This is a genomic window from Methylobacterium carpenticola, assembly GCF_042748905.1.
GTDB classification, from domain to species: domain Bacteria; phylum Pseudomonadota; class Alphaproteobacteria; order Rhizobiales; family Beijerinckiaceae; genus Methylobacterium; species Methylobacterium carpenticola.
Window position 1 is genome coordinate 2,878,456 of sequence record NZ_JBHZEO010000001.1, and the last position, 41,545, is coordinate 2,920,000.

The following is a 41,545-nucleotide window of genomic DNA, read 5'->3' on the forward strand; positions in this document are numbered from 1 at the left end:
GTCTGCGCCCTCGCCCCGCCGGCTTGTGGGTGAGGGGCACCGCGCAGGCGCGGGCCTATCCTATCACCTCCCCGAAGACGACGGAGATGATGGCCGGATCGCCGTCATCGGCGTGAAAGGGCCGGGCGCGGGAGTCACGACCGGCTCAGGTCAGCTCGGCCGACCGGATGACGCGCGTGCCCGGCAAGCCGGCCAGCGCGGCTTCCAGCGCGGCGCGCGCGATCCTCCGAGCCGGATTGATGCGCAAAGCCATCGGGAGGAGGGGGCGGAGCAGCCCCAGCACGGCGGATCCGGCGCGTTCGGCCGGACGCGGCTCGCTGCGCTCGCCACCGATCAGGGCGGGCCGCACGAGGGTGAGCGATCGCAACCCGAGCGCGGCCAAATCCCGCTCCACCTCACCCTTCACCCGGGAGTAGAAGAACCGTGAGGCCGGGTCGGCGCTCATCGCCGAGATCAGCACGAAGGTCGACGCGCCGCGAGCCTTCGCCGCGCGGGCGACGGCCAGCGGGTAATCGTGATCGACCTTTCGAAACGCCGCTCGCGACCCTGCTGCGCGGATGGTGGTGCCGAGCGCGCAGATGACCGCGTCGGCGCACCACCAGTCCGCGTCCGCAGGCAGGCGGTCGAAATCGACGACGGGGGCGGTGAGCTTCGGGTGCGCGGGGAGGGCGCGCCGCGCGGGGGCGATCACGGCCTCGACGCGCGCATCCTCCAGGGACAGCGCGAGGACGTGGCGCCCGACCAAGCCCGTCGCTCCCAGCACCAGCAGCTTCATGCGCGCTCTCCTGCGTTGCCCCATGGGCCTGTCGGGCACTCTCGTGCGCACGATCCTGGTCCTCATCGCCCGGATCCACCACGACCGGGACGCCGGGCTCTTCTTTAAATGACGAACATAATTTATATGAGGGCTGGAGCAGGCGAGGGCACGTCATGCCACGGGTTTCTCAGGAGCAGGCCAAGCGCAATCGGCAGCGGGTGGTCGAGGCCGCCGCGTCCCTGTTCCGCGAGCGCGGCCTGCACGGGGTCGGGGTGGCCGACATCATGGCGGCGGCCGGCCTGACGCATGGCGGCTTCTACGGGCAATTCGCCAACAAGGACGCGCTGGCGGGCGAGGCGTTCGACTGCGCGCTCGACCGGGACCGCCGCGGCGATTTCGAGAGCCTCGTGGCCGAGTACCTCTCCTCCGAGCACGTGGGCTCGCCCGGGGGCGGCTGTCCCATCGCCGCGCTCGCCAACGACGTGGCCCGGGAGGCGCCGGACAGCGCCGTGCGTCGCCGGTTCACGCAAGGCGTGCGGCGCTTCGCCGACCTGATCGGCAACCTCCTGCCGCCGGGTTCGGCCGAGCGACGACGCCAACGGGCGCTGGCCACCCTGTCGACCCTGGTCGGGGCTCTGATCCTGGCCCGGGCCATGGACGATGAGCAGCTCGTCGGAGAGCTGCTGGACGCGGCGCGCGCAACGCTGCGACAGCGGTGAGCGGACCGGAACCGGAGGAGCACAGGACGATGCCGGACATTCCCTACACCAACGCCCTCATCGTCGGAGCCGGGGCGGGCATCAGCGCGTCGCTCGCGCGGCAGCTCGCGGGCGCCGGGCTGAAGGTCGCACTGGCGGCCCGCAACACGACCAAGCTCACCGCCCTCGCGGCGGAAACGGGCGCCCTGACGGTTGCGGCCGATGCCGCCGACCCGGCCGCGATCCGGCAACTCTTCGAGACGCTCGACGAGCAGTTCGGGCCGCCGGACGTCGTGATCTACAACGCGAGCGGGCGCCTGCGCGGACCGCTGGCCGAACTTGATCCGGACGCGGTCCGCAAGGCCGTCGAGGTCACGGCCTTCGGCGCCTTCCTGACCGTGCAGCAGGCCGTCCGTCGCATGGTGCCGCAGGGCAGGGGCGCGATCCTGCTGACCGGGGCGACCGCGGGACTGAAGGGCTATGCCGGCTCGGCAGCCTTCGCGATGGGCAAGTTCGCGCTGCGGGGTCTCGCCCAGAGCGCCGCCCGCGAGTTGGGGCCGAAGGGCATCCACGTCGCGCACATCGTGGTGGATGGCGGCGTGCGCAGCGCCACTCGCCCGGACCCGGCCGAGAAGCCCGATTCCACCCTGTCGCCCGACGGCGTAGCGCAGGCCTATCTCGACCTGCTGCGCCAGCCCCGGGACGCTTGGACCTTCGAGCTCGACCTGCGCCCTTGGGTCGAGACCTTCTGACGGGAATCTGCATGTCTGTCTCCCTGTTCGACGCCTCCGTGCCGGTCTTCACGCGTGGGCTGACGATTCTCTCGACCCTGCTCGACAAAGCAGAGGCGCATGCGAGCGAGACCGGCGCCGCGCTCTCGACCTATGTCGAGGCGCGATTGGCTCCCGACATGCTGACGCTGGCCGGGCAGGTGCAGCGGGCCTCCGATACCGCGAAGTTCGGCGCGGCCCGGCTCACCGGCCTGCAGGCGCCGTCCTTCGCGGACGACGAGACGACGTTCGACCAGCTCCGGGAGCGCTGCGCGAAGACGATCGCCTATCTGAGCACGGTCGCACCGGAATCCTACGCTGGGAGCGAGGCCCGGACGGTGACGTTCGGCGGCGGCGCGAACAAGTGGACGCTGCGGGGCGACCGCTACCTCTTCCAGTTCGCGCTGCCGAACTTCTTCTTTCACGTCACGACCGCCTACGACATCCTGCGCCACAAGGGTGTGCCGGTTGGCAAGCGGGACTATCTCGGACCCTACGAAGGCGCTGGCGCGCGTTGAACAGCGGCGGCGCCGCGACGATCGTCGCGGACCGTGCTGGTGCGGACCGCAAGGGATCCGGACCCATGGGAACTCGCCGCCTGCGGCGTCGCAGCCGTCCCGAGACCGGCCTGCTCGGCTCGGGACCGTCCCGGTCGTCCGGCAGGCGCTCGTGCGCAACGGTTGGGGCTCAGTTACGACACCCGGGAATAGTTCGTCACAAACGTAAACTGCTCCGATGGCGGATCGGGCGCTTCAGGGGGCGCAGGAAGGAAGGTAGCACTCAATACACCACCTCGACATGGAAAATTACTCACAAAGATCTCTTTCATGACCTGACGTACCCACAACGAGGTATTTTGACGGCCAATCTGAAGTGTTACGGACCATGCAAAAGCCTGATTGGCTTAGCGCCTCGGGAGGTGTCGGCATGGCAACCATCTCGCTCTTCGATCTCGATGGCGCAAGCTCAGGCTTCAATGCTGCACGGTCATATCAGGAGAATGCCGCTGCCATCCTACTGGCGCCGAATGCCGTACTAACGGCTTCCGGCACTTTCAGTGGCCAAACCCTGACGGTGGCCGGCTTGCTGCCGGAAGTGCAGATCGGCTTCGCAACCGGTGTCTCAATCTCCGGAAACAATATCAGTGTTAGCAATGTTCTGATCGCTACGAAATCAGGCGGGAGCGGCGGATCGCCTCTCGTTTTCACGTTTAATTCCAATGCCACCGCGGCTTCAGTTCAGACGCTAGTCAGAAACCTGACCTATACGAACACGAGCGATGCCCCGACGGCAGCCCAGAATCTCTCGTTCGATCTGGCTGGGGTGATCCGTACCGAAGCCATAACGGTGACCGCCGTCAATGATGTGCCGACGATCGATCTGAATGGGAGCGCGTCCGGCAACACATCGACAGTTCGCTTCCTTGAGCAGATGTCGACCGTGGTCGCGCCGGATGCGATGCTGTCGGATCCAGACTCGACGCACTTTACGACGCTCACAGCGACATTGCTGTCTCGGCCGGATGGCAATGCGAACGAGTCGCTGGCTCTGAGCAGCGCCGCGGCAGCGGCGGCGGCCGGTGCGGGTCTGACGGTCGGCTACAATGCCGCCAATGGCGCATTGACGATCACCGGCACGGCGACCAAATCGACTTATCAAGATCTGCTTCGGGGGGTTATCTACAGCAACCGCAGAGATAATCCCACCATCACGGCCAGATCTGTCCGCATTACCGCGAGCGACGGAAGCGGGTCCAGCATTGCGCGCGACGCGCTCATCACCGTGGAGCCCATCAACGATGCGCCACTGATGGACCTCAATGGCACGGCCGCCGGCACCAGCATCGCGGTCGCCTATGTCCTGGGCGACCCGATGACCGAGATCGCTCCTGACGCGACGTTGGCAGATGGTGATTCGCCCAACTTCAATGGCGGCACGCTGCGCGTCGCCTTCACAGCGAACGGAACCACGAGTGATCAGCTGCGCATCGCAACCTATAACGGAGTGGCCCTGTCCGGAACCACAGTGAGCATCGATGGGGTTTCGATCGGCAGCGTTTCAGGCGGTGCCAACGGATCCGACCTCACCATCGCCTTCACCAACGCGAACGCGACGCTCGCGCGGGTACAGAAGCTGCTGCAGTATATCAGCTACGCGAATACCTCTGCGTCTCCATCCAGGCTGACGCGGCAAGTGACGTGGACGCTCAATGACGGAGATGGCACCGCCAATGGCGGCCAGCCCGTCGGGGCTGCGACGGCCACGATAACGTTTGGAGCGGTCACCAACAGCCCGCCGGTCCTGACCGGCGATCTGCAGGCCACCATCGCAGCCGGGGCAACCTACACGATCACCTCTGCCGATCTCTCCTACACCGATCCTGACGACACCGCCTCCGGGGTGACCTTCAGCATCAGCAATCAGGTCAACGGCAGCATCCTGGTCAACGGCACCGCCGCCGCGACCTTCACGGGGCAACAGCTCGCGGCCGGCCAAGTGGCCTTCCGTCACAACGGCGCCGCGACCACCTCGGCGTCCTTCTCGGTGAGCGTCGAGGACGGCAACGAGGACGGGTCGGTTCCGGTCGCGCGCAGCTTCGCGTTCTCGGTCGCTTCAACCCCGGCCGGAACCCCCTTGAGCTTTGCGACGGCAACCCGCGGCGTCTCCGTCGATCTCAGCGCCGGCGCGTGGTCCTCGGCCCAGACACTCATGCCCTTCGGAGACTCGATCACCAACGGCGATTCTCCGTCGGGTACGGATGAGCATGGATACCGCGGCTACTTCTGGTCGGACATGGTGGCCGCCGGGACGCTGTTCGACATGGTGGGCCCGAACTCCAACGGCAACGTCCCTGATCCCGACCACGCCGGCTTCCCAGGCGAAAGATCAACAGATCTTCACGAGATCCTCTCGGGCCTGCTGCCAAGCTACACGCTCGACGCCGTCTTGCTGATGGTCGGCACCAACGATGTCCTGCAATCGACCAATCCGCAGAATACGGTCGGCCCGGAACTCGCCGCGATGCTCGACGATATAACGGCGCGCAACTCGGCCACGCACGTCTACGTTGCCACCCTGTTGCCGGTCGCGGCCGATACGACAGGCAAGGTCAACGCCGTCAACAACGTGATCCGAGCGGATGTCTCGAATGCCATTGCGGACGGACAGAATGTCAGCTTGGTGGAAATGGCAGGATTTACGACTGCCGATCTCTTCGATGGCATTCACCCAAACGAACAGGCTTATCAAAGGATTGCCGGGATTTGGGCATCGGCAGTGAAGAACAATCCGCCAAATCCACCTCCGCTGAACACGATTGGCACGAGCGTGGTGGACGTAACTGGAAGTCCCAATAACGATTTGTTGCTTGGAGACAGCCGGAGCAATCAGCTGAGTGGAGGAAACGGATACGACTGGCTGAGCGGCGGTCAGGGCGATGATCGGCTCGATGGCGGTGGTGGTGACGATACCCTCGTCGGGGGAATCGGCAACGACGTTCTGATTACCGGCTCGGGGGCCGATAAAATAGAATTCCTGGCGGCCGATAGCGGGCACGACACGGTTCAGGATTTTACAGATAATATTGATAAGCTTGTATTTGGCCGATCCGGAACAGGCGTCGATTCGTTTTCCGATCTGGCCATCAGCCTTCAAAATGGGAGTGTGAGTATCGCCTGGGGCCCGTCGATTGGCTCAGGCACCACCGGAAATGGTAGTGTTGTCCTGCAAAATCTGACGAATCCGGCCTTGATCACGGCATCCGACATCCTGTTCATCGCTTGAGCGCCAGATATCTAGCAATCGATCATCCGGGCTTGAGTATGACTCGCTGAACAGGGAGGCGGCCGGACGGGGCGACGCAGGGAGTGAGGCCGGTGAAGGGATGGTGTTCCCCGTCAGTAGCGGCTGATGCCGAGGCTGTCGGCTCGCCTCACCGGGCTCATCCCTCGGCTTGAGCCCCCGTCCGCATATGGCGGCTGCGATGACGCGGATCGCCCTGACGGATCTCGGCAGCAGGGCCGGCGAGGGGGAAGAGGCGAGAGTCCGCGGCCTCGAATCCCGACTATAGGCGCGAAGCTGAAACCTCCGACTTGAGCCACCTCGGACTGACACATTTCCCCGTTGAGCCGGCCCCGTGAGATCGCCGTGGAATGAGTCGTGATGAGCGGCCGCTGAGAGCGTAGTGTACCGTGCGACGCGCGATCGATGGTATCACGATCCGTCGACATCTGGAGGTGCCATGTCGAAGAACCGCCGCTCTCTGGACCGCATCAGAACGTATGACAACGATTCGGGCGATCTCACCGTCATCATCGAGACGCCGAAGGATAGTCGCAGCAAGTACGCCTACGATCCGGAGATTGGAACCTTCACGCTGAAATTCGTACTGCCCAAGGGCATGACCTTTCCGGTCGACTTCGGCTTCGTGCCCTCGACACGCGGCGACGACGGCGATCCGCTCGACGCCATCGTTTTGCTGGACGAGACGCTCTCGGTGGGCACGAAAGTGACCGTGCGCCTTGTGGCTGCGATCGAGGCGGAGGAACGCGAGCAGGACGGAGAGTGGGAGCGAAACGATCGGCTGATCACGGTGCCGATCCACGCGCACGCCTACGAGAAGGCGCACGATCTCGACGATCTCGACGCCGGTCTGCTTACCAGGATCGAGGAGTTCTTCGAGCGCTACAACAAGCTGCACGGGAAGGAATTCAGGGTGAAGCAGCGCGTTGGCGCCAAGGCTGCCGGCAAGCTCATCAAGAAGGGAGTCGCCGCGTTTGAAAACACCTGACGCAACCGCCATGCTGACGCAACCGCCATGTATAAGCGGTCGCAGAGAGTTCATTAACAGCGGTCGCAGAGAGTTCATTAACCCGCGGATCATGAAAGATAAGCTCTCACCGTGAACACTCCGTGGGTCGAGTTTTTTATGAGAAGAACACCAGGATTCCGGAATCTGGTGACGGCCACGGCTGGGGAGACGTCCAGTCCAAGGGCAGGACCTCGTCGATCCGCCGGGCAGGGTGAGCACGCGGTCGGGCCAGCACGTCGGCCAGCCAAGCCCAGGGATCGACCGCGTCGGGCTTGACCGTTCGACCGGCATGTTCAGCGCCGCCGCGCGCCGGCCCAGCCACAATCCTGCCGCATCTCGAGCATGTTCCGACGAAGCGGATACCGGATCGTCGCAGAAACTGCCGCGAAATCAAAGGCCTAGAGCAGCGTCCGATTGCACCGTGATCGGGGGCCGCTCTCGCTCAGGATGATGCGATCGAACGTCCGGATGACAATGGCCGCCTCAGCTCCCATATAGGGCCTATGCAAGATAGCACGTTCACTCCCTACACGATCGAGATCTCGCCCATCGCCAAGCCGGCCGGGCAATTCCAGTGGGCCATCCGCAAGAATGGCAAGCTCGTCGAGCGCTCCGATCGTCCACACCCGACTGAAGCCAAGGCTGAAGCCAGCGCGCTCGCTGCCGTCGAGCGGAGTCTGCACTCCGTGGCGGGCGGGCGCTGGTAAGCACCAATCCCGTGATCTCATTGGCGGAGGCTGGGGGCCCCGCCAGTCGTTACCCCCCTTCCGGCCGGCTGCGCGGCGTCCGACGAGGAAGCGTCCGCGTGGCAAGGCCGGGCGGGCGCAGGGTCTGCCGTCTCCAGCGCAGAGCAGGGGGCGATCAGACCGTGAAGGCGTAACCGCCGCCCCGTCTCTCCACCCGGCCGCGGGCGGCCAGATGCATCCCGGCCACGGTCAGCCCCTCGGCCGCGGCGCGGTCGAAGATGCCTCGTCGCGTGGCCTCCGCTTGAGCCTTGTCGGCGTCCCAGATCACGGTCCAGTCGGGATGCGGGAACTGCAGGATGCGGGAATGGACCACATCGCCCCAGATCAGGAGGCGATCGGTCCCGTCCTCCAGCGTCACGCCTGCGTGGCCCGGCGTATGGCCGGGCAGTGGCAGGAAGGCCGCGCCCGGTGCGAGGACGGCTTCGCCGCGCACCCGACGCAACCGATCCGCATAGGCTGCGAGGACAGCCTGAGCCGTGTCGAAGAACAGCGCCATCTCGGCGGGTGCCCGCGCCCGTGAGGCGGGATCGCCCCAGTAGGCGGCCTCGGCCTCCTGCAGGACGAGTTCGGCGGCGGGAAAGCGGGCACGGCCCTCCGGCGTCAGGAGCCCGCCCGCATGGTCGGCATGCAGGTGGGTGAGCCACACCGCCTCGATGCGCGCCGGATCAATGCCCTCCGTGGCGAGCGCGCCGGCCACCCGGTCGAAGCCCGGCCCGAACACCGTGCCGCAGCCCGCGTCGAGCAGCCATGCCCGGTCCTGCTGGCGGACCAGGAAGGCGTTGACGGGCTCGGCCGAAGGGCCGGCCGGAGGAAGGCCGGCACGCGCCAGCAGCACCCGCCCTTCCTCACTCTCGGCGCCCGGGATCATCCGGGGTTCAAGGGGGAAGAGTCCATCCTGCAGCCGCTTCACCGTGAAGGAGCCGATGCGCAAGGGAGCGTCGTCTCCGGCGCGGGCCCGCGGTGCGAGCGCGAGGGCGGCGGTGCCGGCGAGGAGCGCGCGACGCGACGGCATGGGAGACATGGCAAATCTCTCGATGGGTACGGAGATCGCGAGCATTCCGGGTCGGGACTCGATGCGCCAGGGACGCCGTCCCGCGGGCAGCCGGGCATTCTTCCCGACCCGCAGCGGCATGGCTTGCGGAAGCGGCGGTGTGCAGGGCCAAGATGCGGATGTCCCGCCACGAAGCTGCGCCCCTGCGCATGAGCCTGCCCATGAGCCTCCCGACGCGCCTCGCCTGCCACGTCCTGCTCGCCGCGCTGCTCTGCCTGGCGGGCGGGATCGCCTGGATCGCGGTCGAGGTCCGGCAGGGCCTGCACGCCGATGTCGAGACCTCCGCCGCGAGGATCGCCGGGCAGCTCGGGCGGCAGCCCGGGCTCGGCAGCGCGGGCGCCTCTCCTGTGGCGCACCCCGCGGAAGGGGCGGCGCCTGCGATTCTGAGCCTGCTGCCGGGCATCTGCGCGGAGATCGCCCTCGCGGCCGAGGCGCCCCGGCGCGTCTGCGGCGGCTGGGAGGGGGGCGACGAGGCGCCGGCCTGGTTTCGCGCTGCCTTTCCGGCCGGCGTGGGCGCCACCTCCGCGCGCGCCATCGCCTATCGGGGGCGGAAAATCGGCACCGTGATGGCGTGGCCCGAGCCCGACGCTTCGGCCGCGCGGGCGTGGCGGCAGGTCCGCACCCTCGCCGGCACGGCGGCCGGGCTGGCCGGGGCGATGATGCTCCTCATCGGCCTCGCGGCGAGCCGGCTCCTCGCCCCGGCGGGGCGGATCGTGGAGGGCCTGCGGGCGCTGGAGGCCGGCCGCGCGGGCGCCCGGCTGCCGGCCTTCCGGATCGGCGAGTTCGACCGCATCGCTGCCGCCTTCAACGCCATGGCCGAGCGGCTGGCGCGCACGGAGGCGGAGCGCCGCGCCCTCACGCTGCAGCTGTTCCAGGTGCAGGAGGAGGAGCGCCGCGCGCTCGCCCGGGACCTGCACGATGAGTTCGGGCAGTGCCTCACCGCCACGGGAGCGCTGGCGGACGCGGTGGCCGCGGGGGCGGACGAGCGGCCGGACCTGCGCGCCGATGCGCTCGCCATCGGCCGCAACGCCGCCCGGATGATGGAAACCCTGCGCGGCGCCCTCGCGCGCTTGGAGCCGCCGGAGATCGAGGATCTCGGCCTGGAGGGCAGCCTGCGGGCGCTCGTGGCGGGCTGGACCGCGAAGGGCCGCCCGACGGAATTCCACATCGATGTGGCCGGCGACCTCACCGACCTGCCGCCCGCGACCGCGGTGAGCCTCTATCGGATCGCTCAGGAATTCCTCACCAACGCCGTCCGCCACGGGCGGCCGGGCCGGGTCTTCGTACGGGTGCGCCGCGCGGCGGGAGCCGGGGGCGGCGTCACGCTCGTCGTGGACGACGATGGAGGCGGTGATGCCGGGCGCGCCTGCACATCGCCCGGGCGCGGCCTCCTCGGCGTGCGCGAACGCCTCGCCGCCCTTGGCGGCTCCCTGAGCCTCGCCGGCACGGGGAGCGGATTGCGGGCCTGCGCAGTGATCCCGGCACCCGCCCGGGGGATGCCGTGAGCGCCACGATCCTGCTCGTCGACGATCACCCGGTGGTGCGCGAGGGCTACCGCCGCCTGCTGGAGCGCCAGCCCGGCCTCAGCGTCGTGGCGGAGGCCGACAGCGCCGCGGAGGCTTACCGCCTCTACAAGCTGCACGCGCCCAGCCTGGTGATTCTGGACCTGTCCTTGCCGGGGCCGGGCGGCATCGAGGCGATCCGGCACATCCGGCAATGGGACCGGCAGGCCCGCATTCTCGTGTTCACGATGCGCGAGAGCGCGGCGGTGGCCGCGAAGGCCTTCGCGGCGGGGGCGTCCGGCTACGTCACCAAGGCGAGCCCGCCGCGTGAGCTGATCGAGGCGGTCGCGGCGGTGCTGCACGGCGCGCGGGCGATGAGCGCCGACATCGCGCGCGCCCTCGCCGAAGCGCAGGCCTCGGGCGGGCGCTCGGCCCTCGACGGACTCTCCCCGCGCGAGGTGGAGATCCTGGCTCTCACGGCGGCCGGCGCGTCAGCCGGGGCGATCGCCGAGGCCCTCTGCCTCAGCCGCAAGACCATCCACAACACCCAGTCTCTGATCAAGGCGAAGCTCGGCGCACGCACCGATGCCCACTTGGTCTGGATCGCGGCCGGGGCCGGTCTGGTGGCGGCTCCGGATGCGGAGCCGTCCTCGTGAGGGTCGCGCGTCCATGCTGACGGCTGCGACGGGTGGATCGGCATCCAAAGCGTGGCGGCCCGCGTCGTCGGCTGGGTTGCCGGCCGCTGCGGCTCCGCCGGCCTCGACCGTTCCACCGCGCAGCAGGATCGGCAGGAGCCTCCGTCGTTCCGTCCCGGCGGCTTCGCCCGCACCGAAGCGGCGGCGTCGCGCCCTGGGGAACTCTTCCCGTGGACGTTCGGCCTTGCTCCGGTCGTGCTGTTCCCGCCGCCACCCACCGGAGCGCGCTCAAAGCCCAGCGTGAACCAGTTCGTCCATGTCGACCTTGTACAATCATTGACCGGGGACAGTACAAACACATCGGAACGACAGGCCCCAACCCATGTTATCTCGCTTGAAGCGCGGCCCTTCAAGGAACTCGGCATGATCCGTTCATTGGAGTGTCGGCTTGCGAACGATGGACCCTGGCATCTGGAACCAGACTAGAGAGCACCCGTTGGCCCGCATTGGATCGGGATCGCTCATGGCCGATGCCTGTCGCGTCATCATCCTCGGCGGGGGCTTCGCCGGCCTGGAGGCCGCCAAGGGGCTGGAACGCGTCCCTGTCGCGATTACGCTCCTCGATCGGCAGAACCATCACTGCTTCCAACCGCTGCTTTACCAAGTCGCGACAGCTGCTCTGACGCCGGCAGACGTCGCATGGCCGATCCGGGGGATCCTCTCAGGTCAGCGAAACGTCCGTGTGCTGATGACGAATGTCGACGGGATCGACACCGAGCGCCGCGTGGTGACCGCTGATGGCGGCTCGTTTCCCTACGATCAGCTGATCGTCGCGACCGGAGCCACTCACGCGTACTTTGGCCATGAAGAATGGGCGCCTTATGCCCCGGGGTTGAAGCGGATCGAGGATGCCACCGAGATCAGGCGCCGCATTCTGATCGCGTTCGAGCATGCCGAGCTGGAGATTGACGCCCAGCGTCGGGAGGCCCTCACCACGTTCGTGATCGTCGGTGGCGGCCCGACCGGGGTCGAGATGGCGGGAGCGATCGCGGACATGGCCCGTGACGCCCTGCCGCACGACTTTCGCAACATCGACCCGGCGCGAGCGCGCGTGCTCCTGGTCGAGGCAGGCCCGCGCATCCTTGCTGCGTTCCCGGAAGACCTCAGTCGGTATGCCAAAGATGCGTTGGAACGGCGCGGTGTCGAAGTTCTCACTGGCCGGGCGGTATCGGCCATCGGCCCGGAGGGTGTCTCCATCGGCGATCACGTGATCCGGGCCGGGGCGATCGTGTGGGCAGCCGGCGTTGCGGCCTCGGCTGCTGCCGATTGGCTCGGCGCAGACCGTGACCGGGCCGGTCGCGTCAAGGTGTTGCCCGATCTGTCCGTCCCAGGCTTTCCCGAGATCTTCGTCATCGGCGACACAGCCGCAGTTGCGGACGCAGATGGAAAATCCGTTCCGGGGATAGCACCGGCCGCCAAGCAGATGGGCCGCTACGCCGCTTCTGTGATCGCAGCCCGCGTCATGGGTGACCGTGCTCCGGGACCTTTTCAGTATCGGCATCACGGGGATCTTGCGACCATCGGCCGAAAGGCGGCGGTGGTCAAGCTGCGCTGGCTGACCCTGAGAGGCTTCCTGGGATGGCTCTTCTGGGGCGTCGCGCATGTGTACTTTCTGATAGGTCTGCGCAACCGCATTGCCGTCGCATTCAGCTGGATGTGGGACTACGTGACCTTCGGGCGCCGGTCTCGATTGATCACTCAACCAGCCAATGCAGGCCCGGCTGAGGCCGAACCAGCAGGGTCGTCGGGACGGCCATCGGCTGCCGCTCCTGCCGAGAACGCCGGGACCGCTCCTCAAAGAGGCGGCGTCTGGGGCTGAGGGGCGTGGCGCAACCGGTGTTCACGGGTCACCGGCCATGAGCCTCAACTCCCTTGTCCTCACGCTGAAGACGGAAGCCGGCCATCGAGCGCCGGCCATGCCGCTTCCGCAAGCCGCATTCCGGCACGAACAGCGCTCGCCGGTCCGGGATGGGTCCTGCGCATCGCTCAGCCGTCTCCGACGACCTCGAGCTCGGTCTACGAGGGCGGCCGGGCGCCCGAGGATAGAGCCTTGTCCGACGAAGCGGATACCGGTTCGTCGCAGAAAATGCCTTAGAATCAAAAGCCTGGAGCAGCGCCCGATTGCGCCGTGCTCGGGGCGCCGCTCTGGATCGTCATCCGATGCGGCGCGCACCCGGCACCGGCGCCGATCCGGCTCAATCCGAGCCTTCGTCGGGAATGTTGAGCAGGGTGCCGCAGGCCTTGCAGTGCACCGCATCCGGCTCGTGCCGCTGCAGGCCGCAGGTCGGGCACTGGAAGCGTACCTTGTAGGGCCGGAACAGGACTTGGGCGAGGCGCAGGAACAGCGTGACGCCGCAGATCATCACCACGACCGAGATCAGACGCCCTCCCGTCCCCTGCAGGGTCACGTCGCCGTAGCCCGTCGTCGTCAGCGAGGTCACGGTGAAGTACAGCGCATCGACGTAGTTGCCGATGTTCGGGTTGGAGTGGTGCTGGGTCGCGTAGACGATACTCGTCATGAGGAAGATGAACACCACGAGGTTCACCACTGCGATGATCACCTCCTCGTTGCGGCGGAAGAACGGAAAGTCCGCTCGCAGCCGGTCGAGGAGCTGGTAGGTCCGCAGCAGCCGCAGGGTGCGCAGGATGCGCAGGAAGCCCGCGCCTTCGCCGACGATGGGGGCCAGGAACGAGGCGATCGCCGCCAGATCCGCCCAAGTCGTCGGCCGCAGGAACTCTCGCGCCGGCCGTGGGCAGATCGCCAGCCGCGAGAGGAAGTCGGCAGCCACTGCGATACCGATCAGGACGTCGACACCCTCGACCATCGGCTGACGGGGCATGAAGGAGGACAGGACGATGAACAGAAGGGTGGCCAGATCGAAGGCGAGCAGGCCGTAACGGAATCGGTGAGCGCGGTCGCTGTCGCCCTCGTAAAGCTCCTGCAGCCTCTGCCTCAGACTTGCCATGTGCACACACGCTTCCGCCGCCCCGGGGTCCGGGAGCATGAACGTTCCTCGGGCGCGGCCCGATCCACCGCCGAGATGCCACGCGGCTGGGATGAGCGGGTCAGCCTCGATCAACAGCGCTGGTGAGGATCAGCGCGGGCGGAGAGCCCGGGTCGGGCCGGAAGTGAGCGTCGAAACCGGCACGCCGGGAGGGCTTCGTCCTTGGCACGAGAATTGGCACGAGAATTTGAATCCTGCTTGCGCGCCGGCTCCCGTAGGCTGTCAGCCCGCTGCTGCGGGGCCGATGGCAAGACATTGCGACGCTTGATGAAGTTTCTTCACACGATGGGGGCCATCGGCCTGATGGGCGCGATGGCGTCCCTCGTCGTGCTGTTGAGTGTCACTCCCCCGCCAACCGCTCTGGCCGGCTACGCACTCATGCGCCGAGCGATGGCCGCCGTCGCCACGTGGATCTTCCTCCCGTCGCTCGCACTTACGCTGGTGGCCGGCCTGTTAGCGATTGCGCTGAACCGCGCCTTCCACGATGCGGGCTGGGCTTGGGTGAAGCTCGCCAGCGGCATCCTGATGTTCGAGTACGGGTTCGTGGGCGTCCAGGGGCCGATGCAGCGGGAGGCCGATCACAGCGCTGGTGCGCTGGCGGGCCACGTTGATCCAGCGACGCTCGCCGGATCGCTCTGGGCTGAGCGGAGCACGTTGTGGGTGCTGCTCGCAGTCGCGACGTTCAACGTCGTGTTCGGCATCTGGCGACCGCGCCTCTCCCGGACGCGCAGGTAGCGGCTCCCCGTCAAAGCCAGCCAGCGTTTCGGGCTGGTGGCGTTCCCGGGCAACGGGATCTTGCGAGGATCTGGCCGACAAAGCGCGATCCATGGGCAGCGGGGCAGGCGCTTGAGCCCCGGCTCCGCACGGCGAGGGGGCCTGCCCATCTCGATCATCGCTCAAGGCCGCTCGGACCTGACACTTGCGCACGAGCGCCGCAGGTCGGCTGCATTCCATAATGTTGCTTATGCGAATCCTGGCTGTAGGCGCAAAGTTGGAATGTCCCACCTGAGCCAAGTCGGAATGGCACACTCCCCTGTCCACACGGCTGTGATGGCAGGTGAGCGGCTCACGCCCCCCTCTCACGAGGATGGTCGGCTTGACCTCCAGACCTGCCGCCTCGCCCGGGGCTTCGCGCCCCGCCGTGCGCCGCAAGCGCTGCGCTTTGCCGCGGCCCACCCGGCGGACCGTCCGCGGAGCCGTCGCGGCCGGCCCGGTCGCCCAGGGAGACTGCCCGTGATCCCGCTCTTCCCCACCCGGCGCACCGTGCTGGAGCCGGATCTCCCACGGATCGAAGGAATTGGCAGCCCGCATCCGCTCCGCCGGGCATTCGGCGTCCGCTGCTTCGCACTGGGGCGTCAGGTGGCGCGCTGCACGGAGGCACTCCGCGCCAGCGCAACCGTCATCCAAACGGCCGAGACCAGGACGTCGAAGGCACCGAATGCGGCGTAGGGGGTGACATCGGCGATCCCGACCGTGGGGGCACCGCCGGCCCTCTGGAGGAAGTGGGCTCCGGCGAGCGCCGGCTGCGCCCCGCTCAGGACCATCGCCCATTGGGCGCCTGCCTTCCAGCGACGCACACCGGTCGCAAGCTGCAGCAGGCCGGAGACGATCGCCCAGGCTCCGAAGACCGCCAGAACCGCATGCAGGCTCTGCCCGAGCGCACCGGCGACGGCGGCGGCCGTGAGGGAGCTGACCGCCACGTTGAGAGCTTGGCTCGGGTTCCTGGCAAAGCCGCCCCTTCCCCATGTCGCGCCGTCTCTTGGGAGGCTCTTCGGAAGACGCCACCGGCTGCTGCGAAGCGCTCTGAGGCCAAGCATCCCGGTGTCGGCTCGAGACGTGACGTCAAACCCGCCCGGCATCGTCCTGGCAGGGCTTTGCGCTCTCACGCTCTTGCACCTCCATGCCAACCGCATCGCCTTCTCGCCGCAGATCCCGGAGGCGAGCAGGACGCGCTGGGACGCCTCGGCGGCCGCCCCCCCCCACCGGCCGCCCAGTTCCACCGCGGCTAGGCCGCATCCAAAAATGCACTTTCAGATTGTAATTAGTCCATGAGACACACCCATAGTCTGTCTTCCTCCCTGAAGGCAGTCGAGCACGACCTCCGACCCGCCCGGCACCGCCGCGGCGGGCTTCTTTTCGCCACAAGCAAACGGCAGCCTTGGCTCTGCGATGAGACCCGTCGCAGAGAGAAACTGAGCCCGCCAGCTTCGGCTGAGCGGGCTCTTTTCGTTCCTTGTCCCAATCTTCGAGCCAGAATGTACGTCAAATGACCGATGCGGAGCGGCCCGGCCATGCGCATTCCGTTCATTGTAAAATTGCAAAAGAATGTGTCGATACGGGTAATTCATAGTGCTGCTTCACGGTTTCTTGCTCGCTCCGATTGAAGCCTCGGAACGCAGTGCCGCTCCGATCGGTTGTCGTCGAGGATTCGGGCAGTCGATCAGGTGGTGACGGCAATGGGTTTCATACTCTTCCTCATTCTCGCCTGCGGGCTGCCCGGGCTGATGCTGTATTCCATTCGCCAGCGCGTCCCGGAGGAGGCCTGGGCGCTGTCCCCCACGAGGCGCCCGGAGCCGATGCCGGTCGCCCGCGGGAGCGAACGCGCAGGCGATCTCGGAGAAGCGGAAGGTGGAGGTGGGACCAATCGACGGTTGGAGAACATCACAGCCATCCAGGGAGCCGACATCGAACACGGATTGACGAGCAACGCGGCCCGCATTGGCGGCACCGACCGCAGGGCGGACGGCACGCTCCCCATCGGAAGCGCCCCCGGCCACGGGCGGGATGGTGGCAGCCAAGCGGAGGAAGCACCGCGCAACGCGGCAGCCGCCGACGAACGGCCCGCGCAACAGGGCAACGATCCCTGATGGATGCCGTCCTCCCCGGAGGGATGCAGCCGTCGACCGGGGGATGCGGGGGCGATCGACCATCTCGGCCTCCGGCGGCGAGGCGCAGGTACGTTCAGCCTGATCCTGTGAGATTGCGCGTCTCGAAGCCAAGTTCCGGGGGCATCGGTCCTCGGCACAGGAGCGCGGCCGCGCCAGGCTTGAGGGCTGTCGGAGCGCGTGCTGGAGGGGACCGCCGCCGCCGGACCTCCCGGCAAGCCTCACCAAGCCAGGAGAGCTGCCGGGGCGGCAGAGAGTGACACCTCTCGCCGCACCGACCGTGCCACGGTCGCCGGCTAGGGCGGTGCCCGATCACGTTGCAATCAGGCGCCGCTCCAGGTCTTTGATTTTACCGCATTTTCTGCGACGAACCGGGATCCACTTCGTCGGAAAATGCTCTAAGCCTTGCCGGACCCGTCTCCCGTGGGCTGCCGTTGCTCGTCAGGCCGCTTGGCGTCCTGCTGCCCCGGCGTCCCGTGCCGGCTGCTCGTGACGGCCTCGTCGGCGTGGCTGCTGCCGTCCTTGATGCCGATGTTCTCCTCCCGCTCCATGGGATTGAGGGGCTTCTTCGTCTCGGCCATGCACGCCTCCTATCGCTGATGGCAGGCTGACAAGTCCCCCGGTGCCAGCGGGTTCGCGGAGCGATGCGATGTGCCGCGTCGGCGGCACATCGGGGTGCCGTCCATCGCCTGCCGACGGCCCCCGGGAGCGAATCCTAGGCCGCGGTCACGTCCTTGCGCAGCGGATTCAGCGCGATGTGTCGCTGGGCGATGGCCGCCATCGGTCGATCAAGCCAACATCTGGAGATCACCATCGATGGAGATGGCTTGGCCGGAGATCGTGCGTCCGCGGGGTGAGGCCAGAAAAAGGATCTGATCCGCAATCTGGCGCGCGGTGACGTATTCCTTGATCGAAGCATTCGCGAAGGCGCGTCGCTCCATATCGGCAAAGGTGGTTCCCAGTTGCTGCGCCTTCGCCTCAAGTACGCGGCGCTGACGGTCGCCGGATACGATCCCCGGGAGCACGGCATTCACGCGAACGCCGAACTCGCCGAGTTCCCTCGCCAGCGATTTCGTGAAGCCGATCACACCCCATTTCGCGCTCGCGTAGGGCGTGCGCATCGCGAAACCGAAACGCCCGGCGACCGACGACACGTTGATGATGGATCCATTGGCACTCGCTTTGAGAGCCGGCACCGCGAGACGAACGCAGTTGAATTGCCCCGTCAGACAAACGGCCAGACAGCGGTCCCAATCCTCCGGATTGATCTCCTCGACCGTTCCGGTGGGGCCCGCGATGCCGGCATTGTTGACGAGAACGTCGAGGCCGCCGAGCGCCGAACCGGCTTCGTCGAAGAGGCGCGCCACATCCGCTCGATCCGTCACGTCGGCCCGGGTCCACGACAGCCCGGGATGCATGGAGCCGAGTTCCGCAAGAGCGGCATCGTCGACATCGCAGACGTGAACGCGCGCACCCTCCTCATGGAAGGCCTTGGCAATCTCCAGCCCTATGCCGTTCGCGCCAGCCGTCACCAGCACGCGCAAGCCCGAAAGCTCCATGTCCATGTCACACCTCCCGTCACCGGCATAATCATCTATCACAGGGGCACGCCGGCCTCTCCCGAGGAGAGCGCCGCCGCGGCAGTCGGGGTGTCGCCAAGGGGCACCCGTCAGGGCGGCCGGAGCAACGCGTGGAGCGCCGAACCCGCCGCCCGACACATCCGCCCGGTCTGCCGGATCATCGAGGAGATGGGTTCGGGGGCGGGTACGCCGGACCAGCGAGGTGCCGCCCAGGAGCGGAGGGCCGCAACGAGGCCGACCCGAGCGGCCGCCGCAATCGTCGAGCTTGACGATGTCGGCTGGGTGGTACCTTCTGCCCCGAGAACAAGCGTATGTCGGGAGGCAACATCAATGAACCTGAAGCGATTGCTGCTGTCCGCCGGATGTCTGGCGCTATCGGTGGTACCCGGCTTGGCGCAGACCAGCGTCAAGGTCGGCGTCCTGAACGACATGTCTGGCGTCTATTCGGACATCGGCGGCAAAGGCTCCGTCGTTGCAGCGCAGCTTGCCGCCGAGGATTTCGCCGCCATCAGTAAGGATGTGCGCGTCGACATCGTATCCGCCGACCACCAGAACAAGCCGGATATCGGCGCCGGCATCGCACGGCAATGGTATGACAGGGAAGGCGTCGATGCGATCCTGGACGTGCCGACATCGTCGGTAGCGCTCGCAGTCAGCCAGATCACGCGTGAGAAAAACAAGATTTTCATCGACTCGGGTGCCGGCAGCACCGACCTGACCGGGGCGCAGTGCTCTCCCAACACCGTGCATTGGACCTATGACACCTACGCCCTCGCGAACGGCACCGGCAGTGCCATGATCAAGCGCGGCGGTGATACTTGGTTCTTCCTGACGGCAGATTACGCTTTCGGCCAATCGCTCCAGAACGAGACCGCCGCCGTCGTCACGCGGAACGGTGGCAAGGTCGTCGGCTCCGCCAAGGTGCCGTTTCCAGCCAGCGACTTCTCGTCCTTCCTGCTTCAGGCGCAGGGTTCCGGCGCCAAGGTGATCGGGCTCGCGAATGCGGGCGGCGACACGATCAATGCCGTTAAGCAGGCGCGCGAATTCGGCATCACACAGGGCGGGCAGAAGCTCGCGGCGCTGCTCTTCTACGTGCTCGATGCCAAGGCGCTCGGGCTTGAGACCGCGCAAGGCTTGGTGCTCACGGAATCCTTCTATTGGGACCTGAACGCGGGCACCCGGGCGTTCTCGGAACGCTTCGCGAAACGCGCGAACGGCAACATGCCGACCATGAACCAAGCCGGAGTGTATGCGGGGCTGCTGCATTACTTGAAAGCGGTTGCGGCGACGAAGTCGAAGGACGCGAAGGTCGTTATGGAATGGATGAAGGCCAATCCGACCGATGACCCGCTGTTCGGCAAGGGCTCCATCCGGGCGGACGGCCGCAAGATCCACGACATGTACTTATTCGAGGTCAAGGCTCCGGGCGACTCGAAAGGGCCGTGGGATCTCTACAACAAGCTCGCGACGATCCCCGGTGATCAGGCCTTCAAACCCATGAGCCAGGGGGGCTGCCCGCTCGTCGGGAAGTCCTGACGGCTCAAGGCGGTCCGGCACGGGATGGCACAGACGGTGCCGGGCCCTCCCTGCCGGCGCCGCCGGGCCCGGGACGCGGAACCCCTACGACGCCGTGCTGGCCCGCGATCGCTTGACCCGCCGCAAGGCGAGATCCCGGCAGGCCTGCGCGAGCAGGCGCGCGAGGCTGCCCGCGTCCACATAGGCCAAGTGGACCCGCATCAGCGGGCGCCCATTCGCGTGGCCCGCGGCCGCGAACGTTCGGGGCTCGGCGGCGACCAGCATCTCGCGTTCGTCCTCCCCGATCGGCACCACCAGCGATACGCCGTCCGCCGCGAGCCACGCGAGCCGCCGCCGGCCGACCCGGAAGACGGGTCCGTCCGCAGTCTCCTGCTCCGCGACACCGGGGAGCCCGCGGGCGGCTCGCCGGGCAACCTCGAACCAGATCGAGGGTTTCCGAGGCCTGATCTCCTTCCGCATGCACGCCCGCCTGCTCACCCCCGTGCCACACCGCGGCAAGCCCGGCGTGCCGCGTTCCGGCGCGACATCGCCGATGCGGCCCTGCTGCGAGGGACCGCGGCGGAGGGACCGCACCTCGCATGTCCGGTGGGGGTCCTCCCCGGCCCTCTCGACGCAGTCCGAACGCAGACCGCGCTGGCGGTCGCGGAGATCTTCGCCGCGGGCGGCGGCACGGTCGTGCCCGACGCGGCGTTCACGCTGCACGATCCCCGTCGTCCGGGGGGAGGCCGTCCGGCAGGAGAGCTGCCAGCAACTCCAGCGAGCGGCGGGCGGACCGGTGCAGGATGAACGTGCCGCCCGCCCTCTCCCAGAGGTGCCGATGCATGGGCGTGTCGTCGATCAGCACGTCGCCCGGGCGGCAATGGCGACGCTTGTCGACCGCCATGCAGGTGATGAGGCGCGTGCCGGGGAAGTGCTTGGCGGCCCAGCGCTCCTTCTGCGCCTGCGCCCAGTTCCCGCGCGGGCAGCCGGTCAGGATGATCGGGTCGAGCGCCCGTACGGCGCGGAACAGCGTCTCGGCATCCGGCAGGAGCGGGAGGCGGCCGTAGAAGTCGGGGGCGCGGGCGAGCGCCGCCCAGAACCGGGCGAGGCCGTGGCGGCGCTGATACTCGCGCGGTGGGCAGCCGAGCACCCGCGCCGCGCCCTCATCGAAATCCGCCAGCACGCCGTCGCAATCGAGATGGAGCTGCATCGCCCCGGCAACGCGCCCGGCCCGTCGCCGGATCCCCGGGCGGCGGGGCGCGTTGCCCCTCCCAGCAGCGGGAGCCGTCATGGACGCTTGGCCCGATCCCGATCTGTCCCTGGTCACCGCCTGCCTGGAACGGCGCGAGCAGGGCCGGATCGCGCGGCTGCCCGAGGCCACGCACTGGCGGCGTCACGGGGAGCCGGAGCGGGTGGCGACCGCGCCGACCGGTTTCCCGATCGGGTGATGCCGTGCCGGCGCGAGATCCTGGCGCTGCCCGCCCTCCTCCTCGCACGGGGAGCGTGGCCGCACCCGACCCACGAGAGGCCCATGACGCACGCGGTTCTGCTCGGTGATTCCGTCTTCGACAACGGCGCCTACGTGCGCGGCGGCCCCGACGTGGTCCGCCAGCTGCGCCCCCTGCTGCCGGGCGGCCACGCGACGCTGCTGGCCGTCGACGGGGCGGTGCTGACGGACGTGCCGCGCCAGCTCGCGCGATTGCCGGCGGAGGCCACCCATCTCGTGGTCAGCGCGGGCGGCAACGACGCCCTGCGGGCATCCGGCGTGCTCGACGGCCCGGCGCGATCGGTGACGGAGGTGCTCGATGCTCTCGCCACCGCGCAGGACCGCTTCCGGGCGGATTACCGGGCGATGCTGGACGCCGTGCTGGCGCACGGGCGCCCGACCGCGATCTGCACCATCTACGAGCCGCGCTATCCCGACCCCGCCCGGCGGCGCGTCGCCGCGACGGCACTGGCGGTCCTCAACGACGCGGTGACGCGCGAGGCCGCCGCGCGGGGCCTCGCGCTCCTCGATCTGCGGGTACTCTGCGACGAGGATGCGGATTTCGCCAATCCGATCGAGCCCTCGGTCAGGGGCGGCGAGAAGATCGCGGCAACGATCGCGGCGTTTTTGCGCGAGGCGGCGGGGCAGTCGCGCGGCCTCGTCTTCGTGCGGCCCTGAGGCGCCCCCGATGGACCCGCCACCTGATCCGGATCTCCTGTCCCTGCCGCCACGGATACGCCCCAAGAGCGCCCCATCAGGCAAGAGCGCCCACCAGACAAGAGCGCCCACCCAGATGGGGCGTTGCGCGCCGGGAGCTGACGCCTCGCCGGTACGGGATGGTGAGAGCCTTGCGGGCAGACCCAGGATACGGGCACCTGCCATGCTCTCAGCGACGCGGCATCGCTGAACGATTGTGGCGGCGGCCTTGCGCCTTGGCGGTGGACGCAAAACGCCGCGCACGGTGCCGAACTTCGAACGCGAATGCGGCCGCGCTCTGTGTCAGGCGGGGCACGCCGCACGGACAGGCAGCGGCATCGGACCGTTATGGCCGAGGGCGCGTCGCATAATGCGGCATCTCGACCAAATCGAGCCTGGGAACAAGGAGCCGTGGAAAGCGCTTGGTCGATTTCAGTCAAGCACAACAAGGATCTGCCATGGACTTGCCCAGCGATAAGCCCGAGAGAACAACCAACACTGTGCGTCCTGCATTGCTGGGGATTGCCCTCCTGGTGATCGTCATTGCTCTCGTCGGTTACGTCGGCTTCAGCTATTTCCCGCGCTGAAGCGGGATTCGAGTGGATCGAGGCTGGCCGGCATCATATCGTGATTTGGCACGCACGAGGACGTCCCCTGCTCCGGTGAGCCTCAAGCCTGAAACGGATACACAATGGATAGCTGGAAGCAGGATCTCGCGCCTGATGGTGCATTGATCTTGAAGTCTAGAATGAGTAATCATTTCGATTACACTCTTCGGGCGATCAGATCCTCCAAGTCCCTGCCCGACAATGAGATTTGTGCCAGGATCGATGAAATTATAAGAGAATTACCCCATGAAGCGAGTCACTTTCTTCGGCTTCTCAAGGCCGAAATCAACGAGAGATCCAGGCCGGCCTTCACTGTCGTAGACGGTGGGCGGCGGACCTGAGTTGATTGTCGTCGCCGGTGTCAGTTGTTGACTCATATACATGCCAGTCTGGTTGGCAGGATCGCAGTCTGAACCGCCATACGGTTCTGGGGCTCCGACGCGTCCTTGGCGAGCATCGCGCGGGCGTGGCGTTGCCGAGCATGAATGCTGTGGGGTTGGGCGCGGCGCTCTGTCCGGAGGCACCCGCCCGCCTGGTGGTTGGGCGCAAGCAGCCGACGGGCTGCTTGCTCTCGCGATAGGCCGTCGGCTCCGACGACCTTACCGAGACTGGCGCTTGCCGCCCCCTCTCAGGGGCGGCTCACCTCCCGTGGGATCGAAGGGAACGGCCGGGCCGCCGCAGCCGACACAGATCGAAGTGCCCAACCTGTTCAGGCGCTCGTCGCGCTTCTTGTCTTCCGCCTCACGTTTCCTGGCTGCCGCCTCGATCCTCGCTCGATCGGGCTTTGCCTTCGCCGCTTCGGCCCCGCTGGACTCGCTTGACGATGCTGTTGGAGCAGAGCGCGTCGCGGTGGGGCGCGCGGACGCACCTGACACATCGGCGACGAAACATACCGTGCAAATCACTATGACGTGAAGCGGCGACTTAGTCTTTCGGTCTTGCACTGAGAGATCCCTCAAAAATTACCCGTAACACACATTGAAGATCACATGACAATCGCCGAGATCCAGCGCACGCTCGTGGCGCGCGACCACGATCGGCGTCCGCCGGCGCCCATCGCCCCAGCCGAGACCGACGTCAGCGAGGAAGGGCGCTCGGGTTCGGAGCGGACCTTCCGCCTGCTAAGACGAGGCCTCGCTGCCCTGGTCGGACCATCGCCCGTCGCAGCCGCCTTGCCGTGGACGCGAGGTCTCGGACGCGACGCGGGCGGCACCTATGCGGGGGTGCGGAGCCTCTTTTCGGCATCCGGTCCGTCGCTGGGATGCGACGCATGTCCGCCTGCGCCGCCATGACCTGGGCGGCGTCGCGGGGGAGGAGGCGGGACGCTCCCATCCCGTCCGGCGCGCGCGCCGTCGCGACGGCCGCCGCCCTGGCCGAGATGGCGGGCGGCACGACGCCGGTCGCCCCGGACCACCGCATCCCACCCTCCTTCGCCTCTCCGGCTCGCGCTCGTCCGGGCCGACAGGGGCTCGCGCCCGGTGCTTGTCGGCAACGCCGCCTCGCTTCAACACCGGCACGGCATCTACGGCGACATCGCCGAGACGCGCGCGTTCCATCAAAGGCTGAGAGCCCTGCCCGATTGCAGCGCGCTCGGTCGCCGCTTCAGCGCGCTTCCAGGGCCGCCTCGATGAGGCCGAGGACCTCCTGCCAAGCCGGGGTGGACGGCGTGACCAGGTCGAAATGCCCGGCATCCGGGACGTTGACCAGCCTCGGCCCGGTCGCGGACTTGCCCTTGAGGGCGCGGGCATAGTCGTCGGCGACCCAGGGTGGCACGAGCCGATCGAGCACGCCGCTGACCATGACGACCGCCCCGGCGGACGGCATGAGAGCGGCAGGCGAGACCTCGGCGAGCTTGTCCGTCGGGGCGAGCCGCTCGACGATGCCGGGACCACAGAGCACCGGGACGAACCGGGCGAACGTCGCGAGATCGCCCACCCCGCCCAGGCTGATGACGGCGCGCGGTACGAACCGCGGTGACCCGTGCAGGGGGCTCGTGGCAGGGATGGAGCCGCGCGAGGCAGCCCACAGCGCGAGATGGCCGCCTGCCGAGTGCCCGGCAAGCACCACCCGCGAGAGATCCAGCCGGCGGGTGGGCGCATCCTCGGCGAGGCGATCGAGAGCCGCTCCGACGTCCCGGTAGGTGCCGGGATAGCCGCCGCCGGCCTCGTCGGCCCGACGATAGCCGAGGCTCCAGACGGCAATCCCGCGCCGCGCCAGTTCGGCTCCGATGTGCCGCATCTGCTCCCGCCCGGCGGTGACGGCGCTCCAGCAGCCGCCGTGAATGAGCACCGCCACCGGATACGGGCCAGGGCCAGCCGGCAGGAAAACGTCGACCTGCTGCGCGGGGGCCTCGCCATAGGCGACCTGCACGGTCGGCTCTGGCCGCGGCAGATCACGGAAGGCCGAGAGTTCCACCGGATCGGCTGCGGCCGGCCCGATTGACAGCGCCGTCGCCAGCACCAGGGCAGCGCATCGCTTCATGCCAACCTCCCGCCGGCCGCCCTCGGCCCGCGTCGCCGGATTGCGTTCGCGCCCACCCGATCCGGTGGGCGCCCTCGTCCGTCGGACCGAGGTCGATGGCGACGCGATTGCCCGGCGGCCGCTCGCCTCAATGCCCGAAATGGTGATGGTGGTGGTCCCGCTCGAAACGGCCGGGACGGTCGTAGCCGTGACGATCGCGGCGCTCGTAACCGTGCCCGTAGCCGTGCCCATGGTGATGGTGGCTCCAGTGATGATGGTGATGGTGCCGCGGGCCGTGCTCGTACCATTGCGCCGAGGCGGCGCCGGGGACGAGGACGAGGACCGCGGCGACCAGACCTGCGAGATGGGCCTTCATGGGATGACCTTCCGGTGCAAGGATGAAGGCAGTCTGGGCGCGCCGCATTGAACCGGTACTGAAGCCGGCGCACAGCTTCCGTTCAGCGCCGTCAGCCCGCCGCATCGGTCGCTGGTCCCGCCGCATGAACCGGCAACCGCGCGATGAACGACTCACATCTGGAGCACGTAGGTGCCGGGGGCGTCCTCCAAGGGCGGATGCTGCGCGCTGCCTTCGGGCGGCGGAGCGCCTGCGCCGCCTGACCGGGCGGCGAGCCACGCCGACCAATCCGGCCACCAGCTGCCGGCGTGCCGCGCGGCGCGCGCCCGCCACTCCTCCGGCGTGGCGGCCGGCCCCTCGGCCGTCCGGTACTCGCCCTTGCCGCCCGGCGGGTTGATGACGCCCGCGACGTGGCCGCTCGACGCCAGCACGTAGCGCACCGGCCCGCCGAAGAGCTGCGTGATGCGCCAGGCCGAGTCCCACGGCACGATGTGGTCCTTCTCGCAGCCGACCGCGTAGGTGTCGAGGCGGATCCGCCCGAGGTCGACCGCCTCCCCCTTCAGGCGGACCTTGCCCGGCACGATCAGGTTGTTCTCCACGTAGGTGTTGCGCAGGTACCAGCTGTGCGCCTCCCGCGTCATCCGGGTGCCGTCGGAGTTCCAGTACAGGAGGTCGAAGGCAGGCGGCTGGTTGCCGAGCAGGTAGTTGTTGACGACGTTCGACCAGATCAGGTCGTTGGAGCGCAGCAGGTTGAACATGTTGCTCATGGCGCGGCTGTCGAGGTAGCCACGCTCCATCATCTGCTGCTCGACGAGGTGGAGGCTCGGCTCATCCATGAACACCGCGGTGTCGCCGATGCGCGAGAAGTCCTGCGGTGAGACCATGAAGCTCGCCGAGGAGAACCGCGCGTCGCCCTTGGCCGCCAGCACCGCGAGCGTGAGGGTGAGCAGCACGCCGCCGATGCAGTAGCCCATCGCGTTCACGGTCCGGCTGCCGGTGATCTCGCGGATGACGTCGGTCGCCTCCAGCGGGCCCAGATCGACGTAATCCTCGATGCCGATGCCGTCCATCGCGGCGTCGGGGTTCCGCCACGAGATCAGGAACACCGTGAAGCCCTGGGACACCAGGAACTTCACCATGCTGTTGTTCGGGCGCATGTCGAGGATGTAGTACTTGTTGATCCAGGGCGGAATGATGAGCAGCGGCGTGCGGTGCACCTGCTCCGTCGCGGGCGCGTACTGGATGAGTTCCATCAGCGCGTTGCGGTGGACGACCTTGCCGGGCGTGAGTGCGAGGTTGCGCCCCGGCGCGAAGGCGTCGGCGTCGACCATGCTGAGGCGCCCCGCCGCGAGGTCGGCCATGAGGTTGCGCGCGCCGTCGGCGAGGCTGGCGCCGCCCGTCTCCACCGCCTTGCGCAGGGCGACGGGGTTCGCCATCAGCACGAGCGCCGGGCTCATCGCGTCGACGAACTGGCGCAGGTGGAAGATCAGGCGGTGCCGCTCGGCCGGGTCAAGTTCGTCGAGGTTGCCGCGCTCCAAGAGCCAGTCGGAGGCGAGGAGGTAGAGTTCCTTGAGGGCGACGTAGGTCGGGCTCGCCCGCCACTCGGGCGCGGAGAAGCGCCTGTCATCGCGCCTCGACGGGGGCGTCGGCGCGACCCCAACCAGGCCGAGCCACGACTGCCCCGCCTCCTCCCAGGCCGTGAACAGGGAGCGCCAGACGCCCTGACCGAGGTCGAGGAGCGCCGCGGCGGTCTCGGGCTTGGTCGCCGAGCGCAGCCAGACCGTTCGCAGCGCCCAGGCGACCCCGGCCCAGTCGACCGGCACGACCTCGTGCAGCGGATTGGCATTCCAAATCTGATCGATGGAGCGCAGGAGCGGATCGTCGGACAGGCGCTTGGCGAGCTGTTCCTCGGACAGCGGGAGGGGTGGGAAGGCCCCGGCGGCCGGAACGGCCTGCGTCGCGCCGGAGACCTGCTCCATCCAATCAGCCCACAGGCTCAGCATCAGGTCGGGGCCAGGCAGATCCGGGGCGCGGCCGCCCGTCTGATTCGCAAAGGATGACGTGGTTCCGGGGCCTGCGCTCTGATCGGCCATGGCGTTCCTCCGATGTGCTTGTTGTTGTATCAATGGTCGAGGCGCTGCTCAGTTGCGGGTGAGCGAGCGGTCACGCTCTCCCGTGATAACGGCCGGACGCACCGTCGGCCGGTCTCCGGACGGTTGGCCCCGATATTTGTTGAAGCGCCGGATCTCAGTTCGCGCGAGCGGCCGGTGGCTGCCACGCGACGCCGGGATGTTCGCGCACGTCTCCAGCGTTCGTGCCTGTATCCGCGTCGCTCACCCATTCCGCGGGCTCGGTGACGTCGAGCACGTCGTCCTCCGGATAGGCCGCCTCGACGAACAGCTTCGCCTCACCCTCGGCTGCGGCCCGCACCGTCACGAGGGGCCGATCGCCGGCTGGCCCGCGCACCCGCGCAATGAAGAGCTTCGTCATCCTCGTTCCTCCGGCAACGTGAGCGCCGGGATACCAACGGGCTCGGCCCGTCCTGGTCCCCTCCGAAAATCCCGAGTCCCCCATGCAGGCCGACGTGGACGACCTTGGACCGCATCCCCTCACCGCAAAGGTGGTTCCGCCGTGGCGCCGGTCTTCTGGGGGGCGAAGATCGTGATGTTGCTGTTGATCTGGTAGGCGGCGGTCGCGGGCGTGTTGGCGAAGCGCAGGCGAATCGGGCTCTCGCCCAGGATCGCTCCGAAGGCCGGCGTTACCCGCATCGGGAAGCAGCGCGACAGGGCATCGAAAGCCGCGTCCTCGAAGTGCTTCGCGGCGTCGCGATCGCCCGCGAGCCGGCGCGCGGTGACCAGGGGCTTGCCGCGCAGGCTCCCCGTCTTGTCGAGTCCGAACCGGAAGGCGATCAGCCACCCCTCCGTATCGGGTGGGGGGTGCCAGCACCCTGCGAGCGCGGCCCGCATTTCGGCCCAGTTGTTGACCGGCGCGGCTTCCCGCACGAGTTCAGCGCCCGCGGCGGCCCCTCCCAGGAGGCAGGCCACGGCGGGGGCCGATTTCTTGAGCCACTCCGGCATCCCCACGGCAGGCATCTCGGACTCGATGCCTGACCAACCTCCGAGCGCCCGTCGAGATCCGCCCTTGGCAAGCCCGGGTCCGGAAACCCCGATGCTGAAGGCGTGCAGGCGCGGATGCGGCGCCAGCACGCGATCGGCCGGCTCATGGCACAGGACCAGAGCGCATCCAGGGTGCGGGGCCGAGCCGGCCGGAAGCGCCGGCCGGCTCGGAATTGTCGGCGCGTGGGCTGCCGGGGACCAGTCCGGGGGCGAGCCCTCAGGTGCCCCTGGAGCGTGCGAGGGATCGCCCCCTCCTCCCGGCACGACCCGCAGACACCGCGCGGAGACGCACGGGGCAGCCTCGGGCCCGCCCTGCCGTCCGCTACCTGGTGATCTGGTGCGGCGAGATGGGGTCGCTGCTCGGGAAGGTCTCCTCCAGCGCCTCATCCAAAAGCCGGTCCTGGCGATGCCGGAGGTCTTCCCCGGCTACGCGGTTGCCGGGTGCGGAGGCTGCCGCCAAGTCGGCTCGTGGTTTGCCCCTGCCGATCCCTCCCGGCCGGTCCGTGCGTTCGGGCGAGAGGCGGCCGCCCGCCCTGCCCCGCAGAAGCCCGGAGCGCCACACGATCGCTGCGACGGCCGAAGCCGCGAGCCCGACCGCGAGGGCGCCGAACAGGCCACTTGAGGCGCCCTGCCGGGGCAGACCTCGCGAGCCCGACCGCAAGGCCCGGATCTTCGTGCGCATGAAAGCCTGGGTGGCGGTCTGCACCTCCCCTGCGGAGAGGAGATTGCGAGCCAGGGGAAACAGCTCGTGGGTGTGCCGGTAGAGGTGCCGATCCACGAGGTAGCTCACGTCCTCGAAGGTGTTCAGCCATCCTTGGCTGTCCTTCCCGTGACGCCTCGCAAGCTGGTCGAGCTGCTGCATCATCTGGTGGTGCTCACGGTGCAGCTCATCGAGCAAGGGACGACCCCGTCCATGAGCCCTGAGCCGCTCGAGCAAGCTCGCCTCGATGGCCTCCGAGTGGGCGTGCAGCTCGCCCATGAGGTCAGCAAGCAGACGCTCGCGGCTTCGCACCACTCCCGGTCCATTCAGCGCGTATGGGATCTCGCGGACGAGTGCGGTGATGTTGGCGTGGTCGCGTGCGGTCAGCTGCCAGATATCCATACTTGAACCCCTGTGACGATGCCTCTCGAAACTCACGTCAGCTCGGGGGTGTTCCCGGCGGGATTGGTCAGAGGACCCGGGAGGGAAGCGAGTGCTGCGCATGACGCTCGCCTGCCATCGGATCCTTTCGGCGCGGCCGTTCACAGGGCCGGCGGGTGTCATCGCCGAGGATGAGAGCGGGGCGGCTCTGTCGATGCCCGCCCCGCCCGCCGTCACGCGGCCTTCTGGTTGACCTTGCTCTCGGCCATGCTCGTCAGCTTGGCATCGGTCGCCTTCTCCTCGTCGAGAGTCTGCTGAAGCACGCTGGCGCAGTCGGATCGCCCAAGCTGCTTGGCCCAGGCGACGAGGGTGCCGTAGCGGGTGATCTCGTAGTGCTCCACGGCCTGCGCAGCCGCCAGCAGCGCCGCGTCGAGCACCTCCTTGTCGGCGATGTCGCCGGCGGTCTCGTTGGCCTCCTTGATGATGCCGTCGATGGCCGGGCAGTCGACCGCCTTCGGTGCGTGGCCGTGCATCTGGAACACCTGCTCCAGGCGCTTGATTTGGCCCTCCGTCTCGCGCAAGTGGGTCTCGAAGCCTTGCTTCAGCTGCGGATCGGTGGCCTTCGATATCATCTTGGGCAAAGCTTTGGTGATCTGGTTCTCGGCGTAGTAGATGTCCTGCAATGTGTGAACGAACAGATCGTCGAGGGTCTTGATGCTGGCTGTGAACAGGCCCATGGCGTCGTGCCTCCCGGAATGGCTCGCATCATGCGAGCCTTGTTCGGAAGAACGCCAGGACGGAGCCCAGGTTCGGCAGCTTGATGAATCGAAGCGCTACTTTGCGCGATTCGACGCGCCGCGTTGAGGCGGTCGCGGACAGCATGAGCGAGGCTGGTCCAGGCAGAACGCCTTGCTCTCCACGCCAGCATGACGGACTTGGCCGCTGCCGTGGCCCAGAGCGTGAAGGCGCGCGCGGAGGCCCCGCGCTCGCGTCGTGCGCACGCGGCACCTGCCGGCATGATCCCCGCGCCTTGCACACCAGGTGAGTCGCGGTAGGCTTTTGGCTCCCTCTGGGGAGAGGCTGCCTGTGCCGAAGCCGAAGAAGGTCTCATCGAAGAAGGCGAAACAGGCCCGGTCGGCGAAGTTGTTGCAGCAGTTGGCAGCCTTGCCGGTGCGACCAACGCCCGAGGGCGATCTGGAGGTGCTGCTGGTGACCTCGCGCGAGACCCGGCGTTGGATCGTGCCGAAGGGCTGGCCGATGAAAGGTCGCAAGCCCCACCGGTCCGCGGCTCTCGAGGCCTGCGAGGAGGCCGGCGTCATCGGCCGGATCGGCAAGACACCCGCCGGCTTCTACACCTACGCCAAGCGCCTGCCGGACGGCGGGGTGCTCCCCTGCCGCGTGGCCGTCTACTGCCTCACCGTCACCAAGCAGCTGGCCACCTGGCCTGAAAAGGGCCAGCGCGACGTGCAGTGGGTCAGCAGCGAGGCTGCCGCCGTGCTGGTCGATGAACCGGAATTGGCCGACCTCATCCGCGAGCTGGCCAGGGCGGCCGTTACGGCGCACGGGCAGGCGCCGCCGGCCGCCTCTTAGGAGCCGGGTCGGGGCGGACGGCATGAAGGCGCAGTCATCCTGGCTCGCGGGGTGCGGCCCGACGAACTCAGCCGTTCAACGTGTGGAACAAGTAGTAGCCGATGTATGCAGTTGCGTCTCGTGCAGCCTTGGGCTTGAAGCCGAACGGCGCACTATCGGCGCTGATCGTGCCCGCATATTCCCATGAGCCCCCGCAAACGAAATCAGGGACGGACCGGTCCTGCCTGATCGCGCATTGCAAGGCAGGCTTCTCTTTACGACGGAAGACGTTGTAGGCGTCGATCGATGTCATTCCACGCATCCCACAACGCTGGCATCGGCATAGATCTGGTCGCTCACGCGAGCGTCAATCTAGAGCAAAACAGCTAGCATCGACACAGTAGATTTTGAATTGTCGGGTACCGCACATTGTGCAAAGCACAAATCAGCGCGGGATTGTTGTGAGGATTAACCTGAGTTGTCGCCGCATGCCGAGCGGTTGCCTATCTCCGACCAGTTGCCCCGACCCTGTCCACCCGGAAGGCGCACACGGTCGGTGTCATGGGCGGGTCGGGCACCTCGCCTCGATCGGGGAGCCCGGCTCGCGTCATCGGCTCAAGGGATGCGATGGCGCATGGGGCGTCGTCGTTGAAATGGAGGCATCGCTTGTATGAGGGCAGGTAAGCCCAAGCTGGTAGCCTACACCGTCGCGGCGGGATCCGGCGACGGCGGCGAGCTGAGACTCTACGCCGTACTCGCGAACGATGGCCGGAGCGCCATCGAGACTGCCACACAAGGTGTTCCGGACCGTTCCAGCGTCGAGCTATGCGGCCATCTTTCCGAAAAGCTCGCAGCTCGGCTGAAGCTGAAGCCAGGACAAATCAAGCCGCTCTGACGGCGCATCGTCTGGTGCAGGTTGCCGGCCGGTCGAGATCCGGAATCGTCAGGGGCTTGCCCTTGCGCATGTCGGGCCGCAAGCGCCGATCTCCGGCAGCGTGCGGATGCCGTGGCCGATGATCATCGCGCCTCAACGATCGCTGCCGTGCGAGCCTACGGTCATTCGCAGGATTCATCAGAATAGTATGAGGCATTACGATCGATCGCGTTGGAAGCTATTGTACCTTTTGCCAGATCAAAGTTACTACACTCATTCGCCCATCTCCGCTAAATGGAGCGGGCCTCGTCTTATAAATCAACCGGTCACCCTGCCGTTCTACATCACGGATCTGCGTTGTTCCGGTCCAAACTTCATTCCATGATGTGTCGATCTTATGATCGACGCTCTTTCCGTCAAAAGAGTAGGTTCCACTATAAGCGAGGACGCTTTTGAACAGCCTGATGCGCTCCGCGTCGGTCATTTTTTCAATGCTTTCGGGCCTCGGGCGGCCCTCGTTGACAATTAGGGCCATCATGCGCCCACTTCGATCATAGTTGATCCAACCCGTCGGTCGCTCCCCGTATGTATTGATCTCCTCTCCGGTGTCGATGATTTTTCGCGTGCTGCTCACGAGCCTCCAAGTTCCGATTATATCCTCTTTGTCCAACGCCAGCGCCGGATTTGCGATTACGCCTGCAAGCAGCAATGCGGCAATTCTCAGCATGGCGCTCTCCGCCTTGTCAAAAACTTCGCGGTCAACACACCCTAAGCTGATGCGGCGCGACTTTGCAATCCAGACACGATCGTTGCGAGTGCAGAAGGACCGAGATGCAGGCAAGGAACAAGGGGTAGTCTATAAGAGCGGAGAGCCGGCGCGTTCCGTTTCCAAGCCGCCTCTGGATTGCCATCCGCGGCACGTCCGCCCATCGCCGACCTGATCCCAGAATCGGCGCACCCCACGAAACGATCGAAGCGCGAGGGCTTGAAGCTCACTCAGGATGGCGCGGACCGGGCGGCCGAGATCTCCGACCGAAGAAGGCCGATCAGCCGCTCGTATTCCCGCTCGGCCACCCCGTAGCTGTCCCCCGCCATCCGTTCCAGCGCCACCCGGTCCAAGACGGTGATCCTGCCGCGCTGTGCACGGATCATTCCCTCTCCCTCCAGGACTTGGGTTGCCAGGGTCACGCTCGTGCGCTGCACCCCGAGCATGATCGACAGAAACTCGTGCGTGAGGGGGAGGTCGTCGCCGTCGAGGCGGTCGTGCGCCATCAGCAGCCAGCGCGCGAGCCGCTCCTCGACCATGTAGGTTCCGTTCGAGAGCGCCGTCTGCGACAGGACCAGGAGAAAGGTCTGCACGTAGCGCATCAGCAGATCAGTCAGCGGCGGGCTCTGCCGCATCGCCGCTCTCAGCCGGTCCGCCTCGATGCGCAGCCACGTGCCCTCGACCTGCAAGAACGTCTCGTGCGGCGTGCGGTCGGCGCCGAGAACCAGCGCAGTGCTCAGCATGCCCTCGCGGCCGAACAGCCCGACTTCCAGACGCCGCCCATCGCTGGTGATGGACACCACCGACGCGAGCCCGCTCTCGGGGAAGTAGGCGTGCGAGAACGGCTTGTTGGGAGACACGACGACGTCGCCCTTCTTGAGCGGCACGGCTTCGAAGTGAGGCGTCAGCAGACCGAGGTCGTCGGGCGGCAAGGCCCGCAGAAGGCGGTTCTGAAACGACGGACTCATGACACCATCCCGGTTTACGCGTCGGGCCAGCGCCGGACCGCAAGCATCAGGGCGCCAGATCTTACACGGAACGGCCCATGCAGCTTTCGCCCAGGTAAACAGAGCTTCCGCCTCGGTACTCGGCTCAGAGCATTTTCCGACGAAGCGGATGCCGGTTCGCCGCAGAACATGCGCTCAAATCAAAGACCTGGGGCAGCGCCCGCTCGGAGACCAAGTCTTGTGCGGCCGCTACGAGGCGTCGTCGCTCGGCGGCAGGTCGAGGTCGTTCTCGTTGCCGACATAGACCGGGACGCCGCGCAGCACGCCCTGAAAATCCTCCAGTGGCGCGCCGATCGTCAGGCCGGACGAGCTGATGCGGTATTCACGGATCGTGTCCTCGTGCGTGCCGGTCCGCTTCTTCACCACCGAGATCGCCCGCCGAACTCGCCCGAGCGCCTCGAAGTAGCGCAACAGCACGACCGTATCGGCCAGGTAGGTGATATCGACCGGCGCCTTCATGTCGCCGACCAACCCGTGCTGGGCGACGGTCAAGAAGGTCGCCGCTCCTTGGCGGTTGAGGTACTGCAGCAACTCGTGGATGTGCAGGATCAGCGCGTTCTCCTGCGGCATCGCAGCCTGGTAGCCGTTGAGGCTGTCGATCACCACGGCCTTCACGCCGTTGCTGTCGACACAGTCACGAACCAAATGCGCGAACTCACCCGGCGACAGCTCGGCGGCATCAACCTGCTGGAGGAAGAGCAGCCCCTCGTCGCACAGCGCCTCGAGGTCGAAGCCAATCTGCCGGGTCCGATCCAACAGGATGCCCAATTCCTCGTCGAACACGAACATCGCAGCCTTGTCGCCGCGGGCGACGGCCGCGAGCACGTACTGGATCGTGAGAAGCGACTTGCCGGTGCCGGCCGGCCCCAGGATCAGGGTGCTCGACCCCTGCTCGATGCCGCCACCCAGGAGGGCGTCGAGTTCGCCGACGCCGCTCAGCAGCTTGGTGCGCGCGAAGGCAGTCTTGTGCTCCAGCGAGATCAGGCGGGGGAAGACCCGCACGCCGCCCGTCGCGATGGTGAAGTCGTGGTAGCCGCCCCGGAAGCGCTGGCCGCGGTACTTGGCGATGCGCAGGCGCCGCCGCTCGGCTCCGTATTCGGGCGCCATCTCCTCCAAGCGAATGACACCCTGCGCAACGCTGTGGACGGACTTGTCCATGACGTCGGCCGTGAGATCGTCGAGCATCAGCACGGTGGCCCCGTGGCCGGCGAAATAGTGCTTGAGCGCCAGGATCTGGCGGCGGTAGCGCAAGGTGCCGCCGGCGAGAAGCCGGATCTCCGACAGGCTATCGAGCACGATGCGGGCAGGCTTGCGCGTTCTGACTTCCTCAAGGATGGCGCGCGTGCTTTCGCCGAGTTCGAGGTCGGAGGTGTAGAGCAGGCTCTGCTGCTGGCTCTCCTCGAACAGGCTCTCGGGCGGAACGAGTTCGAACACGGCGATGTGCTCGTCGAGGTTCCAGCCATGCGCGGCAGCGTTGTCGCACAGCTCCTGCTTGGTTTCCGAGAGGGTGATGTAGAGGCCCACCTCGCCCGCTTTGGCGCCCTCGAGAAGGAATTGCAGCGCGATCGTGGTTTTGCCCGTTCCGGGGTCTCCCTCGAGCAGGTAGAGGCGATCACGGGTGAGGCCACCGCTCAGGATGTCATCGAGGCCGGCGATGCCGAAGCGGGCCTTCCTGCTCGGCTTGATGGACGCGGTCATGGAAGCCGATCCCGGTGAGTGGGTTGGTGGGCAAGGCTAACCGATGAGCGGATCCCTGCACATCGAGGATCTCACGATCCGCACGTCCGGACGGGTGCTGGTCGACCGCCATCAGCCGGCCTGCACATCGGTCAGGGGAAAGCCGTCGCCCTTGAACAGGAGCGGCACGCGATCGGTGCGAGCGCAGGCATAGGCGAAGCAATCCCCGAAGTTCAGCCCGGCCGGATGGCGGCCTGTGCCGTCGCGGTCGAAGGCATCGAGCGCGGCGTCGGCCGCCTTGGGCGGAACCGCAATCACCTGAATGCCCGCGAGCGCGCGGTGGTCCTGTACGCCCTGCTGCGCGTCCCCGAGCGGCAGATCCAGGATGCGAGCGAGGGCGACCGTGGTCTCCCAGCTCGCGTGAATGGCGGGCCATGGCCTGCGACCGCAGACGGAAAAATTCTTGGTGCGGCCGGAACCAGCTCACGCCGCCTGCGTTACGCGCGTGCGAGGCCCGTATGGGCTCGCGCGATGGGCGCCGGTCACGCGGTGTCCGGCGTCCCTCCTAGTCACGTTGCTCATTGGAGGATGTGGTTATGAGGACCTACGACGTTGCGCCCCTGTTCCGCTCGTCCGTCGGCTTCGACAGGCTCTTCGATCTGCTGAGCCAGGCCGAACGGGCCGAAGCGTCGGCCGCCTGGCCGCCCTACAATATCGAGAAGGTGGCCGAGGACGAGTACCGCATCACCATGGCGGTCGCCGGGTTCACGCCGGACGAGATCGAACTCACCCAGCACGACACCACGCTCCTCGTCTCGGGCCAGAAGAAGGGCCAGGAGGGCGAGCGCCAGTACCTGCACCGCGGCATCGCCGCCCGCACGTTCCGCCAGACCTTCAACCTGGCCGAGCACGTGAAGGTCACGGGTGCCTCCCTGGAGAACGGCCTGCTGACCGTGGATCTCAAGCGCGAGGTGCCGGAGGCGCTCAAGCCTCGCCGCATCGCCATCGGCGGCGTGCAGGCCGCCGTCGGGCAGGACGACGCCCCGGCCCGGATCGAAGGCAAGGCCAAGGCCGCCTGAGCGGTCGATCCGCGATCGATCGGAGTCGCGGGCGGAGCGGCCCGCGAGGACGCATGCGCTTTCAGAGCTGGTGCAAGGAGTTGTGCCATGAGTGTGAGAGATCTGCTTCCCTGGGGCCGCGGCGCCGGCGCGCCGATGCCGCCCGCGCCGGGCAACGAGCCGATGAGCCCCTTCCTGACGCTCCACCGCGAGATGAACCGCCTGTTCGACGACGTGTTCACCGGTCTCGGCGGCGGGATGCCGGGCCTCGCGGCGCGCGGCCTCGGCTGGCCGAGTGTCGAGATGGTCGAGACCGACCAGGGCCTGCGCGTCTCGGCCGAGCTGCCGGGCCTGGACGAGAAGGACGTCGAGCTCACGATCGACCAGGGCGTTCTGACGCTGCGGGGCGAGAAGCGGGCCGAGACCACCGACAAGGAGCGCGGCTACACGGAGCGCTCCTACGGTCGCTTCGAGCGCAGCCTCGCCCTCCCCTTCGCGGTCGAGGAGGACAAGGCCGAGGCCTCGTTCAAGAACGGCGTGCTCAGCGTGACGCTGCCCCGCTCGGCCAAGGCGCCGGAGCGCGGACGGCGCATCGCGATCAACGGCGGCACGCCGCGGACGGCGGGGCATTGAGGCGCCGTCTCCCGGCTCAGGGAGAGAACAGCGACTGACCGCATGACGCAGCGGACGGCGCGGACCGGCGGGTCGCGCCGCCCGCCCACCTTTGCTCAACCGAGGAGGGTCCCATGCAGCAGACCGAGACATCCGTCGAACGCCTCGGCCCGGTGGCCTCGGCCACGCTCCGGTCGGCCGCCGTGGACGCGTTCGAGGCCTTCGTGGCACCGGGCGACGTCTTCCGGCACCCACGCGAGGTGCTGGTCCATCCCAGCCTGTCGACGGCCGAGAAGCGGGCGATCCTGGCCTCCTGGGCCTCCGATGCCCGGGCGGTCGAATCCTGCCCGACCCTGCGCTGCCTGCCGGGCTGCCGCGCGGAGCCGGTGCCGCTCCACGAGGTCTTGGCCGCGCTGCAGGCGCTCGACGATGACGCGCCGATCTGGGCGACCAAGCAGGTTTCGCAGAAGTGGTCACCGGTTTTGCGACGAAAACCTGCGCCACATCAAAGGCCTGAGTGGATGAAGCATCGGCCCGCCAATGCAAGTCTGCTGAGCGGAGGGCGCCCGGGCGGCGGTTCCCGCTCGCTGTCGGACGTCGCCGGCCCCGCGATGGGGCGGCCCCTCAGCACGGCCTGACCTGAGACCGCACGATGCGCGACGGCGGCATTCCACGCGCTTCGGCGTGCAGGCCGCCGCGCGTTTCGGACCCCGTGGCGCCTGACCAAGCCGACGCGTTGAATCCGGAGACGATCATGCAGGAGCAAGTGATTGGAATCGGCCACAACAATCCGCCTTCGTTGACCGCCCCCGTGCCCTGGCTTGCCGGGAGACGAGCCCTCATCCGGCGCCGCGGACGGCCGGTCGAGACGGCGGGCCGCGCGCGGGCGGATGAGTGGGTTCTCACCTTCGAGCACGGCACGCCGCCCGAGATCGACGACATCATGGGCTGGACAGGCGGCGAGGACACCTTGGCGACGGAAGTTCGGCTCACCTTCGCCACGCAGGCGGAGGCCGTGGCCTACGCGGAGCGGCAGGGTCTCGACGTCGACGCCGCACCGGAGCCCGCACGAACCGCCACGGTCGCTGCGGTTCCGCCATGGCGGTGGAACAGGCGCCCTGCCGCATTCCTCGGGCGGCCTATCGACGCTTCGCCTCGGCCACAGGCCGTGGATGCCGCGGACGAGGAACCGATTGACCGAGGAGGATTGCCGGATCTGGAGCGCGCCTTCGTAAACCCGGCCGCCGTCTTCGCGATGCCGCGGGATGTCTTGGATCACCCGCGGCTGTTGCGCGGGTGCAAGCGCGAGATCCTGCGCCGCTGGGCGTGGGACGAGTACCTCAAGGAGGTGGCGGCTGCCGAAGGCATGGCGGAGGGAGAGGCTTCCCGGCTCGACGAGGTCAGGGCTGCCCTGCTGTGCCTCGAAGAGACGTGGCGGCCCAAGCCGTTCGCGCCGGCCGCGCGAGTTCCGCACCTGACCGGGGAGGCGGAACTCGCGGCCTGAACCGCGATGCCCGACGGTTTCCGCCGAAGGATGCGGCAGGCGCCGCCTGGGCCTGCATGGAGCGTCGGGGCTGTCGTCAGCGACCTTTGCTTCACAGAAGGAGGGTCAACGATGGGAAGAGATCGGAAGGAGCGACTCGCCGCGTTCAACCTTCTCAGCGGGGCCTTGGGACTTATCCTGGCCACGACACCGTGGATGCTCGATGAGGTCCTCGAACCGCTGGCGGTCTGGAGCGCGGTGTTCGGAGGCGCGCTGGTGATGCGGCTTGGGTTCTCGGCCGCCATGAGCTTTCGCGCCTGGAAGGCCTGGGGCCAAGCCGTCGTGGGGTCCTGGCTCCTGGCAGGACCCTGGCTTCTCCAGTGGGGCGGCCTGTCGAAAATGACCTTTGCGCACGTCGTCGTCGGGTTCGCCGTTGTCGCGATCGCGGCTGCGGGCATTCGGACCGGCAAGGCTGTCCCGATGTCGTCTCACGACGGCCCGCCCCGGGCGGCACAGCCATGCTGACCCGCTTCGTGCTCGCGAGCATCACCGTGGGCGGCTTGACCGTCATGTCCGCGCCCCTGGCCTTCCAGGGGCTGCTCGACCTTCGTTACCCGCCGCTTCGCAAGGGTGCCTCGTGCGAGCGGGAGATCCTGAGCATTGCAGGAGCAGGTGGGCCGGAATGGGGGATGAACCGGTGACCGAGGCCGCAGGCAGACCGGATCGGGGCAAGGGTCCGTCCTTCTTCTCCCGGCATGTCTCGTCCCGGCATGTCTCGGCTGCGGCGGACACGCTGCGAGACACGCGCAGGGCCTGGCCGGGCCTGAGCCTCTACGAGCGCTTCGAGGAGGTCGTCGTCGTGGTGCTCACCGGCCTGATCGGCCTGGTCATCATCGCGGCCATGATCAATCTCTGCTTCCGCGCGGTGCTGCTCGTGATCTTCGGCCTGCTCGACCCGGTCGAGCACAGCGTGTTCCAGGCCGTGTTCGGCATGATCTTCACGGTGCTGATCGCGCTGGAGTTCAACCACTCGATCCTGAGCGTGCTGCGCCGCCAGGAGAGCATCGTCCAGCTGCGGACCGTCATCCTGATCGCGCTGCTGGCGCTTGCGCGCAAGTTCATCATCTTGGACGCGAGCAAGACCGAGCCGCTGACCATCATCGGGTTGGCCGCGGCCGTCCTCGCGCTCGGGACCGTGCACTGGCTCGTGCGGGACCAAGACCGAAAGGACGCGCAGACGGCAGGCGACGCTCCCTCGTAGCGCGAGGGTCCGTGCCGTGGGCGGCGTGCGGCCCGGAGGACCCGCTGCGGCTCGTCGCAATCGACGTCGAAAGCGGCCGGCCGTCTTGCCGGCCCGCCTGGTTCAGGTCGATTGCGCCGGCTTGCGACGCCGGTATTCTGCGACCGGGAGCCCGCCGACACCCCAATTGTCCATCTCGACTTCCTCGATGACGACGAAGGTCGCGTCGAGCGGCTTGTTGAGGACGTCGAGCAGGAGCTGGCTCGCGCCCTTGATGAGCGCGGCCTTCTCCTTCGCCGTTACGGCGCCACGCTCCGGCGAGGAGCCTTCCCGTGTGACCTGGATGGTGACGATGGGCATATCCGCCTCCCTCCCCTCACCAATGGCCGGCGTTCTGGCCGCCGTCGACATGGAGGATCTCACCGGTGACGAAGCTCGCCGTCTCCAAGTAGAGGACGGCCTCCACGATGTCGCGAATCTCGCCCATCCGGCCGACCGGATGCAGCTTTCCGAGAACGTCGTGCGTGTCGGGCGCGTGCATCGGGGTCTTGATGATGCCCGGCGACACCGCGTTCACGCGGATGCCCTTGGGGGCATATTCGATGGCGAGCGACTTGGTGGCGGAGTTCAACCCGCCCTTGGTCAGGGACGCCAGCACCGAAGGCACCCCGGCGATCGGCTGATCGACCAAGCTGGTGGTGATGGTGACGACGTGACCCGAGCCCTGCTTCAGCATCTCCGCCACGGCGCGCTGGCTGATGTGGAAGAAGCCGGCCAGGTTGACCCCGAGGGCCATCGCGAAATCGTCGGCGGTGTAGTCGGTGAACGGCTTGGCGAGAAACACGCCGGCATTGTTGACGAGCGTGTCGACACGGCCGAACTGCGCGATCGTCTCGCCGATCAGGCGCTCGGCGACTTCGGCATCGGCGATGTCGCCGGGAATCGCCAGGATATCCGGATCGCCGGATGGCTTGATGGAGCGTGAATTCGCCACCACGCGGTAGTTCCGGTCGCGATAGGCCTGCGCCAGCGCAGCACCGATTCCTTGAGAGGCACCCGTGATGACCGCGACTTTCTGCTCTGCACCCATGGCACAACCTCATGTGACAGCAGCCGCTCACGCGCAGCGTCGGTCCGAAAACTAGGTTGCGTTGCAGATCGGTAGAATCGCTGTCGACCGGCAGGCACTCTTTCGCAGAGCGGATGGAATGCGTCAGCGCTCGGCGTGGGATGTGAGTCGGGTGAAGGCGGTGCGCAGGCGCGGCGTGGCGAAATCGACGAAGGCCCGCACCTTCGGTGCCGAGAGCCGCCGCTCGGGGGTGATGAGGTGAACCGGCAGGGGCGCATGCTCGTCGCCCCGCAGGACGATCTGCAACTCGCCGTCATGCACCTTTTCGGCCACGTGATAGGAGAACAGCCGCGTCACCCCCCGGCCCTCCGCCG

47 protein-coding genes and 2 pseudogenes (1 of these 49 cut by a window edge) are annotated in these 41,545 nt (G+C 67.5%); 25 read left to right on the forward strand and 24 right to left on the reverse strand.

Annotation, left to right across the window (positions count from 1 at the left end):
• Positions 1-145: 145 nt before the first annotated feature.
• Complete coding sequence (locus ACE101_RS13560; RefSeq protein WP_379130177.1) at positions 146-775, reverse strand: NAD(P)H-binding protein; 630 nt, start codon at positions 773-775, stop codon at positions 146-148.
• A gap of 155 nt (positions 776-930) precedes the next feature.
• Between ACE101_RS13560 and ACE101_RS13565 the strand changes: the two genes are divergently transcribed.
• The 5 genes from ACE101_RS13565 (at position 931) to ACE101_RS13585 (ending at position 7,014) form a co-directional block, all read left to right on the forward strand.
• Positions 931-1,476: a TetR family transcriptional regulator gene (locus ACE101_RS13565; RefSeq protein WP_379130179.1), complete on the forward strand. Its 546-nt coding sequence runs from the start codon at positions 931-933 to the stop codon at positions 1,474-1,476.
• 29 nt (positions 1,477-1,505) lie between these two features.
• Positions 1,506-2,207, forward strand: coding sequence for an SDR family NAD(P)-dependent oxidoreductase (locus ACE101_RS13570; protein ID WP_379130181.1), 702 nt, complete (start codon positions 1,506-1,508; stop codon positions 2,205-2,207).
• An 11-nt stretch (positions 2,208-2,218) separates the two neighbouring features.
• A complete protein-coding gene (locus ACE101_RS13575) occupies positions 2,219-2,743 on the forward strand; it encodes a DUF1993 domain-containing protein (protein ID WP_379130184.1) in 525 nt (174 codons plus the stop codon).
• A 409-nt stretch (positions 2,744-3,152) separates the two neighbouring features.
• Positions 3,153-6,008: a GDSL-type esterase/lipase family protein gene (locus ACE101_RS13580; RefSeq protein WP_379130186.1), complete on the forward strand. Its 2,856-nt coding sequence runs from the start codon at positions 3,153-3,155 to the stop codon at positions 6,006-6,008.
• A gap of 457 nt (positions 6,009-6,465) precedes the next feature.
• Positions 6,466-7,014, forward strand: coding sequence for an inorganic diphosphatase (locus ACE101_RS13585; protein WP_379130189.1), 549 nt, complete (start codon positions 6,466-6,468; stop codon positions 7,012-7,014).
• A gap of 136 nt (positions 7,015-7,150) precedes the next feature.
• Here the strand turns inward: ACE101_RS13585 and ACE101_RS13590 are convergent.
• A pseudogene (locus tag ACE101_RS13590) lies at positions 7,151-7,351 on the reverse strand (transposase domain-containing protein); the annotation flags it as partial.
• Positions 7,352-7,538: 187 nt separating this feature from the next.
• Between ACE101_RS13590 and ACE101_RS13595 the strand changes: the two are divergent.
• Complete coding sequence (locus ACE101_RS13595) at positions 7,539-7,742, forward strand: hypothetical protein (protein ID WP_379130192.1); 204 nt, start codon at positions 7,539-7,541, stop codon at positions 7,740-7,742.
• A 154-nt stretch (positions 7,743-7,896) separates the two neighbouring features.
• Here ACE101_RS13595 and ACE101_RS13600 read toward each other — a convergent pair whose 3' ends face one another.
• Positions 7,897-8,802 (reverse strand): MBL fold metallo-hydrolase, encoded by a 906-nt coding sequence (locus ACE101_RS13600; protein ID WP_379130195.1) that lies wholly within the window; start codon positions 8,800-8,802, stop codon positions 7,897-7,899.
• Positions 8,803-8,993: 191 nt separating this feature from the next.
• On the opposite strand from ACE101_RS13600, the gene ACE101_RS13605 reads away from it, so the two are divergent.
• From ACE101_RS13605 to ACE101_RS13620, 4 genes are read left to right on the forward strand one after another with little or no spacing between them, the layout of a single operon-like run.
• On the forward strand, positions 8,994-10,337 hold the full coding sequence (locus tag ACE101_RS13605) for a histidine kinase (protein WP_379130197.1): 1,344 nt from the start codon (positions 8,994-8,996) through the stop codon (positions 10,335-10,337).
• The gene (locus ACE101_RS13610; protein WP_379130199.1) at positions 10,334-10,990 is read left to right on the forward strand and encodes a response regulator; all 657 of its coding nucleotides are present in this window, start codon (positions 10,334-10,336) and stop codon (positions 10,988-10,990) included. The genes ACE101_RS13605 and ACE101_RS13610 overlap by 4 nt, the downstream gene beginning before the upstream one ends.
• Before the next feature lie 51 nt (positions 10,991-11,041).
• On the forward strand, positions 11,042-11,455 hold the full coding sequence (locus tag ACE101_RS13615; RefSeq protein ID WP_379130202.1) for a hypothetical protein: 414 nt from the start codon (positions 11,042-11,044) through the stop codon (positions 11,453-11,455).
• A 37-nt stretch (positions 11,456-11,492) separates the two neighbouring features.
• A complete protein-coding gene (locus ACE101_RS13620; protein WP_379130204.1) occupies positions 11,493-12,848 on the forward strand; it encodes an NAD(P)/FAD-dependent oxidoreductase in 1,356 nt (451 codons plus the stop codon).
• Positions 12,849-13,224: 376 nt separating this feature from the next.
• Here the strand turns inward: ACE101_RS13620 and ACE101_RS13625 are convergent, their stop codons facing one another.
• Positions 13,225-13,995 carry a potassium channel family protein gene (locus ACE101_RS13625; RefSeq protein ID WP_379138664.1) on the reverse strand — a complete coding sequence of 257 codons (771 nt, stop codon included), beginning with the start codon at positions 13,993-13,995 and terminating at the stop codon, positions 13,225-13,227.
• 294 nt (positions 13,996-14,289) lie between these two features.
• Here ACE101_RS13625 and ACE101_RS13630 point away from each other — a divergent pair, with 294 nt between their 5' ends.
• Positions 14,290-14,769: a hypothetical protein gene (locus ACE101_RS13630; protein ID WP_379130207.1), complete on the forward strand. Its 480-nt coding sequence runs from the start codon at positions 14,290-14,292 to the stop codon at positions 14,767-14,769.
• A 620-nt stretch (positions 14,770-15,389) separates the two neighbouring features.
• Here ACE101_RS13630 and ACE101_RS13635 read toward each other — a convergent pair.
• Positions 15,390-15,770: pseudogene (locus ACE101_RS13635) on the reverse strand (DUF308 domain-containing protein); the annotation flags it as partial.
• Positions 15,771-16,490: 720 nt separating this feature from the next.
• Here ACE101_RS13635 and ACE101_RS13640 point away from each other — a divergent pair.
• On the forward strand, positions 16,491-16,901 hold the full coding sequence (locus tag ACE101_RS13640) for a hypothetical protein (RefSeq protein WP_379130210.1): 411 nt from the start codon (positions 16,491-16,493) through the stop codon (positions 16,899-16,901).
• Between the two features lie 416 nt (positions 16,902-17,317).
• Here the strand turns inward: ACE101_RS13640 and ACE101_RS13645 are convergent, their stop codons facing one another.
• Both ACE101_RS13645 and ACE101_RS13650 read right to left on the reverse strand, forming a co-directional pair.
• Entirely contained in the window at positions 17,318-17,500 is a 183-nt protein-coding gene (locus ACE101_RS13645; RefSeq protein ID WP_379130213.1) for a hypothetical protein, read from the reverse strand.
• Positions 17,501-17,707: 207 nt separating this feature from the next.
• Positions 17,708-18,484, reverse strand: a complete 777-nt coding sequence (locus ACE101_RS13650) for an SDR family oxidoreductase (RefSeq protein ID WP_379130216.1) — start codon at positions 18,482-18,484, stop codon at positions 17,708-17,710.
• A gap of 345 nt (positions 18,485-18,829) precedes the next feature.
• Between ACE101_RS13650 and ACE101_RS13655 the strand changes: the two genes are divergently transcribed.
• Entirely contained in the window at positions 18,830-20,035 is a 1,206-nt protein-coding gene (locus ACE101_RS13655; protein ID WP_379130218.1) for an ABC transporter substrate-binding protein, read from the forward strand.
• A gap of 84 nt (positions 20,036-20,119) precedes the next feature.
• Here the strand turns inward: ACE101_RS13655 and ACE101_RS13660 are convergent, their stop codons facing one another.
• Together ACE101_RS13660 and ACE101_RS13665 are read right to left on the reverse strand one after the other, a co-directional pair.
• On the reverse strand, positions 20,120-20,494 hold the full coding sequence (locus tag ACE101_RS13660) for an MmcQ/YjbR family DNA-binding protein (RefSeq protein WP_379130221.1): 375 nt from the start codon (positions 20,492-20,494) through the stop codon (positions 20,120-20,122).
• A 232-nt stretch (positions 20,495-20,726) separates the two neighbouring features.
• A complete protein-coding gene (locus ACE101_RS13665) occupies positions 20,727-21,224 on the reverse strand; it encodes a hypothetical protein (protein ID WP_379130224.1) in 498 nt (165 codons plus the stop codon).
• A 79-nt stretch (positions 21,225-21,303) separates the two neighbouring features.
• Between ACE101_RS13665 and ACE101_RS13670 the strand changes: the two genes are divergently transcribed.
• From ACE101_RS13670 to ACE101_RS13680, 3 genes are all read left to right on the forward strand, one after another.
• Positions 21,304-21,462 (forward strand): hypothetical protein, encoded by a 159-nt coding sequence (locus ACE101_RS13670; protein WP_379130227.1) that lies wholly within the window; start codon positions 21,304-21,306, stop codon positions 21,460-21,462.
• Between the two features lie 83 nt (positions 21,463-21,545).
• Entirely contained in the window at positions 21,546-22,178 is a 633-nt protein-coding gene (locus ACE101_RS13675) for an SGNH/GDSL hydrolase family protein (protein WP_379130230.1), read from the forward strand.
• 476 nt (positions 22,179-22,654) lie between these two features.
• Positions 22,655-22,783, forward strand: a complete 129-nt coding sequence (locus ACE101_RS13680; protein ID WP_379130233.1) for a hypothetical protein — start codon at positions 22,655-22,657, stop codon at positions 22,781-22,783.
• A 1,623-nt stretch (positions 22,784-24,406) separates the two neighbouring features.
• Here the strand turns inward: ACE101_RS13680 and ACE101_RS13685 are convergent.
• From ACE101_RS13685 to ACE101_RS13715, 7 genes are all read right to left on the reverse strand, one after another.
• Positions 24,407-25,285 carry an alpha/beta hydrolase family protein gene (locus tag ACE101_RS13685; protein WP_379130236.1) on the reverse strand — a complete coding sequence of 293 codons (879 nt, stop codon included), beginning with the start codon at positions 25,283-25,285 and terminating at the stop codon, positions 24,407-24,409.
• A gap of 127 nt (positions 25,286-25,412) precedes the next feature.
• On the reverse strand, positions 25,413-25,640 hold the full coding sequence (locus ACE101_RS13690; RefSeq protein ID WP_379130239.1) for a hypothetical protein: 228 nt from the start codon (positions 25,638-25,640) through the stop codon (positions 25,413-25,415).
• A 152-nt stretch (positions 25,641-25,792) separates the two neighbouring features.
• Positions 25,793-27,598 (reverse strand): PHA/PHB synthase family protein, encoded by a 1,806-nt coding sequence (locus ACE101_RS13695; protein ID WP_379130241.1) that lies wholly within the window; start codon positions 27,596-27,598, stop codon positions 25,793-25,795.
• Between the two features lie 268 nt (positions 27,599-27,866).
• Positions 27,867-28,109 (reverse strand): hypothetical protein, encoded by a 243-nt coding sequence (locus ACE101_RS13700; RefSeq protein ID WP_379130243.1) that lies wholly within the window; start codon positions 28,107-28,109, stop codon positions 27,867-27,869.
• 119 nt (positions 28,110-28,228) lie between these two features.
• Entirely contained in the window at positions 28,229-28,825 is a 597-nt protein-coding gene (locus ACE101_RS13705; RefSeq protein WP_379130244.1) for a UCP034077 family protein, read from the reverse strand.
• Between the two features lie 232 nt (positions 28,826-29,057).
• Complete coding sequence (locus tag ACE101_RS13710) at positions 29,058-29,837, reverse strand: hemerythrin domain-containing protein (RefSeq protein WP_379130246.1); 780 nt, start codon at positions 29,835-29,837, stop codon at positions 29,058-29,060.
• A gap of 212 nt (positions 29,838-30,049) precedes the next feature.
• Complete coding sequence (locus tag ACE101_RS13715) at positions 30,050-30,553, reverse strand: YciE/YciF ferroxidase family protein (protein WP_379130248.1); 504 nt, start codon at positions 30,551-30,553, stop codon at positions 30,050-30,052.
• Between the two features lie 349 nt (positions 30,554-30,902).
• On the opposite strand from ACE101_RS13715, the gene ACE101_RS13720 reads away from it, so the two are divergent.
• Positions 30,903-31,406 (forward strand): NUDIX hydrolase, encoded by a 504-nt coding sequence (locus ACE101_RS13720; RefSeq protein WP_379130250.1) that lies wholly within the window; start codon positions 30,903-30,905, stop codon positions 31,404-31,406.
• 67 nt (positions 31,407-31,473) lie between these two features.
• Here the strand turns inward: ACE101_RS13720 and ACE101_RS13725 are convergent, their stop codons facing one another.
• The gene (locus ACE101_RS13725; RefSeq protein ID WP_379130252.1) at positions 31,474-31,698 is read right to left on the reverse strand and encodes a hypothetical protein; all 225 of its coding nucleotides are present in this window, start codon (positions 31,696-31,698) and stop codon (positions 31,474-31,476) included.
• 357 nt (positions 31,699-32,055) lie between these two features.
• Between ACE101_RS13725 and ACE101_RS13730 the strand changes: the two genes are divergently transcribed.
• A complete protein-coding gene (locus ACE101_RS13730; RefSeq protein ID WP_379130255.1) occupies positions 32,056-32,280 on the forward strand; it encodes a hypothetical protein in 225 nt (74 codons plus the stop codon).
• 217 nt (positions 32,281-32,497) lie between these two features.
• On the opposite strand, the gene ACE101_RS13735 is transcribed toward ACE101_RS13730, so the two are convergent.
• The 4 genes from ACE101_RS13735 to ACE101_RS13750 form a co-directional block, all read right to left on the reverse strand.
• A complete protein-coding gene (locus ACE101_RS13735) occupies positions 32,498-32,986 on the reverse strand; it encodes a lipocalin-like domain-containing protein (protein ID WP_379130257.1) in 489 nt (162 codons plus the stop codon).
• 269 nt (positions 32,987-33,255) lie between these two features.
• Positions 33,256-33,993, reverse strand: coding sequence for a Crp/Fnr family transcriptional regulator (locus ACE101_RS13740; RefSeq protein WP_379130259.1), 738 nt, complete (start codon positions 33,991-33,993; stop codon positions 33,256-33,258).
• A gap of 228 nt (positions 33,994-34,221) precedes the next feature.
• Positions 34,222-35,730: an ATPase domain-containing protein gene (locus ACE101_RS13745; RefSeq protein WP_379130261.1), complete on the reverse strand. Its 1,509-nt coding sequence runs from the start codon at positions 35,728-35,730 to the stop codon at positions 34,222-34,224.
• Between the two features lie 111 nt (positions 35,731-35,841).
• A complete protein-coding gene (locus ACE101_RS13750) occupies positions 35,842-36,135 on the reverse strand; it encodes a type II toxin-antitoxin system VapC family toxin (protein WP_379138667.1) in 294 nt (97 codons plus the stop codon).
• 170 nt (positions 36,136-36,305) lie between these two features.
• Here ACE101_RS13750 and ACE101_RS13755 point away from each other — a divergent pair, with 170 nt between their 5' ends.
• From ACE101_RS13755 to ACE101_RS13785, 7 genes are all read left to right on the forward strand, one after another.
• Entirely contained in the window at positions 36,306-36,788 is a 483-nt protein-coding gene (locus ACE101_RS13755) for an Hsp20 family protein (RefSeq protein WP_379130264.1), read from the forward strand.
• A gap of 87 nt (positions 36,789-36,875) precedes the next feature.
• Positions 36,876-37,400 (forward strand): Hsp20/alpha crystallin family protein, encoded by a 525-nt coding sequence (locus ACE101_RS13760; protein ID WP_379130266.1) that lies wholly within the window; start codon positions 36,876-36,878, stop codon positions 37,398-37,400.
• A 113-nt stretch (positions 37,401-37,513) separates the two neighbouring features.
• On the forward strand, positions 37,514-38,017 hold the full coding sequence (locus ACE101_RS13765; RefSeq protein WP_379130269.1) for a hypothetical protein: 504 nt from the start codon (positions 37,514-37,516) through the stop codon (positions 38,015-38,017).
• Between the two features lie 14 nt (positions 38,018-38,031).
• Positions 38,032-38,883, forward strand: a complete 852-nt coding sequence (locus ACE101_RS13770; RefSeq protein ID WP_379130271.1) for an NADH dehydrogenase ubiquinone Fe-S protein 4 — start codon at positions 38,032-38,034, stop codon at positions 38,881-38,883.
• Positions 38,884-38,994: 111 nt separating this feature from the next.
• Positions 38,995-39,387 (forward strand): SPW repeat domain-containing protein, encoded by a 393-nt coding sequence (locus ACE101_RS13775; protein ID WP_441005380.1) that lies wholly within the window; start codon positions 38,995-38,997, stop codon positions 39,385-39,387.
• A complete protein-coding gene (locus tag ACE101_RS13780; protein ID WP_379130275.1) occupies positions 39,381-39,563 on the forward strand; it encodes a hypothetical protein in 183 nt (60 codons plus the stop codon). Before ACE101_RS13775 ends, ACE101_RS13780 begins: the two co-directional genes overlap by 7 nt.
• A gap of 92 nt (positions 39,564-39,655) precedes the next feature.
• On the forward strand, positions 39,656-40,123 hold the full coding sequence (locus tag ACE101_RS13785; protein WP_379138669.1) for a phosphate-starvation-inducible PsiE family protein: 468 nt from the start codon (positions 39,656-39,658) through the stop codon (positions 40,121-40,123).
• Between the two features lie 102 nt (positions 40,124-40,225).
• Here ACE101_RS13785 and ACE101_RS13790 read toward each other — a convergent pair whose 3' ends face one another.
• The 3 genes from ACE101_RS13790 to ACE101_RS13800 form a co-directional block, all read right to left on the reverse strand.
• The gene (locus ACE101_RS13790) at positions 40,226-40,462 is read right to left on the reverse strand and encodes a tautomerase family protein (RefSeq protein ID WP_379130277.1); all 237 of its coding nucleotides are present in this window, start codon (positions 40,460-40,462) and stop codon (positions 40,226-40,228) included.
• A 16-nt stretch (positions 40,463-40,478) separates the two neighbouring features.
• The gene (locus ACE101_RS13795; protein ID WP_379130280.1) at positions 40,479-41,192 is read right to left on the reverse strand and encodes an SDR family NAD(P)-dependent oxidoreductase; all 714 of its coding nucleotides are present in this window, start codon (positions 41,190-41,192) and stop codon (positions 40,479-40,481) included.
• Between the two features lie 123 nt (positions 41,193-41,315).
• Positions 41,316-41,545: the end of a LysR family transcriptional regulator gene (locus ACE101_RS13800; protein WP_379130282.1), read on the reverse strand. The gene runs 694 nt beyond the window's last position; 230 of the gene's 924 nt are visible here — the last part of the coding sequence; the start codon falls outside the window, past its right edge — the gene reads right to left on this strand; it ends in the stop codon at positions 41,316-41,318.

Excerpts from the sequence above, each read along its gene's own strand:
- ACE101_RS13560 (WP_379130177.1), bottom strand. The coding sequence starts at position 775 with ATGAAGCTGCTGGTGCTGGGAGCGACGGGCTTGGTCGGGCGCCACGTC.
- ACE101_RS13565 (WP_379130179.1), top strand. The coding sequence starts at position 931 with ATGCCACGGGTTTCTCAGGAGCAGGCCAAGCGCAATCGGCAGCGGGTG.
- ACE101_RS13570 (WP_379130181.1), top strand. The coding sequence starts at position 1,506 with ATGCCGGACATTCCCTACACCAACGCCCTCATCGTCGGAGCCGGGGCG.
- ACE101_RS13575 (WP_379130184.1), top strand. The coding sequence starts at position 2,219 with ATGTCTGTCTCCCTGTTCGACGCCTCCGTGCCGGTCTTCACGCGTGGG.
- ACE101_RS13580 (WP_379130186.1), top strand. The coding sequence starts at position 3,153 with ATGGCAACCATCTCGCTCTTCGATCTCGATGGCGCAAGCTCAGGCTTC.
- ACE101_RS13585 (WP_379130189.1), top strand. The coding sequence starts at position 6,466 with ATGTCGAAGAACCGCCGCTCTCTGGACCGCATCAGAACGTATGACAAC.
- ACE101_RS13595 (WP_379130192.1), top strand. The coding sequence starts at position 7,539 with ATGCAAGATAGCACGTTCACTCCCTACACGATCGAGATCTCGCCCATC.
- ACE101_RS13600 (WP_379130195.1), bottom strand. The coding sequence starts at position 8,802 with ATGTCTCCCATGCCGTCGCGTCGCGCGCTCCTCGCCGGCACCGCCGCC.
- ACE101_RS13605 (WP_379130197.1), top strand. The coding sequence starts at position 8,994 with ATGAGCCTCCCGACGCGCCTCGCCTGCCACGTCCTGCTCGCCGCGCTG.
- ACE101_RS13620 (WP_379130204.1), top strand. The coding sequence starts at position 11,493 with ATGGCCGATGCCTGTCGCGTCATCATCCTCGGCGGGGGCTTCGCCGGC.
- ACE101_RS13625 (WP_379138664.1), bottom strand. The coding sequence starts at position 13,995 with ATGGCAAGTCTGAGGCAGAGGCTGCAGGAGCTTTACGAGGGCGACAGC.
- ACE101_RS13640 (WP_379130210.1), top strand. The coding sequence starts at position 16,491 with ATGGGTTTCATACTCTTCCTCATTCTCGCCTGCGGGCTGCCCGGGCTG.
- ACE101_RS13645 (WP_379130213.1), bottom strand. The coding sequence starts at position 17,500 with ATGGCCGAGACGAAGAAGCCCCTCAATCCCATGGAGCGGGAGGAGAAC.
- ACE101_RS13650 (WP_379130216.1), bottom strand. The coding sequence starts at position 18,484 with ATGGACATGGAGCTTTCGGGCTTGCGCGTGCTGGTGACGGCTGGCGCG.
- ACE101_RS13655 (WP_379130218.1), top strand. The coding sequence starts at position 18,830 with ATGAACCTGAAGCGATTGCTGCTGTCCGCCGGATGTCTGGCGCTATCG.
- ACE101_RS13660 (WP_379130221.1), bottom strand. The coding sequence starts at position 20,494 with ATGCGGAAGGAGATCAGGCCTCGGAAACCCTCGATCTGGTTCGAGGTT.
- ACE101_RS13665 (WP_379130224.1), bottom strand. The coding sequence starts at position 21,224 with ATGCAGCTCCATCTCGATTGCGACGGCGTGCTGGCGGATTTCGATGAG.
- ACE101_RS13670 (WP_379130227.1), top strand. The coding sequence starts at position 21,304 with ATGGACGCTTGGCCCGATCCCGATCTGTCCCTGGTCACCGCCTGCCTG.
- ACE101_RS13675 (WP_379130230.1), top strand. The coding sequence starts at position 21,546 with ATGACGCACGCGGTTCTGCTCGGTGATTCCGTCTTCGACAACGGCGCC.
- ACE101_RS13680 (WP_379130233.1), top strand. The coding sequence starts at position 22,655 with ATGGACTTGCCCAGCGATAAGCCCGAGAGAACAACCAACACTGTGCGT.
- ACE101_RS13685 (WP_379130236.1), bottom strand. The coding sequence starts at position 25,285 with ATGAAGCGATGCGCTGCCCTGGTGCTGGCGACGGCGCTGTCAATCGGG.
- ACE101_RS13690 (WP_379130239.1), bottom strand. The coding sequence starts at position 25,640 with ATGAAGGCCCATCTCGCAGGTCTGGTCGCCGCGGTCCTCGTCCTCGTC.
- ACE101_RS13695 (WP_379130241.1), bottom strand. The coding sequence starts at position 27,598 with ATGGAGCAGGTCTCCGGCGCGACGCAGGCCGTTCCGGCCGCCGGGGCC.
- ACE101_RS13700 (WP_379130243.1), bottom strand. The coding sequence starts at position 28,109 with ATGACGAAGCTCTTCATTGCGCGGGTGCGCGGGCCAGCCGGCGATCGG.
- ACE101_RS13710 (WP_379130246.1), bottom strand. The coding sequence starts at position 29,837 with ATGGATATCTGGCAGCTGACCGCACGCGACCACGCCAACATCACCGCA.
- ACE101_RS13715 (WP_379130248.1), bottom strand. The coding sequence starts at position 30,553 with ATGGGCCTGTTCACAGCCAGCATCAAGACCCTCGACGATCTGTTCGTT.
- ACE101_RS13725 (WP_379130252.1), bottom strand. The coding sequence starts at position 31,698 with ATGACATCGATCGACGCCTACAACGTCTTCCGTCGTAAAGAGAAGCCT.
- ACE101_RS13730 (WP_379130255.1), top strand. The coding sequence starts at position 32,056 with ATGAGGGCAGGTAAGCCCAAGCTGGTAGCCTACACCGTCGCGGCGGGA.
- ACE101_RS13735 (WP_379130257.1), bottom strand. The coding sequence starts at position 32,986 with ATGCTGAGAATTGCCGCATTGCTGCTTGCAGGCGTAATCGCAAATCCG.
- ACE101_RS13740 (WP_379130259.1), bottom strand. The coding sequence starts at position 33,993 with ATGAGTCCGTCGTTTCAGAACCGCCTTCTGCGGGCCTTGCCGCCCGAC.
- ACE101_RS13745 (WP_379130261.1), bottom strand. The coding sequence starts at position 35,730 with ATGACCGCGTCCATCAAGCCGAGCAGGAAGGCCCGCTTCGGCATCGCC.
- ACE101_RS13755 (WP_379130264.1), top strand. The coding sequence starts at position 36,306 with ATGAGGACCTACGACGTTGCGCCCCTGTTCCGCTCGTCCGTCGGCTTC.
- ACE101_RS13760 (WP_379130266.1), top strand. The coding sequence starts at position 36,876 with ATGAGTGTGAGAGATCTGCTTCCCTGGGGCCGCGGCGCCGGCGCGCCG.
- ACE101_RS13765 (WP_379130269.1), top strand. The coding sequence starts at position 37,514 with ATGCAGCAGACCGAGACATCCGTCGAACGCCTCGGCCCGGTGGCCTCG.
- ACE101_RS13770 (WP_379130271.1), top strand. The coding sequence starts at position 38,032 with ATGCGCGACGGCGGCATTCCACGCGCTTCGGCGTGCAGGCCGCCGCGC.
- ACE101_RS13775 (WP_441005380.1), top strand. The coding sequence starts at position 38,995 with ATGGGAAGAGATCGGAAGGAGCGACTCGCCGCGTTCAACCTTCTCAGC.
- ACE101_RS13780 (WP_379130275.1), top strand. The coding sequence starts at position 39,381 with ATGCTGACCCGCTTCGTGCTCGCGAGCATCACCGTGGGCGGCTTGACC.
- ACE101_RS13790 (WP_379130277.1), bottom strand. The coding sequence starts at position 40,462 with ATGCCCATCGTCACCATCCAGGTCACACGGGAAGGCTCCTCGCCGGAG.
- ACE101_RS13795 (WP_379130280.1), bottom strand. The coding sequence starts at position 41,192 with ATGGGTGCAGAGCAGAAAGTCGCGGTCATCACGGGTGCCTCTCAAGGA.